61 protein-coding genes and 1 tRNA gene (1 of these 62 running past the window's edge) are annotated in these 54,788 nt (G+C 62.9%); 27 read left to right on the top strand and 35 right to left on the bottom strand.

The features are described from left to right. Positions 1-622: the 3' portion of an HTH-type transcriptional regulator BhcR gene (bhcR, locus tag EN853_RS04200; RefSeq protein ID WP_127858233.1), read on the top strand. The gene continues 200 nt to the left of window position 1, outside the view; 622 of the gene's 822 nt are visible here — the last part of the coding sequence; its start codon lies off the left edge, out of view; the stop codon is at positions 620-622. Here the strand turns inward: bhcR and EN853_RS04195 are convergent, their stop codons facing one another. Further along, positions 623-982, bottom strand: a complete 360-nt coding sequence (locus EN853_RS04195) for a hypothetical protein (RefSeq protein WP_127858234.1) — start codon at positions 980-982, stop codon at positions 623-625. It abuts the gene before it with no gap. 171 nt (positions 983-1,153) lie between these two features. Here EN853_RS04195 and EN853_RS04190 point away from each other — a divergent pair, with 171 nt between their 5' ends. Then, entirely contained in the window at positions 1,154-1,549 is a 396-nt protein-coding gene (locus EN853_RS04190) for a hypothetical protein (protein WP_245516816.1), read from the top strand. A gap of 72 nt (positions 1,550-1,621) precedes the next feature. Here the strand turns inward: EN853_RS04190 and EN853_RS04185 are convergent, their stop codons facing one another. The 3 genes from EN853_RS04185 to EN853_RS04175 form a co-directional block, all read right to left on the bottom strand. Then, on the bottom strand, positions 1,622-1,933 hold the full coding sequence (locus EN853_RS04185) for a BA14K family protein (RefSeq protein WP_127858236.1): 312 nt from the start codon (positions 1,931-1,933) through the stop codon (positions 1,622-1,624). 206 nt (positions 1,934-2,139) lie between these two features. Beyond that, positions 2,140-2,337 (bottom strand): hypothetical protein, encoded by a 198-nt coding sequence (locus EN853_RS04180; protein ID WP_127858237.1) that lies wholly within the window; start codon positions 2,335-2,337, stop codon positions 2,140-2,142. 159 nt (positions 2,338-2,496) lie between these two features. Beyond that, complete coding sequence (locus EN853_RS04175) at positions 2,497-2,664, bottom strand: hypothetical protein (RefSeq protein ID WP_127858238.1); 168 nt, start codon at positions 2,662-2,664, stop codon at positions 2,497-2,499. Between the two features lie 151 nt (positions 2,665-2,815). On the opposite strand from EN853_RS04175, the gene EN853_RS04170 reads away from it, so the two are divergent. After that, positions 2,816-2,891 (top strand) — tRNA-Thr (locus EN853_RS04170). 173 nt (positions 2,892-3,064) lie between these two features. On the opposite strand, the gene EN853_RS04165 is transcribed toward EN853_RS04170, so the two are convergent. Both EN853_RS04165 and EN853_RS04160 read right to left on the bottom strand, forming a co-directional pair. Next, positions 3,065-3,376 (bottom strand): DUF3303 family protein, encoded by a 312-nt coding sequence (locus EN853_RS04165; protein WP_127858239.1) that lies wholly within the window; start codon positions 3,374-3,376, stop codon positions 3,065-3,067. A gap of 176 nt (positions 3,377-3,552) precedes the next feature. Further along, positions 3,553-4,113, bottom strand: a complete 561-nt coding sequence (locus tag EN853_RS04160) for a DUF2569 family protein (protein ID WP_127858240.1) — start codon at positions 4,111-4,113, stop codon at positions 3,553-3,555. 148 nt (positions 4,114-4,261) lie between these two features. Here EN853_RS04160 and EN853_RS04155 point away from each other — a divergent pair, with 148 nt between their 5' ends. Continuing rightward, a complete protein-coding gene (locus EN853_RS04155; RefSeq protein ID WP_127858241.1) occupies positions 4,262-4,462 on the top strand; it encodes a DUF2905 domain-containing protein in 201 nt (66 codons plus the stop codon). Positions 4,463-4,510: 48 nt separating this feature from the next. Here EN853_RS04155 and EN853_RS04150 read toward each other — a convergent pair whose 3' ends face one another. After that, a complete protein-coding gene (locus EN853_RS04150; RefSeq protein ID WP_127858242.1) occupies positions 4,511-5,125 on the bottom strand; it encodes a TetR/AcrR family transcriptional regulator in 615 nt (204 codons plus the stop codon). Positions 5,126-5,217: 92 nt separating this feature from the next. Between EN853_RS04150 and EN853_RS04145 the strand changes: the two genes are divergently transcribed. From EN853_RS04145 to EN853_RS04125, 5 genes are read left to right on the top strand one after another with little or no spacing between them, the layout of a single operon-like run. After that, positions 5,218-6,300 carry a spermidine/putrescine ABC transporter substrate-binding protein gene (locus EN853_RS04145; RefSeq protein ID WP_127858243.1) on the top strand — a complete coding sequence of 361 codons (1,083 nt, stop codon included), beginning with the start codon at positions 5,218-5,220 and terminating at the stop codon, positions 6,298-6,300. 8 nt (positions 6,301-6,308) lie between these two features. Then, complete coding sequence (locus EN853_RS04140) at positions 6,309-7,154, top strand: ABC transporter permease (RefSeq protein WP_127858244.1); 846 nt, start codon at positions 6,309-6,311, stop codon at positions 7,152-7,154. A 2-nt stretch (positions 7,155-7,156) separates the two neighbouring features. Beyond that, positions 7,157-7,939: an ABC transporter permease gene (locus tag EN853_RS04135; RefSeq protein ID WP_127858245.1), complete on the top strand. Its 783-nt coding sequence runs from the start codon at positions 7,157-7,159 to the stop codon at positions 7,937-7,939. Then, entirely contained in the window at positions 7,936-9,000 is a 1,065-nt protein-coding gene (locus tag EN853_RS04130; RefSeq protein WP_127858246.1) for an ABC transporter ATP-binding protein, read from the top strand. The genes EN853_RS04135 and EN853_RS04130 overlap by 4 nt, the downstream gene beginning before the upstream one ends. Before the next feature lie 4 nt (positions 9,001-9,004). Continuing rightward, positions 9,005-9,766 (top strand): MBL fold metallo-hydrolase, encoded by a 762-nt coding sequence (locus EN853_RS04125; RefSeq protein ID WP_127858247.1) that lies wholly within the window; start codon positions 9,005-9,007, stop codon positions 9,764-9,766. Positions 9,767-9,834: 68 nt separating this feature from the next. On the opposite strand, the gene EN853_RS04120 is transcribed toward EN853_RS04125, so the two are convergent. The 7 genes from EN853_RS04120 to EN853_RS33845 all read right to left on the bottom strand — a co-directional run bounded on the left by EN853_RS04120 (position 9,835) and on the right by EN853_RS33845 (position 16,594). After that, positions 9,835-10,491, bottom strand: a complete 657-nt coding sequence (locus tag EN853_RS04120; RefSeq protein ID WP_245516815.1) for a TetR/AcrR family transcriptional regulator — start codon at positions 10,489-10,491, stop codon at positions 9,835-9,837. A 141-nt stretch (positions 10,492-10,632) separates the two neighbouring features. Next, positions 10,633-12,060, bottom strand: a complete 1,428-nt coding sequence (locus EN853_RS04115; RefSeq protein WP_127858248.1) for an amidase — start codon at positions 12,058-12,060, stop codon at positions 10,633-10,635. 109 nt (positions 12,061-12,169) lie between these two features. Beyond that, positions 12,170-13,204 carry an extracellular solute-binding protein gene (locus EN853_RS04110; RefSeq protein WP_127858249.1) on the bottom strand — a complete coding sequence of 345 codons (1,035 nt, stop codon included), beginning with the start codon at positions 13,202-13,204 and terminating at the stop codon, positions 12,170-12,172. A gap of 40 nt (positions 13,205-13,244) precedes the next feature. Further along, entirely contained in the window at positions 13,245-14,045 is an 801-nt protein-coding gene (locus tag EN853_RS04105) for an ABC transporter permease (RefSeq protein WP_127858250.1), read from the bottom strand. Further along, the gene (locus EN853_RS04100; RefSeq protein WP_127858251.1) at positions 14,038-14,958 is read right to left on the bottom strand and encodes an ABC transporter permease; all 921 of its coding nucleotides are present in this window, start codon (positions 14,956-14,958) and stop codon (positions 14,038-14,040) included. Before EN853_RS04100 ends, EN853_RS04105 begins: the two co-directional genes overlap by 8 nt. A 3-nt stretch (positions 14,959-14,961) precedes the next feature. Then, entirely contained in the window at positions 14,962-16,044 is a 1,083-nt protein-coding gene (locus EN853_RS04095) for an ABC transporter ATP-binding protein (RefSeq protein ID WP_127858252.1), read from the bottom strand. 385 nt (positions 16,045-16,429) lie between these two features. Next, complete coding sequence (locus EN853_RS33845) at positions 16,430-16,594, bottom strand: hypothetical protein (protein WP_168247742.1); 165 nt, start codon at positions 16,592-16,594, stop codon at positions 16,430-16,432. A 250-nt stretch (positions 16,595-16,844) separates the two neighbouring features. On the opposite strand from EN853_RS33845, the gene EN853_RS04090 reads away from it, so the two are divergent. Next, on the top strand, positions 16,845-17,618 hold the full coding sequence (locus tag EN853_RS04090) for an NAD kinase (RefSeq protein WP_127858253.1): 774 nt from the start codon (positions 16,845-16,847) through the stop codon (positions 17,616-17,618). A gap of 192 nt (positions 17,619-17,810) precedes the next feature. After that, positions 17,811-19,358 (top strand): DEAD/DEAH box helicase, encoded by a 1,548-nt coding sequence (locus EN853_RS04085; RefSeq protein ID WP_167524370.1) that lies wholly within the window; start codon positions 17,811-17,813, stop codon positions 19,356-19,358. A gap of 113 nt (positions 19,359-19,471) precedes the next feature. Here the strand turns inward: EN853_RS04085 and EN853_RS04080 are convergent, their stop codons facing one another. The 9 genes from EN853_RS04080 to EN853_RS33840 form a co-directional block, all read right to left on the bottom strand. Continuing rightward, positions 19,472-20,080: a hypothetical protein gene (locus EN853_RS04080; protein ID WP_127858255.1), complete on the bottom strand. Its 609-nt coding sequence runs from the start codon at positions 20,078-20,080 to the stop codon at positions 19,472-19,474. A gap of 342 nt (positions 20,081-20,422) precedes the next feature. Continuing rightward, positions 20,423-21,073, bottom strand: coding sequence for an OmpA family protein (locus tag EN853_RS04075; RefSeq protein WP_126094149.1), 651 nt, complete (start codon positions 21,071-21,073; stop codon positions 20,423-20,425). 157 nt (positions 21,074-21,230) lie between these two features. After that, complete coding sequence (locus EN853_RS04070; RefSeq protein ID WP_127858300.1) at positions 21,231-21,599, bottom strand: GFA family protein; 369 nt, start codon at positions 21,597-21,599, stop codon at positions 21,231-21,233. Positions 21,600-21,734: 135 nt separating this feature from the next. Further along, entirely contained in the window at positions 21,735-22,112 is a 378-nt protein-coding gene (locus EN853_RS04065; protein WP_127858256.1) for a hypothetical protein, read from the bottom strand. 296 nt (positions 22,113-22,408) lie between these two features. Further along, positions 22,409-22,813: a GFA family protein gene (locus EN853_RS04060; protein WP_127858257.1), complete on the bottom strand. Its 405-nt coding sequence runs from the start codon at positions 22,811-22,813 to the stop codon at positions 22,409-22,411. Between the two features lie 36 nt (positions 22,814-22,849). Then, positions 22,850-23,981, bottom strand: a protein-coding gene (prfB, locus tag EN853_RS04055; RefSeq protein ID WP_127858258.1) for a peptide chain release factor 2 whose coding sequence is annotated in 2 segments (ribosomal slippage) — positions 22,850-23,914 and positions 23,916-23,981 — 1,131 coding nt in all. Because the reading frame shifts where the segments join, the coding sequence is not laid out codon by codon here. A 130-nt stretch (positions 23,982-24,111) separates the two neighbouring features. After that, complete coding sequence (locus EN853_RS04050; RefSeq protein ID WP_127858259.1) at positions 24,112-26,568, bottom strand: penicillin-binding protein 1A; 2,457 nt, start codon at positions 26,566-26,568, stop codon at positions 24,112-24,114. Between the two features lie 209 nt (positions 26,569-26,777). Next, on the bottom strand, positions 26,778-28,034 hold the full coding sequence (locus tag EN853_RS04045; protein WP_127858260.1) for an N-acetylmuramoyl-L-alanine amidase: 1,257 nt from the start codon (positions 28,032-28,034) through the stop codon (positions 26,778-26,780). 407 nt (positions 28,035-28,441) lie between these two features. After that, positions 28,442-28,579, bottom strand: coding sequence for a hypothetical protein (locus EN853_RS33840; RefSeq protein WP_167524369.1), 138 nt, complete (start codon positions 28,577-28,579; stop codon positions 28,442-28,444). Between the two features lie 92 nt (positions 28,580-28,671). Between EN853_RS33840 and EN853_RS04040 the strand changes: the two genes are divergently transcribed. Continuing rightward, complete coding sequence (locus tag EN853_RS04040) at positions 28,672-31,629, top strand: ribonuclease E/G (RefSeq protein WP_127858261.1); 2,958 nt, start codon at positions 28,672-28,674, stop codon at positions 31,627-31,629. 83 nt (positions 31,630-31,712) lie between these two features. On the opposite strand, the gene EN853_RS04035 is transcribed toward EN853_RS04040, so the two are convergent. Further along, the gene (locus tag EN853_RS04035; protein WP_127858262.1) at positions 31,713-32,642 is read right to left on the bottom strand and encodes a glutaminase; all 930 of its coding nucleotides are present in this window, start codon (positions 32,640-32,642) and stop codon (positions 31,713-31,715) included. Between the two features lie 6 nt (positions 32,643-32,648). Then, a complete protein-coding gene (locus EN853_RS04030) occupies positions 32,649-33,797 on the bottom strand; it encodes an aminotransferase class I/II-fold pyridoxal phosphate-dependent enzyme (RefSeq protein ID WP_127858263.1) in 1,149 nt (382 codons plus the stop codon). A gap of 193 nt (positions 33,798-33,990) precedes the next feature. On the opposite strand from EN853_RS04030, the gene EN853_RS04025 reads away from it, so the two are divergent. The 6 genes from EN853_RS04025 to aat all read left to right on the top strand — a co-directional run bounded on the left by EN853_RS04025 (position 33,991) and on the right by aat (position 39,345). Next, positions 33,991-35,403, top strand: a complete 1,413-nt coding sequence (locus tag EN853_RS04025; RefSeq protein WP_127858264.1) for a M48 family metalloprotease — start codon at positions 33,991-33,993, stop codon at positions 35,401-35,403. Positions 35,404-35,460: 57 nt separating this feature from the next. Further along, complete coding sequence (locus tag EN853_RS04020; protein WP_127858265.1) at positions 35,461-36,264, top strand: DsbA family protein; 804 nt, start codon at positions 35,461-35,463, stop codon at positions 36,262-36,264. 145 nt (positions 36,265-36,409) lie between these two features. Then, on the top strand, positions 36,410-36,844 hold the full coding sequence (aroQ, locus tag EN853_RS04015; protein WP_127858266.1) for a type II 3-dehydroquinate dehydratase: 435 nt from the start codon (positions 36,410-36,412) through the stop codon (positions 36,842-36,844). Between the two features lie 26 nt (positions 36,845-36,870). Next, positions 36,871-37,338, top strand: coding sequence for an acetyl-CoA carboxylase biotin carboxyl carrier protein (gene accB / locus EN853_RS04010; RefSeq protein WP_127858267.1), 468 nt, complete (start codon positions 36,871-36,873; stop codon positions 37,336-37,338). Positions 37,339-37,357: 19 nt separating this feature from the next. After that, a complete protein-coding gene (gene accC, locus EN853_RS04005) occupies positions 37,358-38,701 on the top strand; it encodes an acetyl-CoA carboxylase biotin carboxylase subunit (RefSeq protein ID WP_127858268.1) in 1,344 nt (447 codons plus the stop codon). Positions 38,702-38,727: 26 nt separating this feature from the next. Next, positions 38,728-39,345, top strand: a complete 618-nt coding sequence (gene aat / locus EN853_RS04000; protein WP_127858269.1) for a leucyl/phenylalanyl-tRNA--protein transferase — start codon at positions 38,728-38,730, stop codon at positions 39,343-39,345. A gap of 9 nt (positions 39,346-39,354) precedes the next feature. Here aat and EN853_RS03995 read toward each other — a convergent pair whose 3' ends face one another. The 3 genes from EN853_RS03995 to EN853_RS03985 form a co-directional block, all read right to left on the bottom strand. Further along, positions 39,355-39,741: a hypothetical protein gene (locus EN853_RS03995; RefSeq protein ID WP_127858270.1), complete on the bottom strand. Its 387-nt coding sequence runs from the start codon at positions 39,739-39,741 to the stop codon at positions 39,355-39,357. A 62-nt stretch (positions 39,742-39,803) separates the two neighbouring features. Then, complete coding sequence (locus tag EN853_RS03990; RefSeq protein ID WP_127858271.1) at positions 39,804-40,361, bottom strand: DUF2155 domain-containing protein; 558 nt, start codon at positions 40,359-40,361, stop codon at positions 39,804-39,806. A gap of 118 nt (positions 40,362-40,479) precedes the next feature. Further along, entirely contained in the window at positions 40,480-40,878 is a 399-nt protein-coding gene (locus tag EN853_RS03985; protein ID WP_127858272.1) for an NADH:ubiquinone oxidoreductase subunit NDUFA12, read from the bottom strand. A gap of 324 nt (positions 40,879-41,202) precedes the next feature. On the opposite strand from EN853_RS03985, the gene panB reads away from it, so the two are divergent. Further along, positions 41,203-42,042, top strand: a complete 840-nt coding sequence (gene panB, locus EN853_RS03980; RefSeq protein WP_127858273.1) for a 3-methyl-2-oxobutanoate hydroxymethyltransferase — start codon at positions 41,203-41,205, stop codon at positions 42,040-42,042. Next, positions 42,039-42,890 carry a pantoate--beta-alanine ligase gene (gene panC, locus EN853_RS03975; protein ID WP_127858274.1) on the top strand — a complete coding sequence of 284 codons (852 nt, stop codon included), beginning with the start codon at positions 42,039-42,041 and terminating at the stop codon, positions 42,888-42,890. Before panB ends, panC begins: the two co-directional genes overlap by 4 nt. Positions 42,891-42,912: 22 nt before the next feature. Here panC and EN853_RS03970 read toward each other — a convergent pair whose 3' ends face one another. Both EN853_RS03970 and gatB read right to left on the bottom strand, forming a co-directional pair. Further along, complete coding sequence (locus tag EN853_RS03970; protein ID WP_127858275.1) at positions 42,913-43,401, bottom strand: GNAT family N-acetyltransferase; 489 nt, start codon at positions 43,399-43,401, stop codon at positions 42,913-42,915. Position 43,402: 1 nt separating this feature from the next. Next, positions 43,403-44,905: an Asp-tRNA(Asn)/Glu-tRNA(Gln) amidotransferase subunit GatB gene (gatB, locus tag EN853_RS03965; RefSeq protein WP_127858276.1), complete on the bottom strand. Its 1,503-nt coding sequence runs from the start codon at positions 44,903-44,905 to the stop codon at positions 43,403-43,405. A 170-nt stretch (positions 44,906-45,075) separates the two neighbouring features. Between gatB and EN853_RS03960 the strand changes: the two genes are divergently transcribed. Beyond that, the gene (locus EN853_RS03960) at positions 45,076-45,345 is read left to right on the top strand and encodes a DUF6455 family protein (RefSeq protein WP_127858277.1); all 270 of its coding nucleotides are present in this window, start codon (positions 45,076-45,078) and stop codon (positions 45,343-45,345) included. Positions 45,346-45,363: 18 nt separating this feature from the next. On the opposite strand, the gene EN853_RS03955 is transcribed toward EN853_RS03960, so the two are convergent. Then, positions 45,364-45,795, bottom strand: a complete 432-nt coding sequence (locus tag EN853_RS03955) for a CBS domain-containing protein (protein WP_127858278.1) — start codon at positions 45,793-45,795, stop codon at positions 45,364-45,366. Positions 45,796-45,930: 135 nt separating this feature from the next. After that, on the bottom strand, positions 45,931-46,662 hold the full coding sequence (locus tag EN853_RS03950; protein ID WP_127858279.1) for a rhomboid family intramembrane serine protease: 732 nt from the start codon (positions 46,660-46,662) through the stop codon (positions 45,931-45,933). A gap of 414 nt (positions 46,663-47,076) precedes the next feature. Between EN853_RS03950 and EN853_RS03945 the strand changes: the two genes are divergently transcribed. The 4 genes from EN853_RS03945 to EN853_RS03930 all read left to right on the top strand — a co-directional run bounded on the left by EN853_RS03945 (position 47,077) and on the right by EN853_RS03930 (position 50,241). Next, positions 47,077-47,715, top strand: coding sequence for a PAS domain-containing protein (locus EN853_RS03945; protein ID WP_127858280.1), 639 nt, complete (start codon positions 47,077-47,079; stop codon positions 47,713-47,715). Positions 47,716-47,888: 173 nt separating this feature from the next. Next, the gene (locus EN853_RS03940; protein WP_127858281.1) at positions 47,889-48,506 is read left to right on the top strand and encodes a PilZ domain-containing protein; all 618 of its coding nucleotides are present in this window, start codon (positions 47,889-47,891) and stop codon (positions 48,504-48,506) included. Between the two features lie 267 nt (positions 48,507-48,773). Further along, a complete protein-coding gene (locus EN853_RS03935) occupies positions 48,774-49,379 on the top strand; it encodes a transglutaminase-like cysteine peptidase (RefSeq protein ID WP_127858282.1) in 606 nt (201 codons plus the stop codon). Between the two features lie 286 nt (positions 49,380-49,665). Continuing rightward, complete coding sequence (locus tag EN853_RS03930; protein ID WP_127858283.1) at positions 49,666-50,241, top strand: ankyrin repeat domain-containing protein; 576 nt, start codon at positions 49,666-49,668, stop codon at positions 50,239-50,241. Positions 50,242-50,275: 34 nt separating this feature from the next. Here EN853_RS03930 and EN853_RS03925 read toward each other — a convergent pair whose 3' ends face one another. Next, positions 50,276-50,803 carry a gamma carbonic anhydrase family protein gene (locus tag EN853_RS03925; protein WP_127858284.1) on the bottom strand — a complete coding sequence of 176 codons (528 nt, stop codon included), beginning with the start codon at positions 50,801-50,803 and terminating at the stop codon, positions 50,276-50,278. Positions 50,804-50,820: 17 nt separating this feature from the next. Beyond that, positions 50,821-51,165, bottom strand: coding sequence for a hypothetical protein (locus tag EN853_RS03920; RefSeq protein ID WP_127858285.1), 345 nt, complete (start codon positions 51,163-51,165; stop codon positions 50,821-50,823). Positions 51,166-51,274: 109 nt separating this feature from the next. On the opposite strand from EN853_RS03920, the gene EN853_RS03915 reads away from it, so the two are divergent. Next, positions 51,275-51,997 carry a hypothetical protein gene (locus EN853_RS03915; protein ID WP_127858286.1) on the top strand — a complete coding sequence of 241 codons (723 nt, stop codon included), beginning with the start codon at positions 51,275-51,277 and terminating at the stop codon, positions 51,995-51,997. Between the two features lie 155 nt (positions 51,998-52,152). Here EN853_RS03915 and EN853_RS03910 read toward each other — a convergent pair whose 3' ends face one another. After that, positions 52,153-53,256, bottom strand: a complete 1,104-nt coding sequence (locus EN853_RS03910; RefSeq protein ID WP_127858287.1) for an FAD-dependent oxidoreductase — start codon at positions 53,254-53,256, stop codon at positions 52,153-52,155. 102 nt (positions 53,257-53,358) lie between these two features. Here EN853_RS03910 and EN853_RS03905 point away from each other — a divergent pair, with 102 nt between their 5' ends. After that, entirely contained in the window at positions 53,359-54,606 is a 1,248-nt protein-coding gene (locus EN853_RS03905) for a cytochrome P450 (RefSeq protein ID WP_127858288.1), read from the top strand. Positions 54,607-54,788 lie beyond the last annotated feature (182 nt).

Here is a 54,788-nt window from a genome sequence, read left to right as displayed (position 1 = left end):
GAACCACGGCATGGTCGAGTTCGACCAGACCGACCAGCTTTGGTCGATCGGCGTCGAGACCTACCGCATGGGCGCGGCGTTCCTGCGCCGCCGCAAGCTGGTCGACCGCGCCCGCATCGTCATGCAGGAACTAATGGAGAAGACCGGCGAGACCGCCAATCTGGGCGTCGCCGAGGACGATTGCGTGGTCTTCGTCAGCCAGGTCGAGACGCATCAGGCGATCCGCGCCTTCTTCCGGCCGGGCACGCGCAGCCCCTTCCATGCTTCGGGCATCGGCAAGGCGGTGCTGGCGCATCTCGAGCCCGAGCGGGTGGCGGCCATCCTGCGCAAGGCAGGCTTGCAGCGCTACACCGACAAGACGTTGTCCGACATTTCGGCGCTCGCCCATGACCTGGCGACGATCAAGCATCGCGGCTGGTCGGTCGACGACGAGGAACGCCATCCCGGCATGCGCTGCGTTGCCGCCGCCATCTTCAACGAGTTCGGCGAGCCGATCGGCGGCGTTTCGGTTTCCGGCCCGACCGTGCGGGTGACGCGCGAGCGCTTGGCCGAGATCGGGCCGCTGGTGCGCGAGGCCGCGGCCGAGGTGACGAAGATGATCGGCGGCGAGGTGGCAGGCTGATCAGGCCGCGCCCGGCAGGGCGCTTTTGGTCGCAATGTCGAAGAAATCGAGCAGGATCGCCAGCCCGACGCCGCTTGCCGTGAAGATGAGACCGGCAATGAAAACCCGGTTGGCGCGTGCATGGACGGGGCGCTGCAGCGACTTTGTATCGAGCAGCATGGCCAGCGCCCGCATCTGCAGGGCAATGCCGACCAGGATCGGCACCACGGCGAGCAGATGATAGGTCTGCCAGGGGATCGGGTTCGCGGCCCAATGCGTGATGAAGCCCAGCGAGAAAGCCAGCAGGATGCCGACAGTGGTGATCGTGCCGTTGCGGAAAACCGGCTCGATCAGGTCTTCCTTCGGATCCTGCTCGTCCAAGACTCCCTCCCCTGATTGGTCGCCGGGTACCAGACTAGACGTTCGCAAAATCGCTGTACACCGGAGCCTGCCTGGGGCCTGACCGCCTTGCCGCGGCGTTCGAATGCATGCCAAAGGGCATGGATGCGGAAAACGGTTCATCTTTTTCTCGCCGCTTCACTTTGCGGATGCGTGGCGGCGACACCTCAACCGGATGCCGGCAGCCGGCGCGTCAATCCCGTTCCGGTCTCGTCCATCCCGATCTCACTTGCGCTGGAAGAGATCGTTACCACCGGCATCCGCCAGCACCTGCGGGATCCTGCCTCCGCCAAATTCGGGGCGATGCAGGCCGGCGAGCGGACGCTGAAAGGCCGCCAGGAGATCGTGGTCTGCGGCCACGTCAGCGGCAAGAGCCAGTCGGGCGGCTATGGCGGTGACGAACCCTTCGCCGCCAAGGTCTACCCGGATGCCGGAAGCAGCTTCGAGCTCATCGCGCTGGGTGATGGATCGCCGAATGCGAGGCTTGTCGTTGACAACGAATGCCGCGCGGCCGGATTGCCGATCCTCGACCCTGACCCGAGGACTTAACTCTAAAGGCTTTGTTCCAAAACGAAAAAGGGGCTGTTCGCAGCCCCTCGTTGTCACCGTTGTTCCGGCTTCTCAGAGCCTGCAATAGTGCGGATAGCCGTCGTAGCCGATATAGGTGTCCGAGCCCGGATCGTAGCTGTCGTAGCGGGCGAGGCAGCGGCGGACATGCCAGGAACCGCCATCTTCCTCGACATAGACGGTGCGCGGCTGCTGCTGGGCGAGCAGGCTGCCCAGGACGAAGCCACCGACGCCGGCGGCGATACCGATGCCGAGCTCGCGGCGGTGATGATGGCCATGGGCGGCCGAGGGCTGGACGGTGCCGGCCAGAGTGCCGGCGGCGACGGTGGTGGCGATAAGGGTCGAAACGAGCGTGCGCTTGAACATGATGATCTCCTTGGTTTCGTGACCGAGGCGATCCATCCGCCTCTTGACCATCTGTCGCTGCGACCGGGAAAAAGGTTCGAGGATTCTTCCGATTTTTTGAGGGGCCGAAAAAATGACCTCTTCAGCTAGACGCCTAGCTCGACGCAGCGTGGATCGAACGAAAAGGGCGGCCCTGGGGCCGCCCTTCGAGGCAAAAGGTCTTCTCATCAAAGGAAGATGATCACCTTGCCGTGGTGATTGTGGTGATGGTTGTGGTGCCACCACCACCAGGGCATGTCGTGGTGCCCGTGATGATGATGGTGATGATGATTGCCATGAGCCGAGGACGTCTCGACGGTGGCGGCGAGCGCGCAGGTGGCGACAAAAACGGCAACGAGGCCGGGGGTGAGCGTACGCTTCAACATGATGATCTCCTGGATCCTTGATCGAGGCGACCATTCGCCTCTCGGAGATCAGTCGTGGAGAGGCGGCAAAAGGTTCGAGGTTTGAGCGAGTAGCGAAAAGCCGGCAGCGCTGAACCCAAAATCCCTGTTCGCTACTCGCTATTCCCTATTCGCTCCCTTTCACCCCATCCCCGTGATGTGCCTCAGCCAGAAGGCCAGCGCGATGAAGCCAATGATGGCGGTTACGCCGGTCCAGTCGATGTTGGCTCTCTTCAAATCGCTGACGGCCTTCACCAGGAGAAGCCAGGTCACGACGATGAGCGGCAGGATGATGACGAATCTAATCATGCGGCACCCCGTATGGTGCATTTGCACCCGACAGAGATGTAGGAAGCGGTGCGCCGTTTTTCAGCGTGCCGGCTAAGCCGTGCGGTCCATTAGCAACTCGAAACGGAGTTTTGTCTTTACTGGCGCACGAAATGTGCTACCGGAGCGCCGTGCCCTTGTAGCTCAGCTGGTAGAGCAGCGGTTTTGTAAACCGAAGGTCGCGGGTTCGATCCCTGCCGGGGGCACCACTCCTATAGAGAGTTGCGGACCGCGCGGGCGTCATCTTCACCGCTCCTCTTGAGAGCGGACGCGCGAGAAAAGCGTTCGGCCGCCAATTGCGCGACGTCTCACTCCTCTGCGGAGATTCCCGTGAGGCGAGTGCCAACATGCGCTCCGAATGCGCCGCCCCGTCGGCGGCCGCTCATGAAGGAAGTTCATCCCGCCATTTGATTGCTTCGATCTCGACGCGGACCGCGTCCGGAACGTCGATGACCTGATGGACGTCGAATTGGAACGCCGGGAAGGTCGAACACATTTTGTGGACTACCAAAGGGTCGTCCGCCTCGAGCAGCATGCTACCACCCCACTCGCCCACCCGCGCCACGAAGGCATGCACCTTGACATCGCTGGGTATTTCCCAGTGTTGGAAGATCTTCAGGATGCGCTTTTGGACGTTCTCGTATTCAATCGCCGATCCCTGTGGCCGCTCGTTCCAATTTACCAGGTATTTCATAATCGCCTCCCTTTCGGATGATCGCGAATGCCCGAGCCGCATTGTAGCGCCCAAGGCAAGCTTCCGATCGTTCCCTCGTCTACTCCAAGAGAGGTAGGCACAGCACACGAAGGCTCCAGCCTCAGCGCCGCAAAAGTCACACAAGCTATCTACAACAGCCGGAGCTGCCCACCGCTTTAGGCAGCGGCAACCTCGCCGGTTGCCGCTCCGCCGAAGGTGTTCCTTACCCTGACGGACTTGTAGACATAGGCTACCCAAATCCCAGTCAGAACAAATCCGGCGATAGGCGTGGCCAGCGCTTCTCTCGTGAGAACCTGGCTCATCGGCGCACCCAGAATTGTGGACGTCCAAACAGCGTCAAGCGCGAACACGACTGGGATCGCGATCCACTGGTAGAAGAACCATTGTTTGAAACGGGGACTCCGCCGCAGCATTGCAGCGAGAACAATCACTTGCAGCGCTGCAAACGCCAACAACAATACGATCTCACCGCAAACAGCCAGTGGGCCATTTGGTTGCGTCAAGAGCTGCTGGTAACCCTGGCTAGACGAGAACAGCTCAGCCAGCGTGCGGAATGGCGACAAAGTCTGACCGATCGCCAGGAGCAAAAGCCAGCCTCCAAACCCCACGAGATCCGCTCGATTCTGTGACGGCTTTGCGGCCGACCGAACGGCAAAGAAAACCGGCACGCCGATCAGCAGCAACAAGATTACCCAATGCCAGATAGGAAACTGCATCCAACCCCCCAAATGCCCCCCAATGCTCTTGTAGGTTGTATCAGATTTCCGCTTCAACTCAAGGGGAAATATCGAGGGAATGCCCTGCCCGCAAAACCCTTTGACAACTATATCTTCGACAAGACGCTATTTCCGGCAGGATACTGCCATGTCGCGAACGCTGATCGTCGTTGGTCTCAGCATCGTTGTCGTAGGCCTGCTGTGGCCCTGGGTGACCCGGATCGGCCTAGGGAGGCTGCCAGGCGATATCGTGATCGAGCGCGAAAACTTCAGGCTCTACGTTCCTATCACCACCGGGATATTGATCAGTGTCGTGCTCTCGGCGATTCTATGGCTGATCAACCGCTAGGGGACGCTGCGGCTGCAGTGAGCGTTCCTCCCCTCGCCTTTGATCGTCTCACAGCCCAATCGCCGCCACCAATATCCGATTCTGCCGCCTTATCGCCGCGCGCAGCTCCGGTATCCTCGCCTCGTCGCGTTTCACGAACTCGATGAACATCATGTTCATGTTGTTGAAGATCAGCTCGCCCACTGCCGGGCCGTCGATGTCCGGCCGCACCAGGCCGATTTCCTGCAGGCGGGCGATCAGGGCGCGGATCTGCTCGGTGAGCGCATGGTCGAGCGCGGTGTAGGCCTGGCCGAAGGGGCTGTCGGGCAGTTGCGTGGAGATCGCCATCGCCTGCCGCCACATCTCCTTGCTGAGGTAATTCAGCGAGTGCTCGATGTAGATGCCGATCAGCGTGTCCAGCGCATCGCCAACATTGGCGGGCGGGCTGGCGACCACCCCTCGCCCGGCATTCAGCACCTCGTTGACTTCCATCGACACGATGGCGCCGAGGATGTCGCCCTTGTTCTGGTAGTAGTTGTAGATGGTGCCGATCGAGACCTCGGCTTGGGCTGCGATGGCCTCGATCTTGGCGCCTTCATAGCCGGCCTCGCGGAAAAGGGCCGTCGCCGCATCGATGATGCGGCGATGCCGGTCCGCCTTCTGTCGTTCGCGCAATCCACTCATATCGGCCTATTTGCCACAAAATCATAATTGACTCAATTTTAGAATTGGTTCAACTTTTCTCCAACAAGCCAGCAAGGCAGGGAGAACACTCGATGACCGTCAATGCCCGGAATCCGCTTTCCACCCTGAAGTCCCATCTCGCCGCCGCCTGCGCATCCGCGGCGCTGCTCCTCGCAGCGGGCGGCGCTGAGGCCGGCGATCTCAACGCGCTGATCTGGTGCGACCATTCCGATCCGGCGCTGCTGCAGCCCTTCGAGGAGGCCAACAACGTCAAGGTCAACGTCAAGGAATTCGAGGGTACCGGTGCGGGGCTGGCCATCGTCGACCAGTCGCAGCCGGGCGACTGGGACGTGATGGTGATCGATTCCATCGACGTGCCGCGCGGCGTCGAAAAAGGCCTGTTCGAGCCGCTGCCCGAGGACAAGCTGCCCTTCGCCGACCTCTTCCCGGAAGTGAAGATGGACAAGTCCACCGTTGTCGATGGCAAGCGCTACGGCATCACCGAAAAATTCGGCTACAACACGATCGGCTACAACAAGACCAAGGTCGATCCGGCCGACATGCAGTCGCTGGCATCGCTCACCGGCGACAAATACAAAGGCAAGATCGCCATCTACGACTACTATCTGCCCGTGATCGGTATGGCGGCCCTGGCCATAGGTAAGAAGACCGCCGAGCTCACCGAGGCCGACCTGCCCGCGCTCAAGGAAGAGCTGCTCAAGATGAAGGCCAATGCCAAGCTGGTCGGCGAAGTGACCGCCAGCCAGACGGCTTTGGCCACCGGCGAGGTCGATATCCTGGTCGGCGGCGGCGAATGGGTCACGGCGGGTCTCGCCAAGGAAAACCCGGCACTCGACTTCTCGATCCCGAAGGAAGGCGCGGTGCTCTGGTCGCAATCGCTCGCCATGTTCAAGGACTCCAAGAACAAGGACATGGCGTTGAAGTTCATCCAGTACATCATGAGCCCAGAAGGCCAGGCCCGCCTTGCCACCTCGGCCTGCTACTGGGGCATGCCGGCAAACAAGACGGCGGCGCTCTCCGACGAGCAGAAGAAGATCCTGCGCTTCGACGAGCAGCCCGGCTTCCTCGCCCGCGCACAGGCCTATCCGGCGCCGAATGCCGATCTCGACAAGAAGATGCAGGACATGTGGACCGAAATGCTGCAGGCGCAGTAAATCGGCCGATGACTTTCACCGGACACAACGGGCGTGCCCTGCCCTGGGCGCTGGTCACGCCCGCGCTGGCATGGACGCTGCTCTTCTTCGTGCTGCCGTTCATCGCCATGGGGCTGTCGAGCCTCACGGCGCATGAAGGCGGCGGGTTCACCCTTGCCAACTACAGCCAGTTGTTCACCGATCCGTCCTACTGGCGGGCGATGGTGAACTCGCTGGAGGTGACGGCGATCGTCACCGTCATCTCCATCCTGCTTGCCTATCCCTTCGCCTGGGTCCTCGCCGAAATGGTTCCGGAACGCTGGCAGCGACTGGCGCTGATGCTGGCCGTGCTGCCGTTCTGGACCTCCTATGTCGTGCGCTCCTACTCCTGGCTGCTGGTGCTGGCGCAGAACGGCGTCATCAACCGGACGCTCACCGGCATCGGCCTGATTGCCGAGCCGCTGCAGCTCGCCAACACGCGTTTCGCCACCGTCACCGGCTTCGTGCACTTCTTCGTCATGCTGTTAACGCTGACCATATTCGCCAATCTGAAGCAGCTCAGCCCGAGCTACCGCAAGGCGGCCGCCGATCTCGGCGCCGGGCCGGTCCGCACCTTCCTGCATGTCGTGCTGCCGCTGACCTTGCCGGGCATCATGGTCGGTGCCTTCCTCACCTTCGTGCTCTGCATCGGCGACTACATCACGCCGCAGATCCTCGACGGCAACAACGAGCTGGTCATGCCGCAGCTGGTCATGATGCAGATCGGCCGGCGCGGCGACTTCCCGCTGGCCTCGGCGCTGTCGATCATCCTGATGGCCGTGGTCACCGTCGCCTATCTCGCCTGCGCCCGCTGGCTGAAGATCGAGCGGGCCTGACCATGCGCGCCGTCGTCCGCATCGCCGCCTGGCTCTACGCCATCGCCGTCTACGGCTTCATCTTCCTGCCGGTGGTCGTGCTGGTGCTGTTCTCGCTGCAGGCGACGTCTTTCCCGATCCCGCCGTTTACTGGCCCGTCGCTGCGCTGGTACCAGGCGGTGCTCTCGGATACCCGGCTGACATCGGCACTGGTCAATTCGCTGCTGGTGGCGGTGCTGTCCTCGCTCGCCTCGGTCACGCTCGGCTTCCTCTCTGCCTGGGGTTTCGCGCGCTTTGTCCTGCCAGGCTCGGCCTTGCTGCGCGGGCTGATCACGCTGCCGCTTACCGTCAGCTATCTGATCATCGGCATGGGGTTGCTCGTTCTGTTCAACTGGGCCGGCGTGCCGAAATCGCTTTTGGCCGCCGGCATAGGCCATGTCGTGATCAACCTGCCGCTCTGCTTCGCCATCATCTACAGCCAGATGGGCGACCACCAGATCAACATCGAGCGCGCCGCGCGCGACCTCGGCGCACCGGAATGGAAGGTGCTGCTGATGATCACTGTGCCGGTGATGGCGCCGGCGATCTTCGCCGGCTTCTTCCTGTCGATGACCTTTTCCTGGGATGAGTTCGTCATCTCCTTCCTGCTGACCCGCTTCGAGACGACGCTGCCGGTGGAGATCTGGAACCTCTTGCGTTCCGGCCTCAATCCCAAGACCAATGCCGTCGGCTCGCTGGTCTTTGCAGTCTCCGTCGTCCTGGTGGTGTTTTTCGAACTGACCCTGCTGCTGAGAAAGCCGGCATGAGCGCGCCTTTGGTCGATATCCGCAACGTCTCGCACCGCTTCGGTCAGCTCCCGGTGCTGAAGAATGTCTCGCTGGCAATAGAGCCCGGCAGCTACACGATCCTGCTCGGACCGTCAGGCTCCGGCAAGACGACGCTGCTTTCCATCCTCGGCGGCTTCGTCACGCCCAGCGAAGGCAAGGTGTTCATCCGTGGCGCCGATTGCACCGCCGTGCCGCCGGCCAGGCGTCCGACGACAACCGTCTTCCAGGACTATGCGCTGTTTCCGCATATGAGCGTCGGCGGCAATGTCGGCTTCGGCCTGCGCATGCAGGGCGTCGACGGCGCGACCCGAGCGGCAAAGGCACGCGAGGCGCTTGCCCTTGTCGGGCTGGCGGCCGCCTTCGACAAGAAGCCGCATCAGCTCTCCGGCGGCCAGCGGCAACGCGTGGCGCTGGCCCGCGCGCTGGTCATCGAGCCCGCCGTGCTGCTGCTCGACGAGCCGCTCGGGGCGCTCGATCTCAAACTGCGCCGGCAGATGCAGGACGAGCTGAAGGCGATCCAGAAGCGCGTCGGCACTGCCTTCGTCCATGTCACCCACGACCAGGAAGAAGCGATGGCGCTGGCAGACCATTGCGTGGTGATGAATGACGGGCGCATCGAGGACGAAGGCTCGCCCGAGCGGGTCTACGCGCGGCCGAAGACGCGCTTCTCGGCCACTTTCATGGGCGAGAGCACGATCGTTGCCGGCAAGGCCGGCGCTTCCCGGGATGGGCGCGTCACGGTCACGACAGAGCTCGGCCCGATCTCGCTGCCCGGCGCTTCGACGGTCGGCGCGGCTCTGGCGCTTGCCATTCGGCCCGAGCATCTGGTCCTGGGCGACACAAAGGGCGATGTCGCGCTGGGCACGGCCAAGGTCAGCGACGTCGTTTTCCAGGGCAGCTTCAAGCGCGTGCTGGCCACATCGGTCCAGGACCCCGCCTTGCAGTTCATGGCCAAGGCTCCGGCTTCGGCCATTGTTCAGCCAGGCGACACAACAGCGGTTTCGTGCAACGCTCAGGACATCATCCTGCTGGCGGACTGAGAAAATGAGCATGCTTCCGGCTATCCAAGCTCCGGACTGGTACGAAACCATCCGCATGGCCGACGGCGTCACGCTCATCCACGAGCCGTGGATAAAGCCGTTCTTCCGCTGCAACATCTGGCATGTGCGCGGGCGCGACCGAGATCTTTTGTTCGACAGCGGCCTCGGCCATTTCAGCTTGCGGCGCCACGTGCCGCTGGTCACCGAGCGAAAGCTCGTCTGCGTCGCCAGCCACACGCATTTCGATCACATCGGTTGCCATCACGAGTTTGCAGACCGCTGCGTGCATTCCGCTGAAGCGGAAATCCTCGCCGATCCGCGCAACGAATGGACGGTCGCCGACCGCTACGCCAATGACGAGATGTTCGATCGCCAACCCGAAGGCTGGGACACGGCGCGCTACCGGATCCTGCCCGCGCCGGCCGGCCGGCTGCTCGCGGATGGGGACGTGATCGATCTCGGCGACCGCGCCTTCGAGGTCATCCACACGCCTGGACATTCTCCGGGCGGTATTGCGCTCTACGAGAAGAAGACCGGCATCCTGCTGTCGGGCGACATCGTCTATGACGGGCCGCTGATCGACGATGTCTATCACTCGGTTGTCGACGACTATGTCGAGACGCTGCTTGCCATGCGAGACCTCGGCGTCTCGGTCGTGCATGGTGGCCATTTCCCGAGCTTCGGCAAGGTGCGCTATCGCCAACTGATCGACGAATATCTGGCGCAGAAACGGCAAGCTGGCTGCCACCTGCAGCGGAGGCCGTGAACGGCTCTATCGTCTTGATCGACGCAATTCCGAACGGAAAACGGCTTCAGACTTTTCCTGGAATTGCTCTAGCGGGCCAGATCGAAATGGCGCGGAAACGCCTGATGCAACAACATCAGCATCGTCTTGCGCAGCACGTCGGAACTGCCGGACGGCGGGTTGAGGTGATCCCAGAACCATGCGCCATGGACGAGATAGTTGAGGCTTTCGGCGAGCGTATTTGTGTCGACATCCCCATAGTCGCCCATGCGCTTGATCTCGACAAGCAAGTCGCGCGCCTCGGCATTGTAACTGAGATCGCTGGGCAGACCGATCTCGTTGTAGAGCTGCATGCTCTTGCGGTCGCTGGAGAACACGACAAAAACCGAAACCCATTTCGGATGCTGCCTGGCAAAGCGCTGCGCGCACTCGACCGCGCCCATCAGACGCTCGACCGGCGACAATCCGGGCGCCCGCACCAGGCTCGCCCACAACTCATCGTACCGATCACTGAGATGCTTAAGGACAGCCCGAAACAGGTTTTCCTTGCTGCGGAAATGGAAAACCACCAGCGCGTTGGAGGAGCCCACCTGTTCGGCGATGCGCTGCATGGTGACGCTCGCCAGGCCCTCCTCGGCGATGAGGTCGATGGTGGTATCGATAATGCGCTGGACGCTCGCCTCGCCGCGCTCGCGCCGGCGGTCCCGCGGCGCGGCGTCGTTCGCGGAACCCCTGTCCTCAGCCATCGCGGCCCCGCGTCTCTCCGTCTCTGCGGCTGCCTTGCCTCGCGCCATTTTCATTTCGGCCTTTTTCAATCTGCGGCGGAATCTCGGCGCCACTATAGCTGACGGTGGAGATCAAGTGCCAGCGGTGGTCGTCCGACGCGCTCAAAGTGATGGGCGCGTGCCAGCGTTCGCGTACCATTGACCTTGCGCCGTTTCATAGGCCATCGCGGCCCGGAAGACATCGGCGTCGCAATAGGTTCGGCCGATGATCTGGATGCCAGTCGGCACACCGCTCGCGGCCCGGCCCGACTGAATAGAGAGAACCGGACAGCGGCTCATCATGTTGAACGGCGTCGTCATGACCCAGCCGAGCGATGGGTTCACCCGTCTGCCGCTGATCTCAACGGTGTCGCGGGTCTGGTCGAACTCCGCCGGCACCGCTGGAATGGCGTTCGTCGGGCAGATCAGCACATCGTACTTTTCGAGCAACGGGCCGAGGGTCTGATACATCTGGGCCGCAACCTCCAGGGTTCCGACAAAGTCCGCGGCCTTCGATTTCTGGCCGTCCTCGGCGAACTGCCGGGCATAAGTCGTCATGTCATCGCCGTGCTCTTCAAGCAACTGCGACAGCGAGGCACCGAAAAGATGCTCCAGATAGGCCATGGCGGCCTTGAGCACCTCGTTACCCCAGCCAAGATCGACTTCCTCGACCGCCGCCCCCAGCGACCGGAACACATCACAAGCGGCAAGTGTGTTCCTGCGCACCTCGGCATCGACCTCGAAAGAGCCGAGGTCCATGGAAAGCGCGATCTTCCAGCCCTTGATTGGCTTGTAGTCGAGAGGCAAGCGCAGCTTCGGGCGAAGCGTGGCGATGTCCAACGGGCTCGGTCCTGCCATCACGTTCTGCAGCAGGATCGCATCCCTGACGTTTCGCGCCAGCGGGCCGGTATGGCAGTAGAAATCGAGATTGAACGGCGGCTCGTCAGGGTTGCGGCCGTAAGGCGGCTTGAAACCGACAAGACCGCAGGCCGAAGCAGGAATGCGGATCGATCCGCCAATGTCCGAGCCTGTTGCGATCGAGGACGTGCCCGAGGCCAGTGACGCCGCCGCGCCGCCGGACGAGCCGCCCGGGGTGAAGTCCGGATTCCAAGGATTGCGGGTCACCCCCCATCGCTTCGACCAGGTATAACCGGCGCAGCTGAATTCAGGCGTCGCCGTGCGGGCGTGCACGATGCCGCCCGCCCTGATGATGCGTTCATTCATCGTCGAGGTATGGCCGCCGATGGCGTCCTTCGTCAGCAGCGACCCGTGCGATGTCGGCTTGCCCTTGATGTAGCTTTCGTCCTTTATGCCGATCGGCAGGCCCTCGAGTGCGCCGGTCCTGACGCCTTTGGCGTATTTCGCCTCGGCCTTCTTGGCCAGCTCCATCGCCTCCTCGAAATGCTCGAAAGTGAAGCAGTTGATCGACTGCTTCGTCGCCGCGGCGCGATCGATGGTCGCCTGCATCAGCTCGACAGGCGATAGCGTCTTCGCCTTGAACTGCCGCAGAGCTTCGCTCGCCGGCATGTAGCAGAGGTCGAGGTCGGTCATCAAAGTCTCCCGCAATCGCTGGAATGCGCTTGGTGTGAATGGACGATTGTCTGCCGGACCGCGCGTTGCAATCACGGCCCGGCGGCGGTGGCGACCGTTCGGGACGAAGCTATTTCTGCAGGTCGGTCCAGATTTTCGTGTACAGCGCCTGCACTTCCGGCGAACAGATCGGCATGAATTTGCCCTTGGCGACGAATTCAGCCGGGACATTCACTTCCGGCGCGTCCTTCATATCGGCGGGCATGAAGGCGTCAGACCCTTTGATGCCGTTGGCATAACGGGCAAAGGCCGAGATCAGCGCGGCGTTCTCAGGATCCATGATGAAATTCTGGAACAGTTTTGCGTTCTCGACATTCTTGGCGTCCTTGAGGACGGCGACATTGTCCATCCAGATCGGATAGCCTTCCTTGGGGTAGCCGTAGGCGACCTTGTCGTTCTGCATCCGCTGGCGCAGCGATGCACCGTTCCAGTTGACGCCGGCGGCGACGTCGCCTTTGCCCAGCCCGTCGACCGCGCCATAGTCAAGGGAAAGCCATTTCGCCTTGGCCTCGACCAGTTTGTCCCGCACCTTCTTAAGGAGCTGCTTGTCGCCCGTGCAGTACTCGCCGCCTTCGTAAGCGATGGCAAGGAACATGACGTCGCCCATCTCGGGCACAACATTGATCTTGCCGACGAGTTCCTTCGGTGGGTCGAGGAAGATGGCCGAAGTGTTGATATCGCCGGAATAGACCGATTTGTTGACCGACATACCGGTCGTGCCCCACTGCCACGGCACGGTATACTTCCGGCCCGGGTCAAACGGAACATCGACCCATTTCGGATCCACGTTCTTGAAGTTCTGCATTGTGTCGGGATCGGTTTCCAGCAGCAGGCCTTCGCTAATCCAGATCGGCACGACGGTTGCCGAGGGCACAACGATGTCGAAGCCAGCACCGCCCTGGCGGACCTTGGCAAGCGCGGTGTCGTTGGAATCGAAATCGGTAATGGTGACTTTGACCTTGTAGGTTTCTTCGAATTTTTTGATCAGGTCGGGGCTGGTGTAATTGCCCCAGTTGTAGATGTTGAGTTCGCCATCGGCACGGGCCGCGCCCGTCGCGGCCAGCAGCGACAGTCCGATGGCCGTCGCGGTCAGTTTCATGTTCATACCCTTTCCTCCCATTGTTGGGACCGAAGGTGACGCGCCCTCAGGTCCGTTTCCTGCTGATGAAAAAGAAGGCCGTGACGATGCCGATCGACAGCGCCAGGAAGACGGTCGAGATAGCGTTCACTTCGGGCGTCACTGTGCGGCGGAGCTGGCCGAGCATGTAGGTTGGCAGCGTATCCTGGCCGCCCGACTTGATGAACTCGGTGATGACGACATCATCGAGCGAAACGACGAAGGCGAGCATCAGTCCCGCAAGAATGCCCGGCCAAAGCAGCGGCAAGGTCACATACCGGAAGGTCTGCCACCCGGTCGCATAGAGATCGGACGCCGCCGTCTCGAGCGACAGATCCATGCTTTCGAGCCGGGCCCGGATCGGCAGATAGGCGAACGGCACGCAGAAGGCGGTGTGCGCGGCCATCAGGTAGCCGAGTCCCGAATAGCCGGTCCAGATCTTGATGCGCGAGAACACGATCAAAAGTGCAACGGCGGTGACGATCTCCGGCACCATCAACGGCTGGTTGATGAAGGCATATTTGAAAGTCAGCCCCGGATAGGGCTTGGTCCGGGTGGTTGCGATCGCCGCCATTGTCGCGGAGATCGCTGCCAGTGCGGCGGCAACCGTGGCGATCTGGAACGAACGGATCGACGATTCGATCACCAGCGTGTTGTTCCAGGCGACATGGAACCAGCGCAGCGAAAAGCCTTTCCAAATCGCCAGTGAATCATTGTCGTTGAAGGCGTAGACCACCAGGGTGCCGATCGGCAGGTAAAGCAGCAAGAAACACAGCATCGCCACGGTGGCGAAGCCGGTCTGCCTTCGGACGTCGAAGTGCTCAGCCATGGCCACCGTTCGGTCTGCTTGTGTTGCGGACGTAAACCAACAGGGCCACCATCACGATCGCCATCAGCGCGATGGACAATGCCGCGCCAAGTGGCCAGTTCCGGCCCTGGCCGAATTGCAGTTCGATCAGGTTGCCAATCATCAGATTGGTGCCGCCGCCCAGCACCCGCGGCGTCACATAGGCGCCGAGCGAGGGAATGAAGACGAGGATCGAGCCGGCGACGATGCCCGGCGTGACCAGCGGGATGATGATGTGCCGAAGCACCTGGAACCGCGTCGCGTAGAGGTCGTACCCGGCCTCAACCAGGCGAAAGTCGATCTTTTCCATGCTGGCGTAGAGCGGCAGCACCATCAGCGGCAGGAACACGTAGACCATGCCGAGCAAGACGGCGACGTTCGTATACAAGAATTGCACGGGATGGTCGGTGACGCGCAGCAGTTGCAGCGCCGAATTGATGATGCCGTCGTTGCGAAGCACTTCCTGCATGGCGAAGGTGCGGATCAGCAGGTTCGTCCAGAACGGGATGGTGATGAGGAACAGCCAGATTTCCCGCCGGTGTTCGGGCCGGGTCGCGATAAAATAGGCTGTCGGAAAGCCGAAGATCACGGTCAGGATCGTGGTCAGGACCGACAGCGATGCCGAGCGCCAGAGGATCGACAGGTGTGCGCCGGCGATGGACAGGGTGTCGTCGAAGACGTCGCGTTCAAACAGTACGCCTACCCAGGCGTCGGTAGAGAACTGCCATTTCACATCGCCGTAGTTGCCGGGCGTCAGAAAAGAATAGACGACGACGATCAGCAGCGGCCCGACGGCGGCGAGCAGGACGATCAGCAGCGCCAGGGCGGACAGCAGCCAGCGTGACCGAATATCGTCCCGCTCCGCCTTTTCGGCGATTTGGCTCGCGCTTGCCATGATCTAGTCCCTCAACACCTGCGCGGCGTCGTTGCCGATAGAGATGCCGACCTTGTCGCCGCATTGGAAGCCACAGCCGGCGCTGCGCGTGTTCTGCTGGCGCACGGTGAAGGCCTCGCCACTGTTCAGTTGGACGCGGATGTGCGTATCGGTGCCGAAGTAGACAATGGTCTCGACCGTCCCCGACAGGTCACCTTTGCCGGTGGTCAGCTTTGCGTGTTCCGGCCTGACCACGATGGTGGCGTTCTCCTTCGGCTGGAAGCCTTCGGCCACGGTCGCATCGATCGTAGCTCCGGACTTCAGTGTCGCGCGCACTTTGCAATTGCCCGTGATGGTGATTGCCGCGGTGATGAAATTCGTCTCGCCGATGAAGTCGGCGACGAAGCGCTCCGCCGGCTTGTCGTAGATGTCCCTGGGCGTGCCGACCTGCAGGATCTTGCCGGCCGACATCACCGCGATACGGTCGGACATGGTCAGCGCTTCTTCCTGGTCGTGGGTGACGAAGATGAAGGTGATGCCGGTCTCGTGCTGCAGTCGCTTCAGTTCGATCTGCATTTCCTTGCGCAGCTTGTAGTCGAGCGCCGAGAGCGGCTCGTCGAGCAAAAGCACCTTCGGCTGCGGCGCGAGCGCCCGGGCGAGCGCAACGCGCTGCTGCTGGCCGCCCGAAATCTGACTGGTACGCCGGTTCCTCATGGCCTCCATGCGGACGAGCTTCAGCATCGTATCCACACGCGCCTCGATCTCGACCTTCGGCCTGCCCAGCATCTTCAGGCCGAAACCGATATTCTCGGCCACCGTCATGTGCGGGAACAACGCGTAGCTTTGGAAGACGGTATTGACGGGGCGCTTGAAGGGCGGCAGCGGCGCGATGTCCTGGCCGTGCAGCAGGATTTCGCCGGCGCTTGGGAAGTCGAAGCCGGCAATCAATCTCAGCAGCGTCGTCTTCCCGCAGCCGGACGGCCCGAGCAGCGTGAAGAATTCGTTTTCGCCAATGGAGACGGACACATTGTCGAGCGCCCTGACGACGTCCTGACCGGCGGTCGGAAAAATCCTGGTAACGCCCTTCGCCTCAATGGCGGGCCGCATGGCTGGCAAGATATTCCCCTTGTTCTGGTGACCTTTCACCGGCAGGCGCCGGCTGGCCAACTCTGTCTTGTTGCAAGCAATAAATCTAACTAAACATACAGTCAATATTTTTCTGAATGCGCCTGTGCGACTGCAAACCCACAGGCTGGCCAGCCGTCAGGCGAGCCAAACGGATCAGGCCAGCGATCTGATGTTGGATGTTTTGATTTCAGGCCGGTCGCCGAACGGCCCGGAACCTCGAGAGCGTCAAATTCTCAACGACCGCATGGGCCGAGATGATGCTTCGGCAGGAGGCGCAAATTGTTCGCCAAAAACGGCGGGTCGGCACCGTGTCGCCCGACACGGAGAGATTAGCCTTCAGGCAAAGACAGCGAGCTTGTCCGGCTCAAAGCGCCCTTTGCGGACAGGGCGTTCCGGCGGCGTCGCCGCAGCGGGAGACCGAAGGCTGCGGCCGCAGGCTCATCTCTTCCGAATGGCGCACCAGTTCGGCAAACATGAGCGCGAAACTTCCCATCATCAGGAAGACTATGATCAGGCGCGTCACCGGCAATAGACAGGTCTCTCGACTGGTTAGCCCCCGCCACCCATCCACTGCCGGCTAACATGATCGATCCGGCTTTACGAGTGTTTAAGCTTCGCCTTAACCATCGCCCTCATCACATTCGTTGCACATCTGTCATGAAGCGCGAGCGCGGCGCCCTGCCGGCATGGCATGGTGGGCCGCCCTTTGCAGATGCGGGCGGCGCATGCTACGCCGTCGCCGGCGGCCAGTAGGCGGTCGCAGCCGCCGTTCGGGATCCATGAGCAAAGAAGCCAGCCGTTTCGCCTTCGTCTCTTCCGACACCGACGACGCCCGCGCGGCGCTGGAGGCATTGTCGGCGCGCTATGGACAGATACCTGTCGCCGAGGCGAAGATCGTCATCGCGCTCGGTGGCGACGGCTTCCTGCTGCAGACGCTGCGCGACACGATGAGCACGGGCAAGAAGGTCTACGGCATGAACCGTGGCACCATCGGTTTCCTGATGAACGAATATCGCGCCGGCGGCCTCGAGGAACGCATTTCGAGAGCGGTCTCCGAGACGATCCGCCCGCTGGAAATGCAGGCGGTGACCGGTGAAGGTGAAACGGTCTCCGCGTTGGCGATCAACGAAGTGGCGCTGTGGCGCCAATCCTACCAGACGGCGAAAATCCGCATCACCGTCGACGAGCAGGTGCGGCTTGAGGAACTGAACTGCGACGGCGTCATGATCGCGACACCCGCCGGCTCGACAGCCTACAATCTGTCGGCGCACGGGCCGATCCTGCCGCTCGACGCGCCGCTGCTGGCGCTGACGCCGGTGAGCCCCTTCCGGCCGCGCCGCTGGCGCGGCGCGCTGCTCTCCAACAAGGCGACCGTGCGCTTCGACATATTGGAGTCGGAAAAGCGGCCGGTGAACGCCGCCGCCGACCATACCGAAGTCAAGGCGATTGCCTCGGTCACGGTCCGGGAATCGCCAACCGCCACGGCGACATTGCTGTTCGATCCCAATCATTCGTGGAACGAACGTATTCTTGCCGAGCAGTTCCGCTATTGAGCCGGCGCAAGGACAATGTCTCGATTAAGCATCGCGATTAAGGTTACGTCTTCACAATCGCCGGATTTCCGGGCCGTTTCTGTTGACAAATCGCGGACTTGCGCCTAACTGCAACGCCGATCTTGCAGGCGCGCGGCGCCTGCCGCAACAGATGTTGCGATTTTTCCTGAACCAGCCGAAGACAGCCATCACTTGTCCGCAGACACCCAGACCGCTCAAGAAGCGTTGACGTTCACAGACCTCGGCCTGTCGCCGAAGGTCCTCTCCGCAGTCACCGATGCCGGCTATGCCAAGCCGACTCCGATCCAGGCTGGCGCCATCCCGCATGCGCTGCTCGGCAAGGATGTGCTGGGCATTGCCCAGACCGGCACGGGCAAGACCGCTTCCTTCGTGCTGCCTATGCTGACGCGACTGGAAAAGGGCCGGGCGCGGGCCCGCATGCCGCGCACGCTGATCCTCGAGCCGACGCGCGAATTGGCGGCGCAGGTCGAGGAAAACTTCATCAAATACGGCAAGAACCACAAGCTCAACATCGCGCTGCTGATTGGCGGCGTCTCCTTCGAGGAGCAGGACAAGAAGCTGGAGCGCGGCGCCGACGTGCTGATCGCCACGCCCGGCCGGCTGCTCGACCACCGCGAGCGCGGCAAGCTCTTGCTCAACGGTGTCGAGATCCTCGTCATCGACGAAGCCGACCGCATGCTCGACATGGGTTTCATCCCCGATATCGAGCGCATCTGCGAGATGATCCCGTTCACGCGCCAGACGCTGTTCTTCTCGGCGACCATGCCGCCGGAAATCACCAAGCTCACCGAAAAATTCTTGCACGCCCCGGTGCGCGTCGAGGTCTCCAGGGCCGCTTCCACCGCGACCAGCATCACGCAGCGCCTGGTGAAATCAGGCTCGAAGCCGTGGGAGAAGCGCGAGACGCTGCGCAACCTGATGAAGGCCGAGAGCGACGGGCTGAAGAACGCCATCATCTTCTGCAACCGCAAGGTCGAAGTGTCGGAGCTTTTCCGCTCGCTGCTGAAGCATGATTTTGATGCCGGCGCGCTCCATGGCGACATGGATCAGCGCGCGCGCATGCAGATGCTCGCCAATTTCCGCGACGGCAAGCTGCGTTATCTCGTCGCGTCGGACGTCGCCGCTCGCGGCCTCGATATTCCCGACGTCAGCCATGTCTTCAATTACGACGTGCCAATCCATGCCGAGGACTATGTGCACCGCATCGGCCGCACCGGCCGCGCCGGCCGTTCCGGCAAATCCTTCACCATCGCGACGCGCTCCGACACCAAATATGTCGATGCCATCGAAAAGCTGATCGGCGCCAAGATCGAATGGCACGACGGCGACCTGTCGACGGTCACCGAGAGCGAGGGTGACGATGCGCCTCGCCGTGGCCGCGGCGCGCCGCGCCGCGCCGGCCGCAAGGACGACGATCGCAAGGACCGGGGCGAGCGCAAGAGGGACCGTCACGCCAAACATGACGAGACACCGGATGCGGCGCGCGAAGAGCAGCCGGTCGCCGAGGTCGCTGACATTGCGGAGCGCCGCGCCCGCAAGGATGCGATCCGCTCCGAGAACGACCGCAAGGGTTCTTCAAACCGCAACGAGCAGCGCGGCGACGTCCGTCCTCAGCGCGACCACAACCGCCCTGCCCGCCATCGGCAGGATGAAGGCGACGCCACCGTCGGCTTCGGCGACGACGTGCCGGCCTTCATGCGGATCGTCGCGAAAGTCTGACCTTCGATAGAGCGCCAGCAGAACGAAGACGGCCCCTTACGGGGCCGTTTCCTTGTTGTCGCTTCGCTTGAAAATTCAGCCAGGCGCTCTTCCGAGGATTGTCCTGTTGGAGCTCACATCGGCCCCGGCATCATCTTGGTCGGTTTCTCCAGCATCGGAAACTCGGCCTTGTTGCACTTCACGTTCGGGTTCGTCGGACTGAACATGCCGTTCGGATTGTCCCTGAACAGCCAGGCGTGAAGGTCGTAGTGCACGAACTCCCTCGGAATGAGCGGATAGTGCCCCTCCATCGGCCCCATGAATTTCTGGCCAAACAGCGTGGGCGCTTCCTTGACGTCCGGAGTGAGCGGCACCAGCCATTCCACCGCGACCAGCTTCAAGCCCTTCTTGGTCGGCTCGTAGATCAGGACGTTGGGTTTCATCGGGTCGAGCGGCTTGCCGACACTCGGGACGTTAACGAAATGGACGCCCATTGCGCCCTTCGGATAATCCATCGTGCCCGGTATCTTCTCCCCGCTGTAGTAGACGCAGCCTTCGGTAGACAGATAGAGGTCGCGGATGGCGGCCGTGTAGTCCTCATATTTGGCCAGCGATTTTTTCAAGGCTTCGATATCGGCCTTGTTGGCGTCTTCGGCCCTGGCCGTGGCGGCTCCAAGCCATGCGCCCAAGAGGCCAGTCAAAACGAGGACGCCGCAGCGCCCAAGGCGAGCCGTTCTTGTCATGCATTCCTCCCAGATTTCTGATCCGGCCGTGCAAGACCGAGGCGGAAAAAATGCTGATTGCGCGGCCAGTTACCCGCCTCTTCCCCTTCTGGAACGGCGTTGATGCTAGTCCTTTCCAGAGTTCTGGAAAAGCATCAATTAGAACAAGCTAATGACCTTTTGGCCTAAAGCGCGTCGCGATCTTTCAAATTCGCTCCGTGCGCTTCATCCGCATGTCGTTGTCCCGAAACCGGTTCCCACTTTCGGGAGACATGCTTCAATTCGAGGGGTCGCGCCAAACAAAAACGGCCCCTTGCGAGGCCGTCTCTCCTGGTGGAGTTGATCCGTTGGAAGCGTTTCTTCTCAGGTGAGCGGTGAAAGCTGGATCTCGACGCGCCGGTTCTGGGCACGGCCCTGGGCCGTCGCGTTGGACGCGATCGGGCGCGTCTTGCCGAAGCCGGTGACTGCAAAGCGGCGGGAATCGACGCCCTGGCCTGACAGGTAATTGGCGACCGCGAGCGCGCGGCGCTGCGACAGATCGAAATTGTGCTCGTCGCCGCCCGTCGAGTCGGTGTGGCCGAAGACGTCGACCGTGGTCTGGCGGAACTTGTTCAGCACCAGCGCCACCGAGTTCAGCACCGGATAGAAGCCTGGCTTCACCGCATCCTGGTCGACGTTGAAGGTGATGTCGGACGGCATGTTGAGGATGATCTGGTCGCCGCTGCGGGTGACGCTGACGCCGGTGCCCTGCAGCTGACGGCGCAGTTCGGCCTCGTTCTGGTCCATGGTCGCGCCAATCGCGCCGCCGGCGAGCGCGCCGATGCCCGCGCCGATCAGCGCGTTGCGACGATCGTTGCCGCCTGCGAGCAGGCCAAGGCTGGCGCCTGCCAGAGCGCCAAGGCCGGCGCCGGCTGCCGTGTTAGAAATCTTCTGGTCGCCGGTGTACGGATCGGTGGTGGTGCACGCGCTCACCAATACGGCCGTCGCCACGACGACCAGCACGGTCTTCTTCATAAGGTGGTCCCTCTCCAATTCACGGCCTATGCCGTGCCAAATCAGCCCTTCCGGACGCCTTGTAGCACGAAATGCGGCGAAAAGCGGAACAGGAAAGCGGCTAAGAATTCCTACCGGCAATCCATCAACGCGCCTTTGCGACAAGCAATCGTTCCGCCTACCAAAGGTTCTTGCCGTCTATGACCACGACCTCGACCTTATCGAGATCGAAATCATCGAATAGGCGGGAGTTGACGCTGATCTTCGGATTGTCGAAGTCGGGCTTGCCGGTCGACCAATCCGGCGTTTCGGTGAAGGTGCCACAGCCGCATGTGGCGCAGAAGCCGTGTTTGACGGTTTTTGAGCCCCATTGGTAGAACGAGATGTTCTCAGGTGGGCTGGTGAGCTTGAATTGCGAGGGAACGTAGTAGGCCCAAAGCGAGCCACGCTTCGAGCAGAAGGAACAAGTGCAATGCGTCACCGTCTGTGGCGCTTCGGCGACCTCGAATGTGGTCGCCTTGCAGTGGCAGCTTCCCTTGATGGCCATGACTGTCCTTTCCATTGTCCGCCGCCCCTCCCCGAATACGCTGGCGGCAAGGCAACATAAAGAAGCAGTCCTGACAACTGCCGTCAGCGGCTCCTTCGTCCATTGCTGACTCTGCTAGAGACTTTTCACGTCGTCCTAGTACGAGCGCGGCGGCACGAACAAGCAGATCGTCTTGCCCGCGTCGAGACCAGCCTGGTGCGCGCACCAATGGAATTCGCCGTCGGGACTGTCCTTCACGCGCTTGTCTGTCATGGGAACAACCTCCCCGGTTCCGGCAATCACATACCCTTCGGGTTTCTCGAGGACCTCGCCGGTATGGGCCGTACGGCAATCGAAGTTGGCGCAGCAGGCAAAGGGATAGCTCCAGCCTTGCGGCAGCGCCGCCGTGGGTTTGGCGTCGTGTGCAAAGGCGGGCGCGGTCAGCACCGTCACCGCTCCGGCAGCGAACAGGGAAAACAGAAGTCGGCCAGCCGATTGAACGGCTTGGGCCGATCTTGATTTGGCAGCAGACATCGAAGCGTTCCTTTCGAGCTCCAAGCGTTTTCGCTTGCCCGTTCCCGGAACGTGTCTTCCCAGCTGGCCGGATCATCGGTCGCAGATATGCCGCGTCCGGCCAAAAATGCTTCTATCCCCCAGCCCGAATGCTGGGCTGATTCCTTGGCTGGCGCAAGAAATCTGACGCACCGGCAATGCCTCGCCTCACGCCAACCTCTGCCATCCAGAATCGTGCGCCGGCTTGCTTAACGAGCGGTTAGCGGCACGAGACCGGTGCCGGACAACGGGATATGGCTCAAGCTGGTTCCAGCCGTTCAGCCGAGAACATGCCCATCATACTGCGGCAAGTCGTCGGTGATTGTGAACCATTTCGCCTTGGAACCGACGAAAATGTGGGCGGTCGGACGGATGCTCGGCGCATCGGCCAGCGTGCCCATCGCCACATGGACATAGGCGCCCTCGCGCACCAGCGAATAGAGGAGCGAGCCGCACTGTCCGCAATGCGCGTCGTGACCGCTGGCGTCGCCGTAGATCAGCAATCCGTCGTCACCGGCGGTGAGACGAAACTTGTCACGCTCGATGCCGGCGAAAGGCTTGAAGGCGGAGCCGGTGGTGCGTCGGCAGTTCGAGCAATGGCAATTGGCCGCGTAGACGAATTCGTCGGCCACCTCATAGCGGACTTGGCCGCAGAAGCATTTTCCCGTGAGTAATCGAACCACCGCTTCCTCCGTCGCTTTGAGGCGTAGGGGCGTGCCCTAGTCGAGGTCCGCCACCGCCTCCCCGGCGCCGCCCTCGATGCGATGCGACAGCGACGCCTCCATGAACTCGTCGAGGTCGCCGTCGAGCACGCTTGACGGGCTGGTGCTTGCCACCCCGGTGCGCAGATCCTTCACCAACTGATAGGGCTGCAGAACATAGGAGCGGATCTGGTGGCCCCAGCCGATGTCGCTCTTCGACGCCTCGGTGGCGTTGGCCACGGCCTCGCGCTTCTTCAGCTCTTCCTCGTAGAGCCGGGAGCGCAGCATTTCCCATGCCTTGGCTCGGTTCTTGTGCTGCGAGCGCTCGGCCTGGCAGGCAACCGCGATGCCGGTCGCAAGATGCGTGATGCGCACGGCGGAGTCGGTGGTGTTGACGTGCTGGCCGCCAGAACCGGAGGAACGATAGGTGTCGATGCGCACGTCCGATTCCGAGACATTGATCTCGATCGAGTCGTCGATCACCGGATAGACCCAGACGCTCGCGAACGAGGTGTGGCGGCGCGCATTGCTGTCGTAGGGCGAGATGCGGACCAGGCGGTGGACGCCGGATTCTGTCTTCAGCCAGCCATAGGCGTTGTGCCCCTTGATCAGCACGGTGGCCGATTTGATGCCGGCTTCTTCGCCATCGTGGACTTCGAGCACCTCGACCTTGAAGCGACGACGCTCGGCCCAGCGCGTATACATGCGCAAAAGCATCGAGGCCCAGTCCTGGCTCTCGGTGCCGCCGGCGCCGGCATGGATTTCGAGATAGGTGTCGTTGGCGTCCGCCTCGCCCGAGAGCAGCGTCTCGACCTGGCGAGCCTTGGCCTCGCCCTGCATGGAACGCAGCGCCGCTTCGGCTTCGGCGATGATGCCCTCGTCGCCCTCTTCCTCGCCAAGCTCGATCAGGCCGATATTGTCCTCGAGCGCCTGGGTCAGCCCTTTGACCGCCCCGATGCCTTCTTCGAGGCTCTGGCGTTCCCGCATCAGCTTCTGCGCTTCCACTGGGTCGTTCCAGAGGCTGGAATCCTCGGCGCGCGAGTTCAGGTATTCAAGCCGCTTGATGGCCTGATCCCAGTCAAAGATGCCTCCTCAGCAGGGTTATCGCCTGCCTGATCTCGTCGACAATATTGAGCGTTTCCGCGCGCATGGATGTTCGTTCTGTCCTGTTCTTCTCGTTCTTTTCGGAATCGGCGCGATACATAGGCACGGCACCGCCGCCTGTAAAGCGAAATGGGCCGGCGCCAACCTGCTGGCCGTTCCGAAAACCTTGCGGAACGTCAGTAGAGGCCGCCGCCGCCGTCCTGGATGGCCTGATTGGCCTGCGGCGACAGTGCGCCGCCGGCGCCGTTGGAGCCGTCCGCGCCCATGCCGATCACCCAATAGCTGTCGGCCGGGCCGGTGCCGGGCTTGAACGCCTCAATGATGGTGTTGGGATCGCCCTCAGCCGCGCGCATGCCGGTCTTGCGGTTGATGGCGACCAGCTTCATGCCCTCCGGAACCTGGAAGTCGACATTGGGCGTGCCGTCCAGCGCCACGCGCATGAAGTCCTTGAAGATCGGCGCGGCGAGACCGCCACCGGTCGCGCCCTTGCCGAGGCCGCGCGGCGTGTCGTAGCCCATGTAAAGACCGACGACGAGGTTCGGCGTGAAGCCGATGAACCAGGCGTCCTTCTCGTCGTTGGTCGTGCCGGTCTTGCCGGCGATGTGGCGGCCAAGCTCGGCAATGGTGGCACCTGTGCCGCGCTGCACGACGCCTTCCATCATCGAGGTGATCTGGTAGGCGGTCATCGGATCGAGCACCTGCTCGGAATTGTCGACCAGTTCCGGCTCTGGCTGGTTCTTCCATTCGCCGGCGTTGCAGCCCTCGCAGCCGCGCTCGTCCTGCTTGAACACGGTCTTGCCGTAGCGATCCTGGATGCGGTCGATCAGTGACGGTTTGATAGACTTGCCGCCATTGGCCATGATCGAATAGGCCGACACCATGCGCATGACCGTCGTCTCGCCGGAGCCAAGGGCCATCGGCAAATAGGGCGCCAGGTGGTCGTAGACGCCGAAGCGTTCGGCATATTCCACGACCAGCTTCATGCCCATGTCGTTGGCGAGCCGCACCGTCATCAGGTTGCGCGACTTTTCGATACCGGAACGCAAGGTGGCGGGACCGGCGACGGTGCCGTCATAGTTCTTCGGCGTCCAGGTCGTGTTGCCGCTCTGGATGGTGATCGGGCCATCCATGATCACGGAGGCCGGCGTGTAGCCGTTGTCGAGCGCCGCCGAATAGACGATCGGCTTGAAGGAGGACCCGGGCTGGCGCATCGCCTGCGTCGCGCGGTTGAACTCCGATTGCGCGTAAGAGAAGCCGCCGACCATGGCCAGCACGCGGCCGGTATGCGGATCCATGGCGACAAGGCCGCCTTCGACCTCAGGCACCTGGCGCAGGCTGTAGGCATTGTCGGAGCCGTCGTTCTTCTGCACGAAGATGACATCGCCCGGCTCAAGCACCTCCTCCGGAGACTTCGCCCGGACGGACTTGCCGTTGACGAAGTGGCGCATGGCGAAGCCCATGTCGTCCTTGCTGATGGTTCCCTCGACGCGGTCCTTGACGAGGTCGCCGGAGACCTGGCGCGACGGCTGGATGCCGATCGTAAGGCCATCGGCAGAACTGTCGAGCACGACGGCGAGCGTCCACTCCGGCACATCCTCCAGCCCCTTGACGTTGCCGAGAGCCACGCCCCAGTCACCCGAAATATCGATATGCTTCACCGGCCCGCGATAGCCGCGCAGCATGTCGTATTTGAGCAAACCATTCTGCAACGACTTTCGGGCGATCAGCTGGATCTTGGGATCGAGCGTCGTGCGCACCGACAGGCCACCCTCATAGAGCGCATTCTCGCCGTAGCGGGCGATGATCTGGCGCCGCACCTCTTCGGTGAAATACTCGCCCGCGAACAGGTAGGAGCCGTTGCGGCGCGGCGTCACGCCGAGCGGCTCGGCCTTGGCCTTGGCGCCCTCCTCGCGGGTGACGTAGCCGTTCTCGACCATCTGGTCGATGACCCAGTTGCGCCGCTCCAGCGCGCGATCGGCATGCTTGAACGGATGATAGTTGTTGGGACCCTTGGGCAGCGAAGCGAGATAAGCGGCCTCGGCGACGGTGAGCTCGTTGACCGACTTGTCGAAATAGGTGAGCGCGGCGCCCGCGACGCCATAGGCGCCGAAGCCGAAGAAAATCTCGTTGAGATAGAGCTCGAGGATGCGGTCCTTCGAATAGGCCTGCTCGATGCGGAAGGCCAGGATCATCTCCTTGATCTTGCGCTCATAGGTCTGGTCCGAGGAGAGCAGGAAGTTCTTGGCCACCTGCTGCGTGATCGTCGAGGCGCCGACCTGGCGGCGGCCGGAGCCGAAATTCTGCAGGTTGACAATGATGGCGCGGCCGAGGCCGGTGATGTCGATGCCGGGGTGGTTGTAGAAATTCTTGTCCTCGGCCGACATGAAGGCGGCCTTGACGCGGTCCGGGATGGCCTGGATCGGCAGATAGAGACGCCGCTCGCGCGCGTACTCGGCCATCAGCGAGCCGTCCGAGGCATGGATGCGCGTCGTCACCGGCGGCTCGTATTTGGCCAGAACTTCGTAGTCGGGCAGATCCTTCGTCAGATGGCTGATGTAGATGGCGAGGCCCGCAGCGACCAGCAGCGCCAGCGTCGTGCCGATGCCGAAGAAATAGCCGATGAGACGAATCATGCCCGCTCCAGTCCGAGGTTCGGGATTTCCCTAAACGAAGCCGGCAGTCGCGCAAGCTTTACGGGGCGGTCCCAATCCGCAATGAAAAACCCATGTCGCGACCATGTGGACAAAATACGGCAGCGCGAAGTTTCAGGACTCGATCCGTGAAATAATAACGCCACGTGTTGTCGTCATGCAACGCCGCTTGTGGTTGCAGGACAGTCCCTTCAGCCACCAGCCCTGGCACCCGCTTTGGCAGCGGCGAACAAGGCGACGGCATTGGTGATGCTCTGGGCCGCCTTGCCGCGCCAGTCGGCGCTGAGCAACTGCGCTTCGTCCTTGCTGTTCGAAAGATAACCAAGCTCAACCAGCACGGATGGAACGTCGGGCGCCTTCAGCACCTTGAAGCCCGCCGAGCGCTGCGGATTGTTGATCAGGCCGACGCTGGTCGACAGCTGGCCGACCAACGTGTGGGCAAAGCTCATCGAAAAGCCATGCGTCTCGCGGCGGATCAGGTCGATCAGGATGTCGGTGACCTCCTTGTTGTCGTCCTCGATCTTCATGCCGGCGAACTGGTCGGACAGGTTCTCGCGATCGGCGAGCGCCTGGGCCTCAGGATCGGAGGCCTTGTCCGAGAGTGTGTAGACCGTGGCGCCCCGGAGGCCTTTGACGGCGATCGTATCGGCATGGATGGAAATCAGAAGATCGGCTTCGTGCTGGCGGGCGATGCGCACGCGTTCGTCGAGCGGCAGGTACACGTCGTTGTCCCGCGTCATGTACACATCGTATTTGCCGACCGCGGCCAGCTTGTCGCGCAGCTCGGCGGCGAAGGCGAGCGTCACGTTCTTCTCGACCGTGCCTGAAGCGCTCTCGGCGCCGCCGTCGACGCCGCCATGGCCGGGATCGACGACGATGGTGAAGCGATGGCCCGGCGCCGAGACCGGCCCGGTGCCGACGCGGCCGCCCTTGTCGGTCGAAACGGTCGAGCCCGTCGTCAGCGACTGGTTGGCGAGGGCCTCGTCGAACTCCCGTTCCGACGCGGCCGACATGTCGATGGCGATGCGGTAGCCGCTGCCGTCGTCATTCTTCAGCACGTCAAGCTTGTCGACGGCGAACGGTCCTTTGCCGGTGAGGATGAGCCGCGAGCCCTTGCCCTGATCGCCATAGCGAACGGCGCGCACCAGCCCACGCGGCTTCACGTCCTTGGCGTTGAGGGCGAATCGCGTGCGCGGCAGATCGACGACGAGACGATTGGGGCCGCGCAGCAGGAACCACTTGACGTCCGGCTCGCGATCGAAGGTCACGACGATGCGCATCCTGGTAGCGTCGCCGGCCATCTTGTAGCCGGTTGCGCCAAGCGATCCATCGGCCCGCGAGGCGGCCGTCAGCCCAAGCAGGACCGCCAGCAGCAAAAAGGTCCTTGCCATGAGCAGGAAATGCCTGGCGGCGCCACGCCCCTTGTCTGCGGTGCCTGCCAGTCCCATCTCTTGTCCGTCGCTCCCCGGTTTGGCGCTGTGCGCCGGGTCGTTTCGCAGAAGGGCCTGTCTGGCCGCCAACTCGATTAACGATTGGTATCCAGAGAAGGTTAACCAAGCCTTTTCATGCAGCGGTGGAGCGCGACCTTCCCCAACGGAAGCGCTTTTTGCCGGCATCCGAAATCGGGGTTGCCTTCCACCCCGCCAAATCATAAAAGCGACATTGGATCACTGCAATCCTGGAACCGCCCGCCCCTGCAGTTTCCCGCCAGGGGTAAGATGTGACGGCGCTTCCAGGTCCAGGTGATCGCGACGATTTTCGCAGGCGTGCTCCCGTGGCGGGGGAATCGCTTGCGCGATGAAAACGGCCGGGATGTCCCGCGCCGGCTCCGTGTGAGCAAACAAGCTGGTCCGGCTCAGCCCGGGCTTTGGTTCAAAAGGTTCTGCTGGGTGCCGATGGCTTCAAGCGCAATCATGGAAAGGTCCGCATCGAACCGCGCCACTGTGGCTGCGGGCGGCACCGCCATCGCGTTGAAGCAGCGGCCGGCGGACATTCAATTATCCGGCATCCACACAAATCTAGGCACACAGCGGCGGGGCATGCCCCGCCAGCTGCGGCTGATGGCTGCCGGGAGGAAACGAAATAATGCCCAACAAGATGCTGATAGACGCCTCCCACCCGGAGGAAACACGCGTTGTTGTCGTTCGCGGTAACCGCATAGAAGAATTCGACTTTGAATCCCAGGACAAGAAGCAGCTCAAAGGAAACATCTATCTCGCCCGCGTAACCCGCGTCGAACCTTCCCTTCAGGCAGCCTTTGTCGAATATGGCGGCAACCGTCACGGTTTTCTCGCCTTCAGTGAAATTCACCCCGACTACTACCAGATACCGGTCGCCGACCGTCAGGCTCTGCTGCGCGCCGAAGCGCAGGAGGCCGAAGACGAAGACGACGAGGAGGCCGAGGGCGGCGAGGAGCAGCAGGCGCGCGATCGCGGACGCCGCAGCCGCCGGCGCGGCGGCAAGAATCGCGACCGCGGCGAGCACAAGCGCGGCGCGGACGCCGCCGGCTCGGGAGAAAGTAGCGAGGGCGGCGAGGAAATTGCGGCTTCCGGCGAGGCTGGAGGCGACGCGGGTGATGCCGATGCTTCGACGGAGAACGTCGAAGCGATGTCGGAAACCGACGATTCGGTGACCGAGGCGGCCGCCGAACAAGAAAACAAGGCTCCCGAAGCCAGCGTCGATGCAACCGAAGGCAAAGCAGAGCACGAGGATGACCAGCCCTCCGAAGGCGGCCCGACCTCGATTGCCGCGAGCGTCGATGCGGATGTGATCTCGGAGGCGGTGCCGCAGGCCGAATCCGCCAGCGAGGCCGCCCCGGCCGACGAAGCCGCTCCCAGCGACAGCGACCGCGGCATGCTGGAAGAGGTGCAGTCCGCGCATTCGGACGAGCACGAGATCGAATCGGTCGGCGCCGAGGATGCGCTGGAAGAGGTCCGCAACCGCCGCAAGCCGGTCCGCCGCCAGTACAAGATCCAGGAAGTCATCAAGCGCCGCCAGATCCTGCTGGTCCAGGTCGTCAAGGAAGAGCGCGGCAACAAGGGCGCCGCGCTGACCACCTATCTCTCGCTGGCAGGCCGCTACTCTGTGCTGATGCCGAACACCGCACGCGGCGGCGGCATCTCGCGCAAGATCACCAATGCCCAGGACCGCAAGCGGCTGAAGGAGGTCGTGGCCGACCTCGAGGTGCCGCAGGGCATGGGCGTCATCCTGCGCACCGCCGGCGAAAGCCGCACCAAGGCGGAGATCAAGCGCGACTACGAATATCTGATGCGGCTTTGGGAAAACGTCCGCAATCTCACGCTGCAGTCGTCGGCCCCTGCCCTGGTCTATGAGGAAGGCAGCCTGATCAAGCGCTCGGTGCGCGACCTCTACAACAAGGACATCGATGAAATCCTGGTCTCCGGCGAGGACGGCTATCGCGAGGCCAAGGACTTCATGCGCATGCTGATGCCGAGCCATGCCAAGGTGGTGCAGCCCTATCGCGACGCCACGCCGATCTTCGTGCGCAACGGCATCGAGGCACAGCTCGACCGCATGCTGCAGCCGCAGGTGACGCTGAAGAGCGGCGGCTACATCATCATCAACCAGACCGAGGCGCTGGTCTCGATCGACGTCAACTCCGGCCGCTCCACCAAGGAGCATTCGATCGAGGACACCGCGCTCCACACCAATCTGGAGGCCGCGGAGGAAGTCGCCCGGCAGTTGAGGCTGCGCGACCTTGCCGGCCTGATCGTCATCGACTTCATCGATATGGAGGAGAACCGGAACAACCGCTCCGTCGAGAAGCGGCTGAAGGATCACCTCAAGAACGATCGCGCCCGCATCCAGGTCGGCCGCATCTCGCATTTCGGCCTGATGGAGATGTCGCGCCAGCGCATCCGCGCCAGCGTGCTGGAATCGACGATGAAGCCCTGCCCGCATTGCGGCGGCACCGGCCATGTGCGCTCCGACTCTTCGGTGGCGCTGATGGTGGTCAGGGCGATCGAGGAGTTCCTGCTCAAGGATTCGCGCAGCCACATCATCGTGCGCACGCCGGCCGCGACGGCGCTCTACGTGCTCAACCACAAGCGCGCCAATCTGGTCGAGCTCGAAGCCCGGTTCGGCCTGACCATCACGCTCGAAGCCGACGAGACACTGGGCTCGCAGCACTATGCGATCTTCCGCGGCGCCGTGGCGGAGAAGCCGGAAGGCTTTGTCGAGATGCGCAGCCTGCCGACCTATGTCGAGCCGGAGGAACCCGAGGACGAGATCGTCGTCGAGGAGGAAGATGAAGTCTCGGGCCAGGCCGAACAGCCGCGCCATCCGCAGCAGGGACAGCATCCGCAGAGATCCGAGGACGGTGAAGGCCGCAAGCGCCGCAAGCGTCGCCGGCGGCGTGGTGGCAAGGATCGCGACCGTGAGCACGGCGCCCCTGGCGATGCCGTTTCGGCCCCCGCGCCGGCGGATGCCGCCGCGCAGGAAAGCGAAGCGACGCCAGAGTTGAAGGCCGATGCCCCAGCCGACGCGGAAGCGACCCTGGAGGCGTCGGAGGACGGTGCCGGCAAGAAGCGCCGTCGCGGCAAGCGTGGCGGCAAGCGCAATCGCCGCGAGGACGACGAAGCCGTGGCCGATGCCGCTGGCGAGGCGGAAGATGGCCTTGAGCGCGGCCAAGCGGAAGGCGAGGCCCCCGAAAGCGCTCCGGCGGCAGCGGCAGAAGGGCAGCCCGCGCCTGCCAATGACGATGCTCCGGATGCTGAGAAGCCGAAAAAGCCGCGCCGCGCATCGCGAGCGAAGAAGGCTGCGCAGGAAGCGGTCGTCGAGACCGCGCCCACGCCGCCCGCGGAGCTTCCGGCTGAACCCGTGGTCGCGGAACCGGCAGTGGCGGCAGCCGCTTCTGCTGCGACCGAGGCCGAGGCGCCCGCCAATGCGCACCCGACGCGGCGCAAGCCCCAGTCGATCGACGCGCCGGTCGTTCCCATCGTTTCGTCAACCGTCACTGATGAGGCCAAGGCTGAAGAAAAGCCGAAGCGCGCCGGCTGGTGGCAGAGGAAGGGCTTTTTCTAGGCTTTTCAAGCTGTTCGGTTGATCTGTTAGCAAAAATCCCGCGCTGCCCGGCGCGGGATTTTTTCTTTGCTTGAACCCGCCGCTCAAGGCGCGAAGATCGACCAGTTCATCATCCTGGCGAGCTTCTCCAGCGCGATCGAGCCGAGCTTGGAGTTGCCGTTCTCGTTGAGACCCGGAGACCAGACAGCGAGCGATGCCACGCCAGGCACGATGCCAAGAATGCCGCCGCCGACGCCGCTCTTTCCCGGAATGCCGACGCGGAAGGCGAAATCGCCTGAGCCGTCATAGTGGCCGCAGGTCAACATCAGCGCGCCGATGCGGCGCGCCCGCTCCGGCGACACAACCGAATGTCCGGTCGCCGGATTGCGGCCGCCATTGGCGAGGAAGCGGCCGGCCATGGCAAGTTGCCGGCAACTCATGGCGATGGCGCAATGGTGGAAGTAGACGCCGAGCGCCAACTCCGGCTCGTGATGGAGATTGCCGAAGGATTTCATGTAGTTGGCCAAGGCGAAATTGCGGTAGCCGGTGGCGCGCTCGGAGGCTGCGACCTCGCGGTCGATGATGATCGTATCGTCGTCGGCGAGGAACTGGACGAAGCGCAGGATCTCGCCGATCGCCTCGCGCGGCTGATGGCCGGCAAGCAGGACGTCGGAGATGACGATGGCGCCGGCATTGATGAACGGATTGCGCGGAATGCCGTTCTCATGCTCGAGCTGGACGATCGAGTTGAACGGGTTGCCGGACGGCTCGCGACCGACGCGGTGCCAGAGCGCATCGCCGATCTTGCCCAACGCCAATGTCAGCGTGAACACTTTCGAGACGCTCTGGATGGAAAAGGCCTGATCGGCGTCGCCGGCAAGGATGACGCGGCCGTCATTGGTCACGGCGGCGATGCCGAATTTCCTCGGATCGATCTTGCCGAGCTGCGGGATGTAGGTAGCGACATCACCGCGATCCGTCCGCTCCGCCAATTCGGCGGCCACTTCGGCCAGCGCTTGCTCGAGTTCCGGCATGGGCGTCTATTTCAGCCAACGTTCGATGCGGGCGAGCGCCTCGACCATGTCGTCGTGGCTGCCGGCATAGGAAAAGCGCATGGTGCGATGGCCCTGCAGCGGGTCGAAGTCGCGGCCAGGCGTGGCCGCGACATGCGCCTCCGCCAGCATCTTGCGCGCGAAGGCCATGCTGTCATTGGTGTGCCTGGTGACGTCGCAGAAGGCGTAGAAGGCGCCGTCCATGGGTGCGGCGAGCGCGAAGCCGAGTTCCGGCAGACGCTTCATCAAGAGATCGCGGTTCCAGGCATAGCGCGCCTTCACCGCTTCCAGCTCTTGCGTGGCCTTGAAGGCCTCGATTGCCGCGACCTGCGACAGTTCCGGCGGCGAGATGTAGAGGCTCTGGGCAATACGCTCGACCGGCCGCACCAGCTCTTCCGGCAGCACCATCCAGCCGATGCGCCAGCCGGTCATGCAGTAGTATTTCGAGAAGGAGTTGATCACCGTCACGCCGGCGCCGTAGGAGAGCGCGGTCGTATCCGGCGCAGCATAGGCCAACCTGTGGTAGATCTCGTCCGATATGACAGCGATGCCGAGCTCGTCGGCTGTCTTCACAAGCGCCGAAAGCTCGTCCGCCGGAATGACGGCGCCGGTCGGATTGGCGGGGCTGGCGAACAGCACGCCCTTCAGCGGTTTTTCGCGATGTGCGGCCTTCAGGTGATCGGCGTGGAGATAGGCATCCGAGCCGAGCTCGATCTCGACGATCTCGATGCCGAGCGCGGCCATGATGTTGCGATAGGCCGGATAACCCGGTGCCGCGATGGCAACGCGGTCGCCGGGGTCGAACATCGCCAGAAAGGCCAGGTTGAAGGCTGCGGACGAGCCAGTGGTGACAGCGATGCGGCCCGGCGCGACATCGATCCCATAGTGCTCGCCATAATGAGCGGCAATCGCCTTGCGCAGTTCCATCAACCCCAAAGCATCGGTGTAACCAATGCGGCCGTGCTTGAGCGCAAGAGCCGCGGCATCCCGGACGCCGGCCGGAGCCGGGTCCGACGGCTGGCCGACCGCCATCGACACCACGGGGACGCCGGTGGCCTTGAGCCGGTTGGCTTCGGCCAGGATATCCATGGCGTGGAACGGCTCGACCTCGCCGCGGCGTGAAAGCGAAACGACCATTTGACCTCTCGTCCAGTCTGCCTTTGTGCTCTGGAGCAATTCCCGGCGGAAACAGCCGCGCGGTCTCCTTGGAATTGCCTGGGTCCGACGGCAGCGCCGCACAAATGCCCGATTGATGTGGGGATCACAAGCGCGCAGGAAGTTACCGGCGCCGACTTTTCATCTTTCGCCCGCTCGTCTACCAGTGGACCTCATGTTGAGCCGACCCCGAACGATGATCGACAGATCGACCGCAATAGGGCGAACCGCGCGCGGATTCGCGACACTCCTGCTTGCCGCCGCCGTCGCGGTATCCACTTCGGTGAACGCCTTCGCGCAAGGCGTGCCGGTGGTGCGCGACGCCGAGATCGAAGCGCTGGTGCGCGACTATGCCCGGCCGATCTTCAAGGCCGCGGGCCTGGCCAATGACGGCATCGACATCGTTCTCGTCAACGACCAGAGCTTCAACGCCTTCGTGACGGGCCGCCGCCTGTTCATCAACACCGGCGCGCTGGTGACGGCCGAGACGCCGAACGAGATCATCGGCGTCATCGCGCATGAGGCCGGCCATATTGCCGGCGGCCACCAGCAGAAGCTGCGCGACCAGCTCGACCGCGCCAAGACGATGGCCATCATCGCCACGCTGCTCGGCGCGGGCGCGATGGTTGCCGGCGCCACGACCAACAGCCGCGGCCTTGCCGGCGCCGGCATGGGCGTCGCCGCCGGCGGCGGCGAGATGGCGCAGCGCAGCATCCTTGCTTATCAGCGCGGCGAAGAGATCACCGCAGACCGCTCGGCGATCACCTATCTCAACGCCACCGGCCAGTCCGGCATGGGCATGCTGAAGACCTTTGGCCGCTTCCAGAGCGCGCTGTCGCTATCGGGCACCCAGCTCGATCCCTACCGCATCAGCCATCCGATGCCGCAGGAGCGCATCGCCAACCTCGAAGTGCTGGTCAAGGCGAGCCCCTACGTCAACCAGGTCGATCCACCGGCGTTGCAGCAGCGGCACGACATGATGCGCATCAAGATCGCCGCCTATATGCAGGGCCAGGCAGCCGTGGCGCGGCTGATGCGCAAGAACCCGACCAGCCTCGCCTCGCGCTACGGCGACGCGCAGCAGACCTACCTCTACGGCAATCCCGGCGCCGCGCTGGCAAAGACCGCGGCGCTGATCAAGGAACAGCCGAAGAACCCCTATTTCCAGGAGCTGCGCGGCGACATCCTGATGAAGGTCAACAAGCCAAAGGACGCCGCGGACGCCTATGCCAAGGCCGTCAGCCTCGACCCGGCGCGGTCCGGGCTGCTCCTGGTCTCGCTCGGGCAGGCGCTGATGGCGGTCGGGACACCGGAATCAATCAAGAAGGCGGCGACCCAGCTCAGCAACGGTATCGGCCGCGACAAGGAAAATGCGGAAGCCTATCGCTATCTGGCGCAGGCCTATGGCGAACTGGGGCAAATCCCGGCCGCCGATCTTGCAACCGCCGAAGGCCATTTCTATTCGGCCGACTACAAGAACGCGAAAATCTTCGCCATGCGCGCTCAACAGAAGTTGAGGCGCGGCGAGCCCGGCTGGCTTCGCGCGCAGGATATCATAAACTACACGCCATCGAACAAACTCAAATGAACGTCCCGGCCGTGCGCGGCGACTAAGGTGGACCGGGACAGGCAGAAGGAACTGATCATGAACAAGGCAATCCTGCTCGGCAGCGCCGGCGTGGCGGTAGCGCTCGGCATGCTGGCATTCGGCTTCGTGGCGGGAAGCCCGCAGGCCGCCAAGGCCGATACGACGCAAGCCATCCAGGTGGCCTCCACGGACAGCAAGATCGACCGCAAGGAAGTCGAAGGCATCATCCGCGACTATCTTTTGAAGAACCCGGAGGTTCTGCTCGAGGTTCAGGACGCGCTCGAGGCCAAGCAGAAGGAAGAGCAGCGGCTTGCCGCGCTCGGCGTCATCAAGAACGCGAAGGACGAGATCTTCAACTCCACCTTCGACGGCGTCGTCGGCAACCCGAAGGGCAAGGTCACCATCGTCGAGTTCTACGACTACAATTGCGGCTTCTGCAAACGCGCCATCGAGGACATGAAGGCGCTGACCAAAGCCGATCCGGATCTGCGCTTTGTGCTCAAGGAATTCCCGATCCTCAGCCCGGATTCGCAAAAGGCCAGCGTGGTGTCGATGGCCTTCCACCTGATGATGCCGGAGAAATACGGCGAGTTTCACACCGCGCTGCTCGGCGGCCAGGGCCGCGCCACCGAATCCACCGCCATGAAGGTGGCGCTTTCGCTGGGCGCCGACGAGGCGAAACTGCGCGAGAAGATGAAGGATCCGAGCATCAACGAAGCGCTCTCCCGGACCTACGACCTCGCCACCAAGCTGTCGATCACCGGCACGCCGTCCTATGTGGTCGGCAATGAAGTGCTGTTCGGCGCGCTTGGACAGCAGGTTCTGGCGGAAAAGATCGAGCAGGCCAAAAGCGCGCTCTAATTCGTTGCGTGTCGCCACAACAGGCGGTTTTGCGCCTGTTGTGGACAGCGAAAGAACGCACTTGCGCTCTTTTCGCAGGCGGCTATGCCCATTATAGAGGTCCGGCGCGCCGGCTTGGGGGCCGGCGTCAAACAAGGTCGGCATTTTGAAAACGATTTTCGTCCTCAACGGTCCCAATCTCAATGCACTCGGCAAGCGCGAGCCTGGGATCTATGGCGGCAAAACGCTTGCCGCCATAGCCGAGGATTGCAAGGCCGCAGGCGCGGCGCTTGGGCTTGAGATCGATTTTCGCCAGTCCAACCACGAGGGCGACCTGGTCGACTGGATCCAGGAAGCCGGCGACAAGGCCGCTGGCATCGTCATCAATCCCGGCGCCTACAGCCATACCTCGATTGCCATTCACGACGCCATCCGCGCCGTCGCGCCGCTGCCCGTCGTTGAAGTCCATCTTTCCAATATCCACGCGCGGGAGCCTTTCCGCCACGTCTCCATGGTCTCGCCGGTCGCTGTCGGCATGATCTGCGGGTTCGGGCCGCTCGGCTACACGCTTGCGCTGCAGGCACTGGCGGCACGGCTGTGACCGGCTCCCAAACAGAAGGCTCGAAAATGTCGATAAAGAAGAACGGTGTTGACCAGCAGCTGATCCGCGATCTGGCTGGCATACTGAACGACACCAACCTGACCGAGATCGAAGTCGAGCTCGGCGACCTGAAGGTGCGCGTGTCGCGCCAGTCGCAAGCCGTCCACGCGGTCGCCGCTCCGCTTCCTATCCCTGCGGCGGTTACCGCGCCGGCCCAGGCGGCAGCCGCGGCGGCCCCTGTGACGGGGGCTGATTCTTCCAAGAATGCCGTGCCCTCGCCGATGGTCGGCACCGCCTATCTGGCGCCCTCGCCGGACGCCAAGCCGTTCGTGGAGATCGGCCAGAAGGTCAAGGAAGGCCAGACGCTGCTCATCATCGAAGCGATGAAGACGATGAACCAGATCCCCTCGCCGCGCGGCGGAACCGTGACGGCGATCCTGATCGAGGACGCCCAGCCGGTCGAGTACGGCATGCCGCTCGTGGTTATCGAGTAGAGCCGGGAACAGCGGGCAGATGTTCCAGAAGATCCTCATCGCCAATCGCGGCGAAATCGCACTCCGAGTGCTCCGCGCCTGCAAGGAGCTCGGCATCCAGACGGTGGTGGTCCATTCGACGGCCGATTCCGACGCCATGCATGTGCGGCTTGCCGACGAGAGTGTCTGCATCGGCCCGCCGCCGTCGCGCGAAAGCTATCTCAACATCCACCAGATCGTCGCCGCCTGCGAGATCACCGGTGCCGACGCGGTGCATCCGGGTTACGGCTTCCTGTCGGAAAACGCCAAGTTCGCCGACATCCTCGCTGCCCACAACATCACCTTCATCGGCCCGTCGGGCGACCATATCCGCATCATGGGCGACAAGATCGAGGCCAAGCGCACGGCAAAGCGGCTCGGCATTCCGGTCGTGCCGGGCTCCGACGGCGCGATCAGCGACGAGAAGGAAGCCAAGCGCGTTGCCGCCGAGATCGGCTATCCGGTGATCATCAAGGCGTCCGCCGGCGGCGGCGGCCGCGGCATGAAGGTGGCCCGCACCGAGGCCGACCTTGAGATCGCGCTGCAGACGGCCAAATCGGAAGCCGGCGCCGCCTTCGGCGACGACGCCGTCTACATCGAGAAATATCTGGAAAAGCCGCGCCATATCGAATTGCAGGTGTTCGGCGACGGTGCCGGCCGCGGCGTGCATTTCGGCGAGCGCGACTGCTCGCTGCAGCGCCGCCACCAGAAGGTGTGGGAGGAGGCCAACTCGCCCGCGCTCAATGCCGAGGAGCGCTCGCGCATCGGCGGCATCTGCGCCAAGGCGATCGCCGATCTCGGCTATTCCGGCGCCGGCACCATCGAATTCCTCTACGAGAACGGCGAGTTCTATTTCATCGAGATGAACACCCGCCTGCAGGTCGAGCATCCGGTGACGGAAGCCATCACCGGCATCGATCTCGTGCATGAGCAGATCCGCGTCGCCTCCGGCGGCGGACTGTCGGTAAGGCAGGAAGACATCAAGTTCAACGGCCACGCCATCGAGTGCCGCATCAACGCCGAGGATCCGCGCACCTTCACGCCGTCGCCCGGCACGATCACGCATTTCCACACGCCCGGCGGCCTCGGCATCCGTGTCGATTCCGGCGTCTATTCCGGTTACAGGATCCCGCCCTACTACGACAGCCTGATCGGCAAGCTGATCGTGCACGGTCGCAACCGCGTCGAATGCATGATGCGGCTGCGCCGGGCGCTGGACGAGTTCGTCGTCGACGGTATCAAGACGACGCTGCCGCTGTTCCGCGACCTGGTCGGCAATCCGGACATCGCCAATGGCGACTACGACATCCACTGGCTGGAAAAATACCTGGCCAAGGAGGACTAGGCTCAACTTGCAGCTATAATGCCGCGATGACCCGTCCCTACGCGCCCGGCTATCGCATTCCAACCGACCTGCTGCTGAAAGCCTATGCCTCGGGCGTCTTCCCGATGGCCGAGAGCGCGACCGACCCGGAAGTGTTCTGGGTGCGGCCTGAAACGCGCGGCATCATCCCGCTTGACGAGTTCCACACGCCGCGCAGCCTGAAGAAGACGATCCGCAAGCACCCCTTCGACATCCGCTACGATTTCGATTTCGAGGCGACGATCGACGGCTGCGCCGAAAAACGCGAGGAGCGCCGCTCGACCTGGATCAACGCGCCGATCCGCGAAGCCTATGTCGAGCTCTTCCGGTTGGGCCACTGCCATTCGGTCGAGGCGTGGCGCGAGGGCCGGCTCGTCGGCGGCCTCTATGGCGTTTCACTCGGACGTGTCTTCTTCGGCGAAAGCATGTTCGCCCGGGAAACCGACGCCTCGAAGACTTGCCTCTACTATCTCGTCGAGCGGCTGAACGAACGCCGCTTCGCGCTGCTCGACACGCAGTTCACCACCGAGCACCTCAAGCGCTTCGGCGCCATCGACGTGCCGCGCAGCCGGTACGAGAAGATGCTGGCCGACGCGTTGAAAGGCGAAGCCGTCTTCTATCCTTGAGGACGGCAGTCAGCGGTCGGTCGAGGTTTCGATCGGCGTCTGGGCATGGAACATCATCTTCCATCCATCGGCGCGATGGACATAGCCTGTGCTGACCAGAGCGGCATAGGGCTCGCCGCTTTCCCGCGTCGCATGAGCCTCGTAGGTCAGCATGACGATATCGCTGCCCGGCTCGACCATGCCTTTCAGCCGGATGTCGAGATCGCGCCAGCGGTTGGGCTTCGTGGCGGTCTTGGCCAGATCGGCGTTGGCCATCGCTTTCGCCATCTCCGGAAAGGCGACGAGGCACTCGACATCGGCGTGGGCCGCAAAATACGCGGAATCGCCGGTCCAGAACCCCTTCTCGAGACCGAGAAGCTCTTCCTTGCTGACGGTGATCGGCCTGATCTTTGCCATTGTGGAATCCTCCCGTCGCTGCCCCCGTTTAACAACGGATTGCGAAAACGAGGGTTCCGAGGTCAGTTCTGGTCGGTGGTGCCATCCGGTGCAGGCGCGACGTCCGTCGGCTTCGGCGCAGCTTCGGCCGGCTGGTCCTGAGCAGGCGCCTTCGGCTCGGCGGCATTCGTCTTCGACTTGGCCGTATCGGCCTTGGCCGCGGTCGGCGGCGGCACGTCGGACTTCTGCTTGCAGCCCTTCAGCCAGACGTCATAGACCGCATGCTCGACGGCATTGAGGCCGGGGCTTTCGGCGAACATCCAGCCGGTGAAGATGCGGCGGATCTTGCGGTCGAGCGTAATCTCGTCGACCTCGACGAAGGAATCGGTCTTCGGCTGCTCAGTCTCGGGGCGCGAATAGCATACGCGCGGCGTCACCTGCAGGGCGCCGAACTGCACCGTCTCGTCGATATAGACGTCGAAGGTGATGATGCGGCCGGTGATCTTGTCGATGCCGGCGAATTGGGCGACCGGGTTGGTGATACGGTCCGAAACCGCCGGCGCCTGCGCAGCAGCGAACGTCGCCGTCGAGGCGACCAGAAAGGAAGCTGCCGCGAACAATCCCGTCGAGAGTCGGCTCATACAAGTATACCGGTGGTTGCGCCCGGGTGATTCCGTCAATCGCCCAAGGCTAGTCATGGCTGCGATACCAGCAAGCAGCTAAACGCCAATTGTGGCGACAAAGGACCGAAAAACGCGTTTACGAGCCGGGCGTCCAGGCGTCGTAGTCGCCGGTCACCTGCGGACGATGCTGGTTGGTCAGGATGGAACCCTGCGGGCGATAGGCGCCGGGCGTTCCGGTCAGGTTCGGCCGATGTGGCCTCTGCCACTCGCGAGCCTGGTACTTCTCGCTCGACGGGGGTGTGTCGACCCTATGATGCATCCAGCCATGCCAACCCGGAGGGATCTTCGAGGCTTCGGAATAGTCGCGATAGATCACCCAGCGGCGGGTACGGCCTTCCGAATCGACGCCGCCTTCGTAGTAGACATTGCCGGCCTCGTCCTCGCCGACCTTCTTGCCGAATCGCCAGGTGTGAAAGCGCGTGCCCAGCGTCTGGCTGTTCCACCAGGTGAAAAACTGCAGCAGGAAAGTCTTCATCCGGATCCTCATGGCGGCAGCGGCCGCGCCGTTTCCTGCTTATGGCGTCAGGCTATCGCGAAGGCAAGGGTTTTGCCGCGCCCGGCGATGTAAATGCTTCGTGCGCCAAAGCGCGTCGCGCTGAAACCGATTCAGGCGACGCGCTTTGATCTTGTCTGCGCATGTCGTTTTCGCAAAACCGCTGCACATTCTTGCGCGACATACATTAATCGATACACACGCGGAGATGTCGCCACCTCGGCTTGCCAAGTGTTGCCTGTGTTTCTAAAGCTCGCACGCCCGGCAAGCGGGTACTTGGCCCGCGCCGGTTGAGGGAGGTGAGGATTGGCCCCAGAACGATCCGCCGGCGACAGGATCGGCGCCGAAGACATTCGCCGCCGCAAGGGCGGGGTGCCGATCGTCTGTCTCACCGCCTATACCTATCCGATAGCCCGCATGCTCGACCCGCATGTCGACCTGCTTCTGGTCGGCGACAGCGTCGCCATGGTGCTGCATGGCCATGCCACGACGCTCGGCGCCTCGCTGGAGATGATGATCGCGCATGGGCAAGCGGTGATGCGCGGCTCGACAAAGGCCTGTGTCGTCGTCGACATGCCGGCGGGCAGCTACGAGGCCTCGGTGGCGGAGGCCGTTGCCTCGGCTCGACGAATTGTTGAAGAAACCGCATGCCAGGCGGTCAAGCTCGAAGGCGGCGTCGACATGGCCGCGCAGATCGCGGCAATCGTCGCGGAAGGCATCCCGGTCATGGGCCATATAGGGCTGCAGCCGCAGTCCGTGGAAAAGGACGGCGGCTACAAGATCAAGGGCCGGACACAGGAAAACATCGCTGCTCTTTTTCGTGATGCCGAGGCCGTCGAGAAGGCCGGCGCATTCTCGGTCGTCATCGAGGGCACGGTGGCGACGGTGGCTTCGGATATCACCCGCCATGTCGCCATCCCCACCATCGGCATCGGCGCCAGCGGCGACTGCGACGGCCAGATCCTGGTCATCGACGACATGATCGGCATGACGGTCGACCGCGTGCCGAAATTCGTCAAGGAATACGCAAAGCTGCGCGATACCATTTCGGATGCGGCGGCGCGTTACGCCGCCGAGGTGCGCGGCCGCGCATTTCCAGGACCGGACCACGTCTTTTCGGCGACATCGGACAAGGACAAGGCATGAGCGGGCCAATCGTCGTCGACAGCGTCGCAGCACTTCGCGCGCAACTCCGGGACTGGCGCCGGGAAGGCCAGCGGATCGCCATGGTGCCGACCATGGGCGCCCTGCATGACGGTCACATCTCGCTGGTGAGAATCGCGCTCGAGCGGGCCGAGCGCTGCGTCGTCTCCATCTTCGTCAATCCGACCCAGTTCGCGCCGACCGAGGACCTGGACAAATATCCGCGCCAACTGGCCCACGATCTCGACCGGCTGCGGGAAGCCGGCGCGCATCTCGCCTTCACGCCAGGCGTGGCGGAAATGTACCCGGCGGGCTTCGCCACAAAAATCTCGGTCGGCGGCCCCTCTTCCGGCCTCGAAACGGATTTCAGGCCGAGCTTCTTCGACGGCGTCGCGACGGTGGTGGCCAAGCTTTTCCTGCAGGCGGCGCCCGATTGCGCGATCTTCGGCGAGAAGGACTACCAGCAGCTTTGCGTCGTGAGACAACTGTGCCGCGATCTCGACTTGCCGGTCGAGATCATCGGCGCGCCGACGGTGCGCGACACCCGCGGTCTCGCCATGTCGTCGCGCAACGCCTATCTCAGCGAGACCGAACTTGCCGTTGCGCGCCAGCTCAACGTCGTTCTGCGCCAGACAGCGGCGGCGCTCGCCGCTGGCGCAGACGAGGCCAGCGCTACCGGCGACGCAGCGGAAGCGCTCGTCAGGGCGGGCTTTCGAAAAGTCGACTACGTCGCCGCGCGCGAGGCGGTGACGCTCGCCCCCTGGCGGCGCGACCGCGCTGGCCGTCTGCTTGCGGCGGCCTGGCTCGGCACGACGAGGCTGATCGACAATGTCGAGATCTCCCGCGGCTGATCGAGCGTTCGCGTTCGGCGGTCTAGCCGAGCCGCTTCTCCAGGATAAGCGCGGGTATTCCTGACCCGCCGCCGCAATCGGCGGTCCTGCCCGCGGGCCGGAATCCGTTCGCTTCGTAGAAGGCGATCGCCGGGGCATTCGCCTCTTCCACCTCCAGGCGCAGTGTCCGCGCTTCCGGAAAGCTCAACTCGACCTCGTCGAGTAGCGACTGGCCGATCCCCTGCCGCTGACAATCCGGATGCACGTAGAGCTGGTTCAGGAGGACGATCTTCGGGTCCGTGGTGGCGGAAGCGAAGGCCATGCCGCCGATGCGCTTGCCGTCGTCGGCCACCAGGAATTCCGAATTGGGGCGCGCCAGCCGCGCGCGAAGCGAGGCGAGCGAATGCCAGTCATCGGTGATCTCAGCCACCCGCTTGGCGCCGTAGATGCCATCGTAGGTGGCGTGCCAGGTCTCGACAAGCAGCGCACGGACGGCAGCGAGATCGCGTTCGCTTGCCGTGCGGACGAACATGCTAGCCCTCTATGCCGAGCTTGGCCTTGACCAGCTCGTTGACCGCCTGCGGGTTCGCCTTGCCGCCGGTCGCCTTCATCACCTGGCCGACGAACCAGCCGGCCATGGTCGGCTTGGCGCGCGCCTGCTCGGCCTTGTCCGGATTGGCGGCGATGACCTCGTCCACCGCCTTCTCGATGGCGCCGGTGTCGGTCACCTGCTTCATGCCGCGGCTTTCGACCAGCTCGCGCGGATCGCCGCCGTCGTTCCAGACGATCTCGAACAGATCCTTGGCGATCTTGCCGGAGATGGTGCCTTCCTTGATCAGGTCGATGACGGCACCAAGCTGATCGGGCGAAACCGGAGCGTTTTCAATATCTTTTCCGGCCTTGTTGAGGGCGCCAAGCAGGTCGTTGATGACCCAGTTGGCGGCGAGCTTGCCGTCGCGCCCTGCGGCCACCTTCTCGAAATAGTCGGCGATCGGCTTTTCCGACACCAGCACCGATGCGTCGTAGGTGGAGAGGCCGAGCGAGCCGATCAGCCGCGCCTTCTTGTCGTCGGGCAATTCCGGCAGATGCTGTGCCAGATCATCGACATAGGCCTGGTCGAATTCCAGCGGCAGAAGGTCAGGGTCGGGGAAGTAGCGGTAGTCATGCGCCTCTTCCTTGGAGCGCATCGAGCGCGTTTCGCCCTTGTTGGGGTCGAACAGGCGGGTCTCCTGCTCGATCGCGCCGCCATCCTCCAGGATGGCGATCTGCCGGCGAGCTTCGGACTCGATCGCCTGGCCGATGAAGCGGATCGAATTGACGTTCTTGATCTCGCAGCGCGTGCCGAAGGCACCGCCGGGGCGGCGCACCGAGACGTTGACGTCGGCGCGCAGCGAGCCTTCGTCCATGTTGCCGTCGCAGGTGCCGAGGTAGCGCATGATGGTGCGCAGCTTGCTGACATAGGCCTTGGCCTCGTCGGCGGAACGCAAATCGGGCTTGGAGACGATCTCCATCAGCGCCACGCCCGAACGGTTGAGGTCGACATAGGACATGGTCGGATGCTGGTCGTGCATCGACTTGCCGGCATCCTGCTCCAGGTGCAGCCGCTCGATGCCGACCTCGATATCCTCGAACTCGCCCTGCCGGTCCGGTCCGACCGAGACAATGACCTTGCCCTCGCCGACGATCGGCTGCTTGTACTGCGAGATCTGATAGCCCTGCGGCAGATCCGGATAGAAATAGTTCTTCCGGTCGAAGACCGACTTGTGGTTGATCGCAGCCCTCAAGCCGAGTCCGGTGCGGATCGCCTGCTTGACGCATTCCTCGTTGATCACCGGCAGCATGCCGGGCATCGCCGCGTCGACCAGGCTGACATTGGCGTTGGGCGCGGCGCCGAACGAGCTCGAAGCGCCGGAAAAGAGCTTTGCCTCGGACGTCACTTGCGCATGCACTTCGAGCCCGATGATGATTTCCCAGTCGCCGGTGGCGCCGGAGATCAGACGTTTGGGGTCGGGCGTGCGGGTATCGATGATGCTCATGGTAGTCCAGGTGCTTGTTGTCCGGGTTCCCACGCTCTGGCGGCGCGGACTGTCAACCGTTCGCTAGATCAATCGGCCCGGGCTGGCAAGGGAGTCGTCTGTTGACCGAGATCAATGCGTGCGCCTGCTGTCTCGGGCGAGAGTACCGTAAAAGCAGGAGTGGAGACGATATGAGCTTACTGGATTATCTGCTCTCAGTCGACCTCAGGACCACGCTGATGGGCCGCATGATGCAGACGATGGGGGTCGACCGGCAACTGAAGACTGTTCCGGACCACATTGCCGTCATCAATCGAGCTGCCGACCGCTGCCGTTCATGCGGCCATCAGGCCGAATGCTCGACCTGGCTCGACAGCCACGAACAGGCCGACGTCCCGCCGGACTATTGTCGGAACGCCGACCTGATCGCACGTCTGCGGCATGCGGCCGGCCTGCGCTAGCCTAGGTGGGGGCAGCAGCTACGCCGTGGCGATGTAGGCCCTGATCTCCTCGGCCTCGCGCTCGACATCCTCGATGCGACGCTTGACCACGTCGCCGATCGACACGATGCCGTCGAGCAGTCCGTCCTTCTCGACCGGCAAATGCCGGAAGCGGCCTTTGGTCATGATCTCCATGACCTCGTTTACCGTATGGCCCTCGTTGCAAATCTTGACCTTGGGCGTCATCGCCGAACGCACCGCGATATCGAGCGCGGCGGCCCCTTCCCTAGCCAGCACCCGCACGATGTCGCGCTCGGAAAGGATGCCGACGATCTTGCGGTCGCCGTTGGTGATGACGAGCGCGCCAATCCTGTGCTCGGTCAGTATGCGAATGGCTTCGCTCAGCTTTTCATTAGGCCCGAGCGTGAACACGTCATGGCCCTTGCTTTCGAGAATTGCCTTAACCGTCATGGCGTCCTCCTCAGCCTTGCGCGCCGGCTCCTGCCTGACCGGCTTTTTCAGCCCCAGCGCCCTTGGAAGACACTGGGTGCCTGGCCGACATCGTGCGCCGTGATTGCTTGCATTTCAAGTATGATGGCGCGCTGCTCAGCCGGCATGGGGCGGTTGGAAAAAGCGCAGCCCGAAGAAGCCGGCGACGAAGCCGCCGATATGGGCTTCCCAGGCGATCTGTCCATCGATACCCGGCGCAAGGCCGATCAGGCCGGTGGCAAGGTTGATCACCATCCAGACGCCGAGGAAGGTCATGACGCCGCGCGAGCGCAGCACGATCGCGATCGGCAACGGCTCGCCGGCGAAGGCCGCGCTGCCGGATGAGCGGTCGATGCGGAAACCGTAGCGCGCCGCAGCCCCCATCATGCCCGAGATCGCGCCCGAAGCGCCGACCAGCGGCATCTCGCCATAAGGGTGCATCGCCCAGAACAACGCGACCGAGGCCAGCCCGGTCACAGCGTAGAACACCGCAAATCGGGTCGCGCCGAGACGATTGGCAAGCGGTGAGCCGAAAGCGGCGAGCCAGACCATGTTGACCAACAGATGCGCCCAACTGCCATGCATGAACGCATAAGTGAAAGGCTGAACCAGCAAATAGGCGCTTGGCGGGTAAAGACCCGAATAGAAAGCCGGCGTGAAGGCGAAGGTCGAGACAAACGTGTCGTCTTGCGCTGGCGTGAGAAGATAGTTTTCGGCCAGATAGACGACGAGGCAAATCGCAATGACCGCCAGCACAATCGGCGGCAGGTTGAACACCGGCTCGCGGCGCGGTTTCGGCGCCTCTTCCGGCTGCGGTTCGGGTTCAGTTGGGCTTACCGGTTCGCTCATGCACCCTGCGGTCGGCTGGAGATTAGATTTTCGGGCGAGCATGTAATTCACGCCTGATCGAATCACAAACCGCGAATCGCCACAGTCCCCGAATCGCCGCAGCACGAATCAAAAAAGGAAACCGTCCAGGGTTTCCCCTGAACGGCCGGTCGAGTCCCCTGCTCCCCGTAATCTCTTAACCGTAGTGCTGCCGATCGTTGCGAAAACGACCGTTTTTGGAGTGGTTTTGGTGTGCCACAGGCCCCACCGAGGCGCAACGTAAACCACTTGTTAACCTTAACGTCCCCGACCCGTGAACAAACGTTAACGATGCTGGCACGCATCCTGCTCCGCACCGCATGAAGGTCATCGGAGGGCGCACTGTCTGTCCGCCGATGGGACAGGAAGAAGACAGATTGCCGGAGCGGAATGGAAATGAATCAGATCGGATCGATCACGCTGTTCCAATATTGGAACCAGCTGCGTGATGGCCGCCCTGCCCCGAAGCGCTCGGAAGTCGAGCCGGCGGACATCAAGTCGCTTTTAGCGGACACGTTCATCCTCGAGCGCGACACGCGCGGCGAAGCCGTGTTCCGGCTGGCCGGCACCAGGCTCTGCGCCTATTACGGCCGCGAGCTCAAGGGCTTCTCCTTCCCCTCGCTCTGGCGAGAGAAGGACCAGCGGCTTGTGTCGCGGCTCATTCACGGCGTCTTCGACCAGAAATCGTTGCTGCTTTTGACCTATGAAGGGTTCAGCCGAAACGGCCGCTCCAACAAGTTCGAGCTGCTCGCGCTGCCGCTCGACAGCGGCGTCGAGAACCCGCGCTGCCTCGGCGTCGTCAGCGCCGCAAATAGACCATTCTGGCTGGGCGCCGACCCGCTGGCCGATGCCCTGATCGACGCGATCCGGATCATCGATCCCGACAGGGAACCGATGTTCCTGAAAAACCGCCCCGCGATCGACGTTCCTTCGCTGGTGCCGACGGAGCTGGACGCTCCCGAGACGATCTCGGCGCTCGGCCGCGTGCGCCGGATCCGACATCTCGTCGTCTTCGACGGCGGGCGCAACGAATAAGGCGGATCGCGAGGCTTTCTTGCCCTGATCGGGCTTCGTTTCTGCCTTACGCGAGCATCCGGTCCCAAGCCATTTGGGGCCGGCTTTTTCCCCTTTGTTAACCTGCTTTGCTGTAGTTTTCCGGTGAAATTCCTCGCATCGTCGCGCGGAATGCCAACGGGGTGTAGGCAGTCATGAGATCAGCGGCGGCAGAATACACGCCGTCTCGTGCGGAGCGGCGCAATTTTCAGCGTGTCCGGGTGAAGATCTACGGACGTTTCATGCTGGAGGACCGCACAGAGCATGCGTGCCAGGTGATCGACATGTCGCCCGGCAACGTCGCCTTGCGCACCGATCGCGTCGGCATGCCTGGCGAAAAGGTCATAGCCTATATCGACCATATCGGCCGCATCGAAGGCATCGTAACGCGGACCTCGCAGGACGGTTTCGCGATGACTGTCATCGCTTCGGAGCGCAAGAAGGACAAGCTGGCCGCGCAACTCACCTGGCTCGCCAACAAGCATGAGCTGGACCTGCCGGAAGACCGGCGCCACGAACGTGTCGCGCCGCGCAATCCGATGAGCGTGCTGCAGCTCACCGACGGGCGCCAGTATCAATGCCGCATTATCGACCTGTCGCTTTCGGGCGCGGCGATCGAGATCGACGTCAAGCCGGCGATCGGCGTGCAGGTGATGCTCGGAACAATGCGCGGCCAGGTGGTGCGTCACTTCGAGGACGGCGTCGCCATCGAATTCGCCGTCATCCAGCGCCCGGAAACACTGGATTCGGAATTCAACGCGCCGCGATCCTGATTGCCCGCTGAGCTCAAGCCGCATCAAACCGGCCGCCAGTGGCCGGTTTTTTGTTGGCAGCTTCGGCCTGCCCTTCCGCAGCCACACAGCATGTCGGGACGTCACGCGAGGCGGCACGACGCCGGGCAAAACCTCAACAATTCGAAATCGCGGTAGTTCAAATTTTATATTTATTCTACGGGCGTTTTACTCAATATCTACTTCGGGTTTTTGCGTCAAATAAATCCCAACGTGGCACAGTCTCTCTCGAACGGGGAGACTACCATAATGAAAATGACGAGGGGCAAGCTGTTGCTCTTGGCAATGGCGATGCAGCTTTCCGCGTGGGGCACGGCGAGCGCAGGACCGGTGTTCATGCATACGGGCGGCCGCACCACGCAGCCAGTTGGCCATTATGAGTTCTGCCAGCACATTCCGGCCGAATGCAACGAGCGGACGCCGAAGGGAGCGCCGGTCGACCTGACCCGCAAGCTGTGGGCGACGATCATCAGCATCAACAATTCGGTGAACACGCGCGTCAAGCCGCGCACCGATATGGAGATCTACGGGGTCGAGGAATACTGGGCCTACCCCGACAACGGAGTTGGCGACTGCGAGGACTATGCGCTGGAGAAGCGCCGCGAGCTCATGGCTGTCGGTGTCCCCGCCGGCGACCTGTTGATGACGGTCGTGCGCCAGCCGAACGGCGACGGCCACGCGGTGCTGACGGTGCGCACAAGCCTCGGCGAATTCATCCTCGACAACCTCGAGCCGAAAGTGCTCGCCTGGAACGACACGGTCTACACCTACCTCAAACGTCAATCGACCGAGAATTCGGGCGTTTGGGTTTCGATCAACGACGGCCGCGAGGACGCCGTCGCCAGCGTCCGCTAAGGGCGCCAATGCATGTCGCCCAAAAGCGTGCAGCGGCTTTGGGACAACGACATGCACAAGGAAATCAAGCGCATCGCATTCATGCGACGTGCTTAGGGAAAAGCCCGGTCGAGTCCCCACCCTCCCCGTCCCCAACGACCGGGTTTTAGGAGCCGGCCCTGTCCCCGGGCCGGCTCCGCCTTTTCTGGCGGTGCCTGTCGGGAGACAAGCCTGATGGGCTCCGCCTGGCCGGAAACGCCACACTGTCATCCGGCAACCCTTCCTGATCGCAGCGGATGGGGGCAGTATGTCCGTTCATTTCGGATGGAAAGCGATGCTGGAAATCCCTGACGACCGTTGCGAGCGCCACCGGTTATTCAAAGCCATCGACGACGCCTTCAAGGCTGGCGCCTTCGAGACCCTTGGTAAAGCGCTCGGCGGCTCGGCGCGCTGGTTTGACGAACGGATGCCGTTCGAGCTGGGCCTCGGCCATCCGCTGGAATACGCGATCTATTGGAGCCCGATCGCTTTCATAGGCACCCTGCTCGGTGCCGGCTCGAACCCGAACTACGAAGATCACGCCGGCTTTCCATCCTTGATCGCGGCGCTGTCGACGGAACGGCCCGACAGACTGGAGATCGTGCGGATCCTGATCGAGCACGGCGCCAACCCGAACATGCGCGGCGTGAACGACTGGACGCCGCTGCATTATGCAGTATCGCTGCGAGACACCGATGCGATCCGCCTGCTGTTGGCATCGGGCGCGGATCCGTCGCTCAAAACGCGCATCGATGACTATGAAACGGCCTTGGAAGGCGCCGATGAAGCAGGCTTTGAAGCGGGAGCGTCGCTGATGCGCGAAGCGATGTCCCGGTGCCGCTAAGCCGGCGACAAAGCGGTCGCGCGACGCCTCGCTCTCAAGCCTGCTTCAACCCAGCCTTGAAGCGCTTGCCGTTGGCGACATAGTGCGCGGCTGAGACGCGCAGCCTCTCGATCGCCGCGTCGTCCAGAGCTCGTATCACCTTGGCGGGCGAGCCGACGATCAGGGAATTGTCCGGGAACACTTTGTTTTCCGTCACCAGGGCGCCGGCGCCGACCAGCGAATTGTTGCCGATCCTGGCGCCGTTGAGCACGATGGCGCCCATGCCGATCAGGCTGTTGTCGCCGATCGTGCAGCCATGTAGCAGCGCGCGATGACCGATCGTGCAGCCCTGCCCGATGGTGAGCGGAAAGCCCGGATCTGTGTGCATGACGGTATGTTCCTGCACATTGGTGTCGGCGCCGATTGCAATCAGCTCACCGTCGCCGCGGATCACGACACCGAACCAGAAGCCGGCATTGCGGCCTATCCTGATATTGCCGATCAGCGTGGCGTCGGGCGCTACCCAGTTGGTTTCGGCATCCTCGAACCGAGGCGCCTTCCCGTCGATCGCATAGACCGGCATTTTGTCTCCGATTCGTCTCAAGCTGAGAATTCGGTAGAGCCTAGGAGACCGAACGCCCAGGAGGCAATGGTGATCAGCACGATGCCGAGCGCCAGCGCCCAGGCAACGGCCGTGCAGCCGCAGGAAAGCAGCGCCAGCATGCTGATACGCCCCTCGCGCCTGGCGGCTAGAGCTTCGTTGGCGAGCATGAACGGACCGGCGCAGGCGGTTGCCGCGAGCGAGCGCACAATATGGGCAGGCGACACATAGGGCTCGGCGAAGGCCAGCCGGCGGCCAGAGAAGAGTTCCATGGCCGAACCGGCGAGGCCGCAGGCCGTGAGGCCGACGGCAAAAGCGTAGAGAGGAAGCAACATCGTATCCATCTTTACCAACCGTTTACCATGAAATCGCACAGTCGTGCCGACACGCTGCAAGAGCCATGCCGCGCGAAGCTGTGCCACCTGAGGACAGGGGACGGGATTGGGAACCGCGATGAGAGAGGCAGCCGCCGCCGAGGAATTCCAGGTCGTCGACTCGACCTTCATGAAGAGGGTCTTCTACGCCTTCGCGGCGCTGGCCCTGCTGTCAGTTGCCATCAGCGTCGGCGGCAAGTGGCTTGGCAGGTCAATCGCGATGGCCGGCTATAGCGACGACACCACCGTCCGCCAGGTCGTCATGGGCAATAGCGTGATCAGCGTGCCGGCCAATTTCATCCGCTTCGACCAGGCCAGGCGAGACGGCATCGCCTCGCGCCTAGACCTTTATCTGCGCTATCCCGAGATGGACGGCTACAGCACTGCCGCGCGCAACGACTTCAATCACACCACGACCAGGAAGATCATCTTCCTGGCGTTCGAGCCGCGGATGATGTCGCGCGACATGAGCGGCCGGTTCGCGCCGATCTACAGCGCCCTGATCGTCAAGCCGGGCACACCCGGGCCGGACGGCACGACGCTCTACGGATTCACCGAGAAATCAGGCTACCTCAACGAAGTGCTTGCGGTTGCCGACCGTCCCGGCAAGGACCCATTCGTCGCTCGCTGCCTGAGCGGGCCGAGCGCCGAGGAGTCACTGGCGCCCTGCGAGCGCGACATCCAGGTGGGCGACGATCTCAGCCTCACCTACCGTTTCCCGCGCGAGCTCCTCGGAAATTGGCAGGCGCTCGATGCTGCGATCGCCGCCAAGGTTGCGACCATCCTGAAGTCGGGACACTGAAACGCGCCGCGAGAGCCTTGTGCCGTGGCAAGTTAAACCAGCTGCCGACCTAAAAGCGCGTCGCGATCTTTCGGATTCGCTCCATGCGCTTTAGGTTTTTGATTTTACGCATGTCTTTGTCCCGAAACCGGTTCCCACTTTTCGGGAGACATGCTCTAAACCATTTCAGCTCGCAGCCAGCGTTTCAGCCCGGCGATGTCATGATCGCCGACAGCTTTGGCGACACGCCGTCCGACGGCCGCGCCGAATTTGTAGCCGTGGCCGGAGCAGGCGGAGACGATCAGGCATTTGCCTTTCTCATGCGCCAGGAATTTTTCGTCCGCTGTGAAAGTGTAGGCGCAGGTGACGACGTCGGTGACCTTGTATTCTGTTATGCGGGCGATGGGCGGCGAGAACAGGTTGCGGATCACCTCGCCCTCGCCCGGCACCGGCTGTCGATTCCAGTCGGCGTCGCTGGTCGGCACTTTGTGCAGGCCGGATCCGAACTTCATGCCGGCACCGCGCGTCAACGGGATCATGTAGCCATCGGTGACGCCGCCAACGTCGAGGATCACGGGAGCCACCTCCCAGGCGGCCTTGAGGTCTGCCGGCGGTTCAACATAGGCAAGCGCCGTGCGATAGGTCTTCAATTCGCTGCCCAGTTCCGGGAACAGTTTCAGAACCCAAGCACCGCCTGCGACGACAACGCGATCGGCCTGCATGGTCTCGCCGCTTTCCAGCACGATATGACCGGTGTCGGTATCGACCTCGACCGCCTTGCTGTGCTCGTAGACATTGGCGCCATGCGCGCGCAGCCATCCGGCCAGACCGGTGGCAATCTTGCGGCAATGCAGCGCGCCGCCCTCTTCCGAGAAGTAAGCGTAGCGGAAAGTGCCGACTTCGAGGAACGGCCAACGTTCGACCGCCGCCGCGGGTTCGAGCAATTCGAACGGGAAATTCCCTTCTTCCAATCCTTCGCGATACTCCTCGGCCTCGTCGCCGGCCTCCCGCGACACGCAAAGGAAGCCCCTTGCATCCAGGTGATCTTCGCCGAGATCGGCCCAGAGCTCGTCCCAGGCTCCGTAGGCCTCGCTGATCAGCCGGCCATAGCCGCTGCCGGCGCGGTAGGCTCGGCGGATGATGCGGTGATGGTCGCCGGAGGCCGCGAGCGGATTCGGGATCGGCCCCTGCTCGACGATCGTAACCCTGTGTCCCGCCTTGACCAGCGACCAGGCCGTGGAAAGACCCGCAATTCCCGCACCGATCACGATCACATTCATCAACACATCCTTCTCGGCGGCTCGCCTGGCTCAACACATCGGAATAGTGGGCGCCAAGATACGGTCTGGCATCGGGCTGACAAGGCGCGCTAATGGTCTGGCATGACCGATTTGATGCCAGCCTATCTCGCCTTTGATCCAACCTGCCGCCGCCTGCGGCTCGACCCGCACGAGCCTGCCTTCGTGCAGAACCCCTACGAAGCCTACGCCTTCCTGCATGGCCTCTCGAACGCATTCTTCTGGGAAGACTATGGGTTCTGGTGTTTCGGCGGCTTCGACGATGTCAATCGCCTTCTGCGCGATCGCCGCTTCGGCCGCCAGAACCCGGCCGGCATTCCCGACAGCCGCGGCGTCGGTGACGACCGCTCGCATCTCACCGCTTTCGACGGCATCGAAGCCAATTCGATGCTGGAGCTGGAACCGCCTGTGCACACCAGGCTGCGGACGCTGGTCAACCGAGCCTTCGTCTCGCGCCAGGTCGAGCGGCTGCGGTCACGCATCGAGGCCTTAGCCAACGAGCTGATCGACCGCTTCGAGCCGGGCAGCGTCGACCTCCTGCCCGCCTACGCTTCGCCTTTGCCGATCACCATCATCGCCGAGATGCTCGGCGTGCCGGCCGAGATGGGACCTCAACTGCTCGACTGGTCGCATCAGATGGTCGCCATGTACATGCACGGCCGCACCCGCGAGACCGAGGAGACCGCCAACCGCGCGGCGCGCGACTTTTCCGATTTCCTGCGCAGCCATGTTGTCGAACGGCGCAAGAAGCCTGGCGACGACCTGCTTTCGCTGCTGATCGAGGCTCAGGACAACGGCCAAAGACTCTCCGAGGACGAGCTGGTTTCTTCGGCGATCCTTTTGCTCAACGCCGGACACGAGGCGACCGTGCACCAGACCGGCAATGCGGTGCGCTCGCTGCTAGCGCAGGGCGGCGATCCGCGCCGCTTCTTCAAAACGCCGGAGGCAAACGCCGCAGCGGTCGAGGAATGCCTGCGCTTCGACGCGCCGCTGCACATGTTCCTGCGCTACGCCTATGAGGAGATCGAAGTGGCTCCAGGCATTCTGGTCCAGCCCGGCGAGATGGTGGCGCTGCTGCTCGGCATGGCCAATCGCGACCCGCTGGCGTTTGCCGAACCGGCCATCTTCAACCCGGCGCGCACGGACCAGAAGAACGTCTCCTTCGGCGCCGGCATCCATTTCTGCATCGGCGCGCCGCTGGCAAGGCTTGAACTGCAGGTGTCGCTGAAGACGCTGTTCGAACGCTTGCCAACGTTGCGCCTGGCCGAGGAGCCGCGCTTCCGCGACAGCTATCACTTCCACGGGCTGGAGAGGCTGGCGGTTACTTTTTGAGCGAGGCCTATGCGGCTTCGTCATCCTTGGGCGTAGCGACGCAGCGCAGACCCGAGGATCCTGTGTGTTGGTTCCGTTGTATGGTTGAAGTGGGAAGGAGGCCGAGAGGATCCTGGTCGTCCTTGCGGACAGGCCGTGGCATGGCTCGGTCCCTTCCCACCAAAGAACCATCAACCTGAACA

It is taken from the genome of Mesorhizobium sp. M1C.F.Ca.ET.210.01.1.1, assembly GCF_004791585.1.
Taxonomy (GTDB): domain Bacteria; phylum Pseudomonadota; class Alphaproteobacteria; order Rhizobiales; family Rhizobiaceae; genus Mesorhizobium.
Note: the sequence above shows the minus strand (reverse complement) of the source record. Positions and strands in the feature narration are given on the sequence as shown.

Coding starts and splice junctions, on each gene's coding strand:
- EN853_RS04185 (WP_127858236.1), bottom strand. CDS start 1,933: ATGTTCAAGCGCACGCTCGTTTCGACCCTTATCGCCACCACCGTCGCC.
- EN853_RS04180 (WP_127858237.1), bottom strand. CDS start 2,337: ATGTTGAAGCGTACGCTCACCCCCGGCCTCGTTGCCGTTTTTGTCGCC.
- EN853_RS04175 (WP_127858238.1), bottom strand. CDS start 2,664: ATGATTAGATTCGTCATCATCCTGCCGCTCATCGTCGTGACCTGGCTT.
- EN853_RS04165 (WP_127858239.1), bottom strand. CDS start 3,376: ATGAAATACCTGGTAAATTGGAACGAGCGGCCACAGGGATCGGCGATT.
- EN853_RS04160 (WP_127858240.1), bottom strand. CDS start 4,113: ATGCAGTTTCCTATCTGGCATTGGGTAATCTTGTTGCTGCTGATCGGC.
- EN853_RS04155 (WP_127858241.1), top strand. CDS start 4,262: ATGTCGCGAACGCTGATCGTCGTTGGTCTCAGCATCGTTGTCGTAGGC.
- EN853_RS04150 (WP_127858242.1), bottom strand. CDS start 5,125: ATGAGTGGATTGCGCGAACGACAGAAGGCGGACCGGCATCGCCGCATC.
- EN853_RS04145 (WP_127858243.1), top strand. CDS start 5,218: ATGACCGTCAATGCCCGGAATCCGCTTTCCACCCTGAAGTCCCATCTC.
- EN853_RS04140 (WP_127858244.1), top strand. CDS start 6,309: ATGACTTTCACCGGACACAACGGGCGTGCCCTGCCCTGGGCGCTGGTC.
- EN853_RS04135 (WP_127858245.1), top strand. CDS start 7,157: ATGCGCGCCGTCGTCCGCATCGCCGCCTGGCTCTACGCCATCGCCGTC.
- EN853_RS04130 (WP_127858246.1), top strand. CDS start 7,936: ATGAGCGCGCCTTTGGTCGATATCCGCAACGTCTCGCACCGCTTCGGT.
- EN853_RS04125 (WP_127858247.1), top strand. CDS start 9,005: ATGAGCATGCTTCCGGCTATCCAAGCTCCGGACTGGTACGAAACCATC.
- EN853_RS04120 (WP_245516815.1), bottom strand. CDS start 10,491: ATGGCTGAGGACAGGGGTTCCGCGAACGACGCCGCGCCGCGGGACCGC.
- EN853_RS04115 (WP_127858248.1), bottom strand. CDS start 12,060: ATGACCGACCTCGACCTCTGCTACATGCCGGCGAGCGAAGCTCTGCGG.
- EN853_RS04110 (WP_127858249.1), bottom strand. CDS start 13,204: ATGAACATGAAACTGACCGCGACGGCCATCGGACTGTCGCTGCTGGCC.
- EN853_RS04105 (WP_127858250.1), bottom strand. CDS start 14,045: ATGGCTGAGCACTTCGACGTCCGAAGGCAGACCGGCTTCGCCACCGTG.
- EN853_RS04100 (WP_127858251.1), bottom strand. CDS start 14,958: ATGGCAAGCGCGAGCCAAATCGCCGAAAAGGCGGAGCGGGACGATATT.
- EN853_RS04095 (WP_127858252.1), bottom strand. CDS start 16,044: ATGCGGCCCGCCATTGAGGCGAAGGGCGTTACCAGGATTTTTCCGACC.
- EN853_RS04090 (WP_127858253.1), top strand. CDS start 16,845: ATGAGCAAAGAAGCCAGCCGTTTCGCCTTCGTCTCTTCCGACACCGAC.
- EN853_RS04080 (WP_127858255.1), bottom strand. CDS start 20,080: ATGACAAGAACGGCTCGCCTTGGGCGCTGCGGCGTCCTCGTTTTGACT.
- EN853_RS04075 (WP_126094149.1), bottom strand. CDS start 21,073: ATGAAGAAGACCGTGCTGGTCGTCGTGGCGACGGCCGTATTGGTGAGC.
- EN853_RS04070 (WP_127858300.1), bottom strand. CDS start 21,599: ATGGCCATCAAGGGAAGCTGCCACTGCAAGGCGACCACATTCGAGGTC.
- EN853_RS04065 (WP_127858256.1), bottom strand. CDS start 22,112: ATGTCTGCTGCCAAATCAAGATCGGCCCAAGCCGTTCAATCGGCTGGC.
- EN853_RS04050 (WP_127858259.1), bottom strand. CDS start 26,568: ATGATTCGTCTCATCGGCTATTTCTTCGGCATCGGCACGACGCTGGCG.
- EN853_RS04045 (WP_127858260.1), bottom strand. CDS start 28,034: ATGGGACTGGCAGGCACCGCAGACAAGGGGCGTGGCGCCGCCAGGCAT.
- EN853_RS33840 (WP_167524369.1), bottom strand. CDS start 28,579: ATGTCCGCCGGCCGCTGCTTCAACGCGATGGCGGTGCCGCCCGCAGCC.
- EN853_RS04040 (WP_127858261.1), top strand. CDS start 28,672: ATGCCCAACAAGATGCTGATAGACGCCTCCCACCCGGAGGAAACACGC.
- EN853_RS04035 (WP_127858262.1), bottom strand. CDS start 32,642: ATGCCGGAACTCGAGCAAGCGCTGGCCGAAGTGGCCGCCGAATTGGCG.
- EN853_RS04030 (WP_127858263.1), bottom strand. CDS start 33,797: ATGGTCGTTTCGCTTTCACGCCGCGGCGAGGTCGAGCCGTTCCACGCC.
- EN853_RS04025 (WP_127858264.1), top strand. CDS start 33,991: ATGTTGAGCCGACCCCGAACGATGATCGACAGATCGACCGCAATAGGG.
- EN853_RS04020 (WP_127858265.1), top strand. CDS start 35,461: ATGAACAAGGCAATCCTGCTCGGCAGCGCCGGCGTGGCGGTAGCGCTC.
- accB (WP_127858267.1), top strand. CDS start 36,871: ATGTCGATAAAGAAGAACGGTGTTGACCAGCAGCTGATCCGCGATCTG.
- accC (WP_127858268.1), top strand. CDS start 37,358: ATGTTCCAGAAGATCCTCATCGCCAATCGCGGCGAAATCGCACTCCGA.
- aat (WP_127858269.1), top strand. CDS start 38,728: ATGACCCGTCCCTACGCGCCCGGCTATCGCATTCCAACCGACCTGCTG.
- EN853_RS03995 (WP_127858270.1), bottom strand. CDS start 39,741: ATGGCAAAGATCAGGCCGATCACCGTCAGCAAGGAAGAGCTTCTCGGT.
- EN853_RS03990 (WP_127858271.1), bottom strand. CDS start 40,361: ATGAGCCGACTCTCGACGGGATTGTTCGCGGCAGCTTCCTTTCTGGTC.
- EN853_RS03985 (WP_127858272.1), bottom strand. CDS start 40,878: ATGAAGACTTTCCTGCTGCAGTTTTTCACCTGGTGGAACAGCCAGACG.
- panC (WP_127858274.1), top strand. CDS start 42,039: ATGAGCGGGCCAATCGTCGTCGACAGCGTCGCAGCACTTCGCGCGCAA.
- EN853_RS03970 (WP_127858275.1), bottom strand. CDS start 43,401: ATGTTCGTCCGCACGGCAAGCGAACGCGATCTCGCTGCCGTCCGTGCG.
- gatB (WP_127858276.1), bottom strand. CDS start 44,905: ATGAGCATCATCGATACCCGCACGCCCGACCCCAAACGTCTGATCTCC.
- EN853_RS03960 (WP_127858277.1), top strand. CDS start 45,076: ATGAGCTTACTGGATTATCTGCTCTCAGTCGACCTCAGGACCACGCTG.
- EN853_RS03955 (WP_127858278.1), bottom strand. CDS start 45,795: ATGACGGTTAAGGCAATTCTCGAAAGCAAGGGCCATGACGTGTTCACG.
- EN853_RS03950 (WP_127858279.1), bottom strand. CDS start 46,662: ATGAGCGAACCGGTAAGCCCAACTGAACCCGAACCGCAGCCGGAAGAG.
- EN853_RS03945 (WP_127858280.1), top strand. CDS start 47,077: ATGAATCAGATCGGATCGATCACGCTGTTCCAATATTGGAACCAGCTG.
- EN853_RS03940 (WP_127858281.1), top strand. CDS start 47,889: ATGAGATCAGCGGCGGCAGAATACACGCCGTCTCGTGCGGAGCGGCGC.
- EN853_RS03935 (WP_127858282.1), top strand. CDS start 48,774: ATGAAAATGACGAGGGGCAAGCTGTTGCTCTTGGCAATGGCGATGCAG.
- EN853_RS03930 (WP_127858283.1), top strand. CDS start 49,666: ATGTCCGTTCATTTCGGATGGAAAGCGATGCTGGAAATCCCTGACGAC.
- EN853_RS03925 (WP_127858284.1), bottom strand. CDS start 50,803: ATGCCGGTCTATGCGATCGACGGGAAGGCGCCTCGGTTCGAGGATGCC.
- EN853_RS03920 (WP_127858285.1), bottom strand. CDS start 51,165: ATGGATACGATGTTGCTTCCTCTCTACGCTTTTGCCGTCGGCCTCACG.
- EN853_RS03915 (WP_127858286.1), top strand. CDS start 51,275: ATGAGAGAGGCAGCCGCCGCCGAGGAATTCCAGGTCGTCGACTCGACC.
- EN853_RS03910 (WP_127858287.1), bottom strand. CDS start 53,256: ATGAATGTGATCGTGATCGGTGCGGGAATTGCGGGTCTTTCCACGGCC.
- EN853_RS03905 (WP_127858288.1), top strand. CDS start 53,359: ATGACCGATTTGATGCCAGCCTATCTCGCCTTTGATCCAACCTGCCGC.